The following is a 57,671-nucleotide window of genomic DNA, read 5'->3' on the forward strand; positions in this document are numbered from 1 at the left end:
GCACGAAGACTCCGGCCGCACGGCGGACCCGGGAACCCGAGACCCCGGCGGCGCGGACGACTCCGCCACCAGGGCAGGCGTAACAGACCCGGACTCCGGTGGCGCTGAGGGTTCGGGGGCGTCGGGGGACTTCGGGGACGCGGAAGGCACGGCCATATGCGGACCGTAGGACTCCGATGGTTGGCGAACCGTTCCGGCGTCGGCAGCTTCCTACGATCGGGGGACCTCCCCCGAGGTCTCAGGCCTCCGGCACCCCCGCGCCCTCCATGATCCCGCTCACCTCGGTGCCCCGCGGGGTCAGCAGGAACACATTGCGGTCGACGCGGTGCATGCCGCTCGACAGCCCGAAGACGACGCCCGTGCTGAAGTCGAGGACGCGCTTGGCGACCTCGGTCTCCGCGCCGGTCAGGTCGAGCAGGACCGGGATGCCGGCCATGAGGGTCTCGGCGACTTCCCGGGCGTCGCCGAAGACGTTGACCCGCAGGACGACGAAGCGGCGGCGCGGCTCCGTCTCCGCCTCCGGGAGCGAGCGGTGGTCCACCGCCGACGGCCATGCGTCCCGGCCGCGCAGGGGTACCACCTGGGCGAGCCCTTCCCACTGTTCATCGGTGACGTCGTAGCGGTTCACCGGCTCCCCCCGAACTGACTGGTACTCAATGCCTGCACCAGCCAATTCTTACGCCAAGTCACCCGTTCGGCCCAACACCGACACGGACCGCGCGGGGGAAGCTCAGGCGTCCTTGCGGGTGAACCGGAGCGTGGCGGTGACCGTGGCCACGCCGCGCATCATGCCGAGCTGGTTCCAGGTCATGCCGAACTGCCCGCGGTCCACGGTGAATTCGGCCTCCAGGGTGACGGACGTCGCGTCCGTGCCGACCAGCCGGGCGGTGACGGTCTGCGGCCTGCTGACGCCGCGGACGGTGAGCTGACCGTCGACCTGCACGGTGTCACCGCCGCGCAGTTCGGCACCGCGCACCGCGAAGGTGAGTTCGGGGTGGTTGGCGGCGTCGAGGAAGTCGGTGGAGCGCAGGTGCTCGTCGCGCTTGGCGTTCTTGGTGTCCAGGGAGGACGCGTCCAGGGTGACGGTGCCGACGGCGGATCCGTCGGGCCGTACCTCGCCCTGGCCGGCGACGCCCGAGAAGGCGCCCTTCACGGTGACCAGACCCCACATCGTCCGGTGCTTGAGGGCCACGGTGGTGGCGGCGGGGTCGAGCTGCCACAGGCCGGTCTCCACGGCGACGGTCATGGTCGTTCTCCTGTCGATGAGCGTTCGAGGGGGCAATCCGGTGTATTTCAAATTTGGATGACCTCACGCTAGCCGACGATCCAAATTTGAACAATCCTCTGGTCCAAAATTGGACGACAGGTAGACTCGATGTCATGGCCGACCCGCAGGAGACCCCCACCGACCAGCTCGGATGCCCCGCCGCATCCGGCGACAGCCTGCTCCCGGCCGAGCTGCGCTCCTGGATGCGGATGCTGGCCGCGACGGCGGCCGTGGAGCAGCGGCTGCGTTCCGTGGTCAAGGAGACGCTCGATGTCTCCCACGACGAGTTCCTGATCCTGTGCCTGCTGGCCGAGCAGCCCCGCGAGGGCCTGCGGATGAGCCGGATCGCGGAGCTGCTGGGCCGCCCCAAGACCCGGCTGACGTATCAGATCGCCTGCCTCCAGCACGCCGGGCTCGTCTCCCGTCAGCCGGTCTGCGGCGACAAGCGCGGGGTCGAGGTCACCCTCACCACCAAGGCCCGCGACCTGCTGACGCAGGCTTCGGGGCCGCTCGCCGGGACGGTCACCGAGGCCCTCGCCCAGATCTTCGGACCCGCCGAGCGCGAGGCGATGTGCGGGTTGCTGCCCGGTCTCACCGAGGACTGAGCCCCGGGTTGCCCGGAGCCGCCGCGGGGTACCCGGCTTGCCGTTCCCAGGGGCGGTGACGAGGAGGGCTTCATGGTGACGGCGGATCTGCCGGGTCCCGTCGTACGGCGGCCGGGGATGCCGTCGGTCGACCCGGGGGCGCTGGAGGCGGCGCTGCGGGCGCGGGTCGACGGGGAGGTGCGGTTCGACGCGGGGAGCAGGGCGGCGTACGCGACCGACGCCTCCAACTTCCGGCAGACTCCGATCGGGGTGGTCCTGCCGCGGGACCCGGAGGCGGCCGTCACGGCGGTCGCCGTCGCGCGGGAGCACGGTGCGCCCGTGCTGTCCCGGGGCGGGGGGACGAGTCTGGCGGGGCAGTGCACGAACACCGCTGTCGTCCTGGACTGGTCGAAGTACTGCCACCGGGTGGAGTCCGTCGACACCGAGCGGCGGACCTGTGTCGTGCAGCCCGGCATCGTGCTGGACGAGCTCAACCAGCAGCTCGCCCCGACCGGGCTGCGCTTCGGGCCCGAGCCCGCGACCCACGCCAACTGCACCATCGGCGGCATGATCGGCAACAACTCCTGCGGCGCCACCGCGCAGGCGCACGGCAAGGTGGTCGACAACATCGCCCGTCTGGAGGTGCTGCTCTACGACGGCACCCGGTTCTGGTGCGGGCCCACCGATGACGAGGAGTACGCCGAGATCGAGCGGCACGGGGATCTGCGGGCCGCCGTGTACCGCCGGCTGCGGGCCCTGCGCGACACCTACGCCGACGAGATCCGCCGCCGCTACCCCGGCATCCCGCGCCGGGTATCCGGCTACAACCTCGACTCGCTGCTGCCCGAGCACGGTTTCGACGTCGCCGGGCTGCTGGTGGGCAGTGAGTCGACGCTGGTGACGGTGGTGCGGGCGGAGCTGAAGCTGGTGCCGGTGGTGAGGGAACGCGCGCTGGTGGTGCTGGGGTTCGACGACATCGCCCTGGCCGCGGACGCGGTGCCGGACATCCTGCCGTACGCGCCGATCGCCCTGGAGGGGGTCGACTCACGGCTGGTGCACGACGAGCGGCTCAAGCACCTCAACCCCGAGGCCATCGACCAACTGCCCGCGGGACGCGCCTACTTGATGGTGCAGTTCGGCGCCGACACCCTCGACGAGGCGGACGAGCGGGCGCACCGGATGCTGGACGCGCTCGACGAGTCCGAGCACGATCCGCAGGTCGCCCATCTCGACGACCCCGCGCACGAGGAGCAGTTGTGGCAGGTCCGGGAGGCCGGGCTCGGTGCCACCGCGCATGTGCCGGACCGGCCGGACACCTTCGAGGGGTGGGAGGACTCGGCGGTGCCGCCGGATCGCCTCGGCGACTATCTGCGCCGGCTGCGGGAGCTGTTCGATGAGTTCGGGTATCTGAGCGACACCGGGCCCGCGCTGTACGGCCACTTCGGGCAAGGGTGCGTGCACACGCGGATCCCCTTCGATCTGTACAGCGCCGAAGGGGTCGCCGCGTACCGGCGGTTCATGGAGCGGGCGGCCGATCTGGTGGTGGAGTTCGGCGGGTCGTTCTCCGGGGAGCACGGGGACGGGCAGAGCCGGGGGGAGCTGTTGCCGCGGATGTTCGGCCCGGAACTCGTCGAGGCTTTCGGGCAGTTGAAGGCGGTGTTCGATCCGTCGGACCGGATGAACCCGGGGAAGGTGGTGGCGCCGTACCGGCTGGACGAGAAGCTGCGCCTCGGCGGGGACTGGAAGCCGCGGGATCCTCGCGGGCTGCATTTCCGGTTCCCGGACGACGGCGGGTCCTTCGCCGAGGCCGCGAACCGGTGTGTGGGCGTGGGCAAGTGCCGGCAGCTGACCACCGAGGGCGGGTCCGTGATGTGTCCCTCGTACCAGGTGACGCGGGAGGAGGAGCACTCCACGCGCGGGCGGGCGCGGCTGCTGTTCGAGATGCTCGACGGGCACGGGGACAGCCCGATCCGGGACGGCTGGCGGTCCGGTGCCGTGCGGGAGGCGCTCGATCTGTGCCTGGCCTGCAAGGGGTGCAAGTCCGACTGTCCGGCGGATGTGGACATGGCCACGTACAAGGCGGAGTTCCTGGCGCACCACTACGCGCGGCGGCCATGGCGCAGGCCGCGCTCCGACTGGTCGATGGGGTGGCTGCCGGTGGTGGCGCAGACGGTGGGCCGGGCGCGGCTGGCGCGGCTGGCCAACGCCGTCACCCACACCCCGCCGCTGTCCCGCGCGGCGCGCGCCGTGGCCGGGGTGGAGGACCGGGAGATGCCGCTGTTCGCCGGGCGGTCGCTGCAGCGGTGGTTCGCCGGGCATCGGCCGTACGGCGGCGGGGAGCGCGGGGTGGTGCTGCTGTGGCCGGACACGTTCACGAACTTCTTCCATCCCCGGGTGGGTCGGGCGGCGGTCGAGGTGCTGGAGCGGGCGGGCTGGCGGGTGGAGCTGCCGTCGGGGCCGCTGTGCTGCGGCCTGACCTGGATCTCGACGGGGCAGCTCGGGATGGCGGAGCGGGTCCTGGCCAGGACCGTACGGCGGCTGTCCGGGCATCTGCGGGAGGGCGGTCTGGTGGTGGGCCTCGAACCCAGCTGTACGGCGGTGTTCCGCTCGGACGCGGGCGAGCTGCTCCCCGGCGACCGGGACGTACGGCGGCTGGGGCGGCAGACGGTGACGCTGGCGGAGCTGCTGACGGAGCACTCGCCCGGGTACACACCGCCCAGGGTCCGGGCCGAGCGGGCGCTGGCGCAGGTGCACTGCCATCAGCACGCGGTACTGGGCTGGGACGCCGACCGCGAGCTGCTGCGGCAGGCCGGCGTCGAGGTGGAGCGGCTGGAGTCCGGGTGCTGCGGTCTCGCGGGCAACTTCGGCTTCGAACGCGGGCACTTGGACGTCAGCCGGGCATGCGCGGAACGCGTCCTGCTGCCACGGCTCCGGGAGGAGCCCCCGGAGACGGCGGTACTGGCGGACGGGTTCAGCTGCCGGACGCAGATCCATGAGCTGGACTCGGGTGGGCATGAGGCGATGCACCTCGCGGAACTGCTGGCGCGTGCCGGGACGGCCCCGTAGGCCGGGGAACCGTCCCGGGGTCTCGCCCCCGCAGCCCCTACCCGCCCCATCCCTGGAGGCTGCCGCCCCAGACCCCCGCTTCGGCCCTGAAGCGGCCTCGCCCTCAAACGCCGGACGGGCTGGAAGACAGCCTCGGTCACGCGTGACAGGTAGGCAGGCTGCCGCCGTTGTACGTGATCATCTCGCCGAACGCCTCCGCCACGTCCACCGTGCGGCAAGAGGCGATGGCCTCGCGTTCGTCGAGTTCGGCGTAGGCGCGGTGGAGGTTGCCCACGATGCGTTCGAACTCCGTCAGATGGCCGAAGGCACCCTTGCCCGCTGCCTCCGCCGCCACCAGCGGGGTCAGGCGCTGGGCCCGTCCCTCCGCCGCGACCCGCTGGATCCAGCGCAGGTACTCCTCCGTCTCGTCCAGCACCTCCGGACCGCGGACCGGGCCGTGGCCGCAGACCACCGTGCGGGGCCGCAGCGCGCGCAGGCGGGCGAGGGCGGCCAGGGAGCCCGAGACCGAGCCCATCAGGACGAACGGGGAGCTGCCCGCCATCGCGATGTCCCCGGCGAACAGGACCCGGTCCTCGGGGAGCCAGGCCACCACGTCGTCGTTCGTATGGGCCGGGCCCGGGTGCAGCAGACGGATCTCGCGGTCGCCCTGGTAGAGGCTCAGCTCGTCCGTGAAGGTGAGGTCCGGCAGACGGACCGTCAGCTCCCCCCACGCCACGTCCGGCCAGACGCCCGTGAGGGCCAGGCCGTTGCGGGCCATCTCCGCCCGGGTGCGGGCGTGCGCCACCACGGTCGCGCCCTCGAACGCGCCGTTGCCGTGAGTGTGGTCGCCGTGGTGGTGGGTGTTGACCAGGACCCGGACCGGACCCCGGCCAAGCCCCTGCACGGCCTCCCGCAGCGCCGCCGCCCGCGCCGCGGTGGCCGCCGTGTCGACGAGGACCAGGCCCTCGGGACCGACGACCACACCCGCGTTGCTCAGACACCAGCCCCCGTCGGGCTGGAGGTGGGCATAGACCCCGTCGGCCACCTCGGTGAGCTCGGTCCGCACCTTCGTGGAAGGTCCGCTCATGACACGTCCGCCCAGTCCGGGTACCCGGGCGCCGCCCAACTCGTCCCTCCTCCGGCCTGCGTCCAGGCCACCGCCGGCGGCTGGACCGGCAGCCCTTCCACCTCCGCCGACTCCGCCCGGCGCCCTGACATCGCCAGCAACACCGTGAGCAGGGCCGACAGTTCCTCAGGTGTCGGTTCGCCTCGTAGCACTCGGATCACCCCGTCCTCGCTCACTGCGGCTGGTTCCCGTGCTTGCGGGACGGCCGGTCGGCGTGCTTGCGGCGCAGGGTGCGCAGGGCGTCGATCAGCCGGGCCCGGGTCTCCGCCGGGTCGATGACGTCGTCCACCAGGCCGCGCTCGGCCGCGTAGTAGGGGTGCATCAGCTCCGAGCGGTACTCCTTCACCAACTGCTCGCGCGTCGCCTGCGGGTCGTCCGACGCGGCTATCTCGCGCCGGAAGACGACGTTCGCCGCGCCCTCCGCGCCCATCACCGCGATCTCGTTGACCGGCCAGGCGAAGGAGACGTCACAGCCGATGGAGCGGGAGTCCATGACGATGTACGCGCCGCCGTACGCCTTGCGCATGATCAGCTGGACCCGCGGGACGGTGGCGTCGCAGTACGCGTACAGCAGCTTCGCGCCGTGCCGGATGATGCCGCCGTGCTCCTGGTCGACGCCGGGCAGGAACCCGGGCACGTCCACCAGCGTGACCAGCGGGATGTTGAAGGAGTCGCAGAACCGCACGAACCGCGCCGCCTTCTCGGAGGCCTGGATGTCGAGCGCGCCGGCCTGCACCATCGGCTGGTTGGCGATGATGCCGGTGACGTCGCCGCCCATCCGCACCAGGGTGCAGACCACGTTGCGCGCCCAGTTCTCGTGGACCTCGAAGAGGAAGCCGTCGTCGACGATCTCCTCGATGACGTCCCGGACGTCGTAGGAGGAGCGCGGGTCGGCGGGCACCATGTCCAGCAGCGCCTCGGTGCGCCGGTCGGCCGGGTCGGACTCGGCGACGGACGGGGCGAGTTCGCGGTTGTTGGCGGGCAGCAGGGAGAGCAGGAAGCGGACGTTCTCCAGGCACTCCTCCTCGTCGTCGAAGACCGCGTGGGCCACGCCGGAGGCGGTGGAGTGCGGGTCGGCGCCGCCGAGCCCGTCCATGGTGATCTCCTCGCCGGTCACCGCCTGGACGACGTCGGGTCCGGTGATGAACATCTGCGAGGTGCCGCGCACCATGAACACGAAGTCGGTGAGCGCCGGCGAGTAGGCCGCGCCGCCCGCGCACGGGCCCATGATGACGCTGATCTGCGGGATGACCCCGGAGTTGCGCACATTGCGGGAGAAGATGCCGCCGTACCCGGCGAGCGCGGTGACGCCCTCCTGGATCCGGGCGCCGGCTCCGTCGCACAGCCCGATCACCGGGGCCCCGGCCGCCGTGGCCAGATCCATCAGCTTGTGGATCTTCTGGGCGTGCGCCTCACCGAGGGCGCCGCCGAAGATACGGAAGTCATGGGCGTACACGAAGGCGGTACGGCCGTTGACCCTGCCCCAGCCGGTGATCACGCCGTCGGTGTGCGGGCGGCGGGCCTCCAGGCCGAAGCCGGTCGCGCGGTGCCGGCGCAGGCCCTCGGTCTCGGTGAAGGTGCCCTTGTCGAAGAGCAGGTCGATCCGTTCGCGTGCGGTCAGCTTCCCCTTGGCGTGCTGTGCCTGGGTGGCCTTCTCCGAGGGACCGCGGTGCACCGACTCGCGCAGTTCGTGGAGTTCGGCCGTCCGTTCCCGGAGTGGAGGTGGAAAGCGGTCCATTGACGCTCCTCACAGGTCGTCAAGAGGCTTGTTCAGCCCGTTCTCGGAACGCGTGGGCGACAGAGTGCGTCGCGGAGCTGGAGGGCTGGTGGAGTGGGGCTTAAGAACCCGCGTCCCGCGCACCGGTCGCCGCTGCGCGTACCTGGAGGGCGGAGCGTGACAGGGGGTGCTCACTCGGCCGTCGAGCCGCACTCGACCATCGCGGCAGACCATGCGGGCGTCCGCGTGGGCAGCGAGGGGAAGGGGTGCCATGACGTACTCGTCCGGCGAAGTGCACGGCAGGATCAGCCAGTTCTACGCCCGTCAGATGCGGCTGCTCGACGAGGGCGCCGTCGAGGAGTGGGCGGACACCTTCACCGAGGACGCCGTCTTCGAGGAGCCGTCGCTGCCCGAGCCGCTGAAGGGACGCCCGGTCCTGGTCGAGGCGGCCCGGCGCCGGGTCGGCGCGCTGGCCGCGCAGGGGCGGGTCCGGCGGCACTGGCTCGGCATGCTGGAGGTCTCCGAGGGCGCCGAGCCCGGCGTACTCCACACCCGTTACTACGCGTTGGCGCTGTCGACCGCCGCCGGTGAGGGCGTGCCGTCGTTCCACTCCAGCACGGTCGCCGAGGACCTTCTGGAGCCGTACGGGGAGGCGTTCCTGGTTCGGCACCGGTCGGTGCGCCATGACTGAGGCGCGGGCCGGGGCGCCGGTCGCCCTGGTGACGGGGTCCACCTCGGGGATCGGGGCGGCGGTGGCCCGGCGGCTCGCGGCCGAGGGCATGCGGGTGGTCGTGAATTCCGCGCGCAGCCCTCAGGCCGGCAAGGAGCTCGCGGCCGAGCTGCCCGACGCGATGTACGTCGCCGCCGACATCGCGGTGCGCGAGGAGGCCGAGGCGCTGGTCGCGGCGGCCGTCGAGCGGTACGGCCGGCTGGATGTGCTCGTCAACTCCGCCGGGGTCACCCGGATCGTGCCGCACCAGGACTTCGAGGGCGCGAGCGCCGAGGTGTGGCGGGAGATCCTCGACGTCAACGTCATCGGCACCTGGCAGATGTGCGTGGCCGCGATGCCGCATCTGCGGGCGAGCGGCGACGGGTGCGTGGTCAATGTGTCGTCGGTGGCGGGCGTACGGCCGGCCGGGAGCTCCATCCCGTACGCCGTGAGCAAGGCCGCCCTGAACCATATGACCCGGCTGCTGGCGGCGGTGACCGGTCCCGAGGTCCGGGTGAACGCGGTGGCGCCCGGTCTGACGGACACCGCCTGGACGGCGTCCTTCGAGGAGCCCCGCCGCTGGATGCGCGAGCAGTCGCCGCTGCGGCGGGTGGGGACGCCGGAGGAGGTGGCGGAGGCGGTGCTGGGGATGATCCGGTCCCGGTGGACGACCGGAGAGGTGCTGCTGACGGACGGCGGAACGCACCTGCGCTGACCGCACCCCCTCTCGGGGGGCGCGGTCAGCGCCGCGTAGCTAGGGGTGTTTTGAAAGTCCCGCAGAGCACCCCCGGCGCCCGGCACGCACCCTCGCCGCACCGGCCAAAGACCCAAGTACGTCCAGTACGAGGGCCTTCGTCCGGCACGCCGAGGGCACGCACCGAACACCGCGGGCACCGCACAGGACTTTCAAAACACCCCCTAGGACCGGCGTGTCTCCGTGAACTCCTTCGCCCTGCGCAGGGTCGCCCTGCTGTTCGCCCCCAGCGCGTCCCGCACCGCCTCCCGGACCTTCGGGTCCGCGAGGATCACGCTGTGCCGGGACGTCGCCCGTGTGGTGCCGTCGGGCAGCGGGGCCAGCCGCCACTCCCCCGTGTGGGCCACCAGGACGGTGGGAGTACGGATCTGCTTGTACGCGATGCTGCCGGCCTCGGGCCTGCACACCCGTACCGACTCGCTCTGGTGCAGCGTTCCGTCGGGGCTGCGGGTGTCCATCACCATCCGCTGAATGCCCGGGGTCCGCTCCGTGAGGTCCAGCGAGGCCACGTGCGGCAGGCGTTCGGGCCAGCGGTCGGCGGCGTACAGGAAGTCGTACACCGCCTGCGGCGGCGCCTCGATGCGCAGGCTGTCCTCGAAGGTGTAGGGCGTCCTGGGGTTCTCGGCGGCGATCCGCATCCCGGCCAGTTCGGCCGGGCTGTTCTGGTGGAGGGCGTGCAGCACGAAGTGCTCGTCGCTGAACGCCTCGAACTCGTGGTGGAGTTCGAGGAGGGTCTCACCGCCGCCGATGTCCTTGGCCAGCCAGCGTCCGCTCATCGACGTCAGCGGCGCGGCCGGTTCCTCCTGGCGGAAGTCGACGGTCAGCGCGTGCGGGTCGAGAACCCGTTCGGAGGTCCAGCTGCGGATCTCCGAGCCCGCGAACGCCCAGATGCGGATGCGCTCCCGGCCCTCCGTGCGCGGCCCGCCCTCGACGTACTCGGTGTGGATGTTCGGCTCGAACATCAGCGGCCAGACGGTCACATCGGCAATGAGCGCGTGCACGGCCTCCGGAGCCGCCGCGATCCGGGTGGTGTGGACGGTGTTCGGCATGTGCCGGTCCCCTCGGTGTCGGTCAGTAACTTCCCAGGCCGCCGCAGACGTTGATCGCCTGGGCCGTGATGGCCGCGGCGTGGTCGTGGACCAGGTGGCCGACCATTGCGGCGACCTCCTCCGGGGCGGTGTACCGGCCCAGCGGGATCTTGGCGTTGAAGCGTTCGAGCACCTCGTCGGTGGTGGTGCCCCAGGCGTCGGCGTAGCCCTGGCGGACCCGTTCGGCCATCGGGGTCTCCACATAGCCGGGGCACACCGCGTTGACGGTGACGCCGGTCGCGGCGAGTTCCAGGCCGAGGGCCTTGGTGAAGCCGACCACCGCGTGCTTGGAGGCGGAGTAGGGGGCGCCGAGGACGACGCCCTGTTTCCCGGCGGTGGAGGCGATGTTGACGATCCGCCCCCAGCCGCGGCCGACGGCGCCGCCCTGGCGGAGCATCTCCCGGGTGATGCGGAAGACGCTGTTGAGGTTGGTCTCGATGATGTCGAGCCAGAGCTCGTCGGTGAGCTCGGCGGTGACTCCGCCACCGCTGCGCCCCGCGTTGTTGACGAGGACGTCGAGGCGGCCGTGGCAGGCGACGGCGGCCTCGACGAGTTCGCCCGCCGCCTTCGGATCGCGTACGTCGACGGCGAGGCCGTCCGCCTTCACACCCTTGGCGCGCAGCGCGGCCACCGTCTCGGCGACCGCGTCGGCACCGCGGGCGCAGACGAACAGGTCGAAGTCCTCGTCGGCGAGCCGTTCGGCGACGGCCCGTCCGATGCCGCTGGTCGCGCCGGTCACCAGCGCGGTACGGCCGGGGCCCTTGCGGCCTTTGGGCTCGCCGCTCTCCAAGGCACCGGCCCAGGCGCCGGGTACGGCCTTCTGGATCGTCATCTCACCACCACCGCCGCCGAGTTGAATCCACCATGTCCACGCGCCAGCACCAGCGCGGCGCGCAGGTCGACCGGGCGCGGGGCGCCGGTGACCAGGTCGAGATGCCAGCCGTCCTTGGGCCGGTCCACATGCGCCGCGGGCGGCAGCACCCCGTCCCGCAGCGCCAGCAGGGCCGCCACCAGGTCGAGCGTGGAGCCGCCGGCGCCGATCCGTCCGGTCATCGTCTTCGGTACGGCGACCGGGACGCCGTACGGCCCGAAGAGGTCGCCGATCACCTCGGCCTCGGCCGCGTCCAGCGCGGGCACCCCGGAGGCGTCGGCGAAGACGGCGTCGATGTCGTCGGGGGTCAGTGAGGCGTCGGCGAGGGCGAGCCGGGCCGCGAGGGCGAGGTTGCCGGGCCCGGTCGGCGGGTCGAAGGCGGCGGCGTACCCGGCGACCTCGCCGAGGACCTCCGCGCCCCGCTCCTCGGCGGCCGAACGTTCCTCCAGTACGACATAGGCGGCGCCCTCGCCGGGGACGTAGCCGGAGGCCTCGGGATGGAAGGGCAGGTAGGCGCGGGCCGGGTGGCTGTGCGGGCTGACCTGCCCGGTGGCGAGGTGGCCCGCCCAGCCCAGCGGGCAGAGCCCCGCGTCGGAGCCGCCGGCGAGCAGCACCCGGGTGCCGTCGCCGAGCCGGCGCCGGGCCTGGCCCACCGCGTCGAGTCCCCCGCACTGTTCGGTGACGAGGGTGCCGCTGGCGCCGCGCAGTCCGTGCCGGATGGAGACCTGGCCGGTGCACGCGGCGTAGAACCAGGCGAAGGACTGGTAGGCGCTGACACTGTCGCTGCCGGTGCGCCACAGGGCGCCCATCTCGTGCTGCCCGAACTCGTAGCCGCCGGCCGAGCTGGCGGTGAACACCCCGGTGCCGTACTCCTCCAGCTGGGCGGGGTCGACGGCGGCGTCGTCCAGGGCCTCGGCGGCGGCCGCCAGCGCGAGCCGGGTGAAGCGGGCGGTCTGCGGCAACAGCCTGCTGGGCACGTGCTGTTCGGCCACGAAGGAGGTGACCTCACCGGCGACCGGGGTACGGTTGACGGGGGCGTCGCGGGCGGGGCGCAGCGCGCTGACGCCGCGCAGGGTGGCCTGCCACCAGGCGCGGGTGCCGACGCCGTTGGGGGCGACGACACCGAGTCCGGTGACGGCCGCGCGCACCCGGGGGGCCGGGGCGGCGGAGGGGTCGGGGGTCATTCGGGCTTCCTCAGGACGAGGGCGCTCTGCAGGCCCCCGAAGCCACTGCCCACGCTGAGTACCGTGTTGAGGGGCTGAGCCCGCGCGGTCAAGGGTACGTAGTCGAGATCGCATTCCGGGTCCGGGGTGTGAAGGTTCGCGGTCGGCGGGATGGCGCCGTGCTCCAGGGCCAGGGCGCAGGCGGCCGCCTCCAGGGAACCGATGGCGCCCAGCGAGTGGCCGATCACCGACTTGATGGAGCTGACCGGCACGTCGTAGGCGTGTGAACCGAGGCTCAGCTTGAGCGCGTTGGTCTCGTGGACGTCGTTCTGCCGGGTCCCGGAGCCGTGCGCGTTGACGTAGTCGACGGCGTCGGCGGGCAGTCGGGCCTCGTCCAGGGCGGCGCCGACGGCGGCGGCGAGCTCGGTGCCGTCGGGACGCAGTCCGGTCATGTGGTAGGCGTTGCCGCGGGTGGCGAACCCGGCGATCTCGGCGTAGACATGCGCGCCGCGGCGGCGGGCGTGCTCCTTCTCCTCCAGGACGAGGATGGCGCCGCCCTCACCGAGCACGAACCCGTCGCGGGTGAGGTCGAAGGGGCGGCAGGCCTCGGAGGGGTCGTCGCCCTGGTAGGGGGTGGTGGCCTTGATGGCGTCGAAGGAGGCCGCGGTGATGGCGCACACGGGCGCCTCGGCCGCCCCGGCGAGCATCACGTCGGCGGCCCCCTCCGCGATGATCCCGGCGGCGTGGCCGAGGGCGTCCAGGCCCGAGGTGCAGCCGGTGGAGACCAGCGCGACCGGACCCTGGGCGGCGACGGTCCAGGCGACCTCGCGGGCGAGCGCACTCGGCACCATGTAGTCGTAGAGCTGCGGTACGGCGTAGGTGGTGTCGGTGCGCCAGTCGCGGCCCTCGTCGCTGAGCAGCGGGTAGGCCTGGTCCAGGCTGGTGGCGGCGCCGACCGCGCTGCCGATGCTGACACCGGTGCGCAGCGGGTCGAGGCCGCCGAGCGCGAGGCCGCTGTCGGCGACCGCTTCCCAGGCGCTGACCACGGCGAACTGCGCGGAACGGTCCATACGGTGGATCTCCCGGACGCCGAGGCCGGCGGCCGCGGGGTCGAAGTCGACCTCGGCGGCGACCCGGGAGCGGTAGGTGGAGGCGTCGAAGAAGCTGATGTGCCGGGTCGCGGCCCGGCCGCCGGTGAGCAGCGCCCAGTAGTCCTTGGTGCCGATCCCACCGGGGGCGACCACACCCAGCCCTGTGATCACTGCGCGTCGGGTCATGCGGGGATGGTCGGGGCGTTCGCTCAAGCGGTGGTGGAGGGGTGGAGAGGCCCGGCGGTGACCCCGAGATGGCCGAGCGGCGTCGGTTGACACAACCTCCCCTGGTGCACCGCTTCTTGACCACCTCTCTAGGCCATCTACCCAAACTGCAACCGCCGTGGGCACCCCCGAGAGAGAGGTAGAGGCTCGGTGACTGCAGCTCCTCACCCCAGCATCCATCCAACGGCGGCCTCGGACGCCGCCTCGCGGACCGGGCAGCGGACCGAGCAACTGTCCCGTGTGGTCATCCGGTTCGCGGGCGACTCCGGAGACGGCATGCAGCTGACGGGTGACCGGTTCACGTCGGAGACCGCGTCGTTCGGCAACGACTTGTCGACCCTGCCGAACTTCCCCGCCGAGATCCGCGCCCCCGCCGGCACCCTGGGCGGTGTCTCCTCCTTCCAGCTGCACTTCGCGGACCACGACATCCTCACGCCCGGCGACGCCGTGGACGTGCTGGTGGCGATGAACCCGGCAGCGCTGAGGACGAACCTGGCCGACCTGCGCTCCGGCGGTGAACTCCTCGTCAACAGCGACGAGTTCGACGCCCGCGCGCTGGCCAAGGCCGGGTACGAGACCTCCCCCCTGGACGACGACTCGCTCCAGGGGTACCGCCTGCACCCGGTCCCGCTGACCAGCCTCACCGTCGAGGCCCTCAAGGAGTTCGGGCTGACCCGCAAGGAGGCCCAGCGCGCCAAGAACATGTTCGCGCTCGGCCTGCTGTCGTGGATGTACCACCGGCCCACCGAGGGCACGGAGAGGTTCCTGAAGTCGAAGTTCGCCAAGAAGCCGCAGATCGCGGCCGCCAACATCGCCGCGTTCAAGGCGGGCTGGAACTTCGGCGAGACGACGGAGGACTTCGCGGTCTCCTACGAGATCGCCCCGGCCGCGAACACCTTCCCGTCCGGCACCTACCGCAACATCTCCGGCAACCTCGCCCTGTCCTACGGTCTGCTCACCGCCGCCCAGCAGGCGGATCTGCCGCTGTTCCTCGGCTCGTACCCCATCACCCCGGCCTCCGACATCCTGCACGAGCTGAGCCGGCACAAGAACTTCGGGGTGCGGACCTTCCAGGCGGAGGACGAGATCGCGGCGGCGGGCGCGGCGCTCGGCGCGGCGTTCGGCGGCTCGCTCGCGGTGACCTCCAACTCGGGTCCCGGGATGGCGCTCAAGAGCGAGACGATCGGTCTGGCCGTCGCTCTCGAACTGCCCATGGTCATCGTCGACATCCAGCGCGGCGGCCCGTCGACCGGCCTGCCGACCAAGACCGAGCAGGCCGACCTGCTGCAGACGATGTACGGCCGAAACGGCGAGGCCCCGGTGCCGATCGTGGCGCCGCAGACGCCCGCCGACTGTTTCGACGCGGCGCTGGAGGCCGTCCGGATCGCGGTGACCTACCGCACCCCGGTGTATCTGCTCTCCGACGGCTACCTGGCCAACGGGGCCGAGCCGTGGCGGATCCCCGAGCTGCACGAACTGCCGGACCTGCGGGTGCACTTCGCCGACGGTCCCAACCACACGCTGGAGGACGGCACCGAGGTCTTCTGGCCGTACAAGCGCGACCCGCTGACCCTGGCCCGCCCCTGGGCGATCCCGGGCACACCGGGTCTTGAGCACCGCGTCGGCGGCATCGAGAAGCAGGACGGCACGGGCAACATCTCCTACGACCCGGCCAACCACGACTTCATGGTCCGCACCCGGCAGCGGAAGATCGACGGCATCTGGGTGCCGGACATCGAGGTCGACGACCCGCACGGCGCCAGGACGCTGGTCCTGGGCTGGGGTTCGACCTACGGCCCGGTCACCGCGGCCGTGCGCCGGCTGCGCACCGCCGGGGAGCGGATCGCGCAGGCGCATCTGCGCCATCTCAGCCCGTTCCCGCGCAACCTCGGCGAGGTCCTCGGCCGCTACGAGCGGGTCGTGGTGCCGGAGATGAACCTCGGCCAGCTCGCGGCCCTGCTGCGTGCCCGCTACCTCGTCGACGTACGCAGCCACACCCAGGTGAGCGGCATGCCGTTCAAGGCGGAGCAACTCGCCTCGGTCCTGAAGGAGGAGATCCATGCCGGCTGACCTGCTCGCCCGTGACTTCAAGTCCGACCAGGAGGTGCGCTGGTGCCCGGGCTGCGGTGACTACGCGATCCTCGCGGCCGTGCAGGGCTTCATGCCCGAGCTCGGGGTGGCACGGGAGAACATCGTCTTCATCTCCGGGATCGGCTGCTCCTCCCGCTTTCCGTACTACATGAACACGTACGGAATGCACTCCATCCACGGCCGGGCCCCGGCGATCGCCACCGGCCTCGCCGTGACCCGGCGCGATCTGAGCGTGTGGGTGGTCACCGGTGACGGAGACGCGCTGTCCATCGGCGGCAACCACCTCATCCACGCCCTGCGCCGCAATGTGAACCTCAAGATCCTGCTCTTCAACAACCGGATCTACGGCCTGACGAAGGGCCAGTACAGCCCCACCTCGGAGCTCGGCAAGATCACCAAGTCGACGCCGATGGGCTCCCTGGACGCACCCTTCAACCCGGTGTCGCTGGCGATCGGCGCGGAGGCCTCCTTCGTCGCCCGGACCGTCGACTCCGACCGCAAGCACCTCACCGACGTCCTGCGCGCCGCGCATCGGCACCCGGGCACCGCGCTGGTGGAGATCTACCAGAACTGCAACATCTTCAACGACGGCGCCTTCGAGGTCCTCAAGGACAGGCAGCAGGCGCAGGAGTCGGTGATCCGTCTGGAACACGGCCGGCCCATCCGCTTCGGAGCGGACGGCGCCAAGGGCGTCGTCCGCGATCCGGCCACCGGCGATCTGGAGGTGGTCGAGGTGACCGCGCGCAACGAGGACCGGATCCTCGTCCACGACGCCCACTCGGCCTCCCCCACGACCGCCTTCGCCCTGTCCCGGCTCGCGGACCCGCAGACCCTGCACCACACGCCGATCGGAGTCTTCCGGGACGTCGAACGGCCGGTCTACGACACGACGATGGCCGACCAGCTGGACGCCGCCATCGAGCAGAACGGCAAGGGCGACCTCGCGGCCGTCCTCGCCGGCAGCGACACATGGAGCCGCTGATCCGTGCCCGCCCCGCCAGTACGTAAGGAGACCCAGTGAGCTCACTCGCTGCCGCCGACTCAGAGTGGCTGACCACAACAGTGATCGGCGGCGTCGCGCTGACGCTGTTGGTGGGCGTCGCCTTCGCCATCGGTGCCCGCCGCATACGCCAGCCCGCGGTCGTCGGTGAGATCGCCGCGGGCATCTGCCTGGGCCCGAGTCTGCTCGGTCTGCTGCCAGGAGATCTACCGGCGAAGTTCTTCCCGGCCGAGGCACGGGCCCATCTGGGCACCGCGGCCCAGATCGGCCTCATTCTCTTCATGTTCGTCATCGGCTGGGAGTTCGACGGCACGAGCTTCAGCGGACGCCGCAAGTCCACCGGCATCATCTGGCTGAGTTCGATCGCCTGCCCGCTCGCCCTGGGCATGAGCCTGGCCGCGCTGATCTACGGCACCTACGGGACGGTGAACGGCAAAGAGACAGGGATGTTCGAGTTCACCCTCTACCTCGGTGTGGCCATGTCGATCACGGCCTTCCCGGTACTGGCCCGCATCGTCGCCGACCAGGGGCTGCAGTTCAGCCGGGCCGGCGCGCTCTCGCTGGCACTGGCGGCGGCCGACGACGTACTGGCCTGGTGCATGCTCGCCCTGGTCGTGGCGCTGGTGACCGCCTCCGGCACGGGCGCGTTCGTGACGATGCTGCTGTGGTCGCTGGTGTACGTCGCCGGGATGCTGTGGATCGTCAAGCCGCTGCTCGCCAAGGTGTCCGCCAGGCTGCCGCAGTCGGCGAGCCCCTACATCATGGTCTTCGCCGCGTGCGGTGCCTTCGGCTCCGCCTGGCTCACCTCGGAGATCGGCATCCACGCCATCTTCGGCGCGTTCTTCTTCGGTCTGGTCATGCCGCGCGACCGCATGCTGATGCAGTCGGCCTTCGGTCCGATGGAGAGCGCCAGCAAGCTGCTGCTGCCCCTGTTCTTCGTCGTGACGGGTCTGTCCGTCGACCTCACCACGATGACCGGCCAGGGTCTGCTCGTGATGCTGGCCGTCATCACGGTGGCCTGCCTCGGCAAGCTCGGCGGCGTGGCGATCCCGGCCAAGCTGACCGGGATGAACTGGCGGGACGCCACCACGCTCGGGCTGCTGATGAACACCCGCGGTCTGACTGAGCTGGTCATCCTGAACGTCGGTCTGCAGCTGGGTCTGCTCAGCGTCGAGCTGTTCAGCGCCATGGTCATCATGGCGCTGGTCACGACCGCGATGGCCGCGCCGCTGTTGTCCGCCCTGCTGGCCCGGCCCAACGAGCGCGCCCATGAGGAGCTGCTGAAGTCCCGGCCCGCGGTCCATCAGGACTCCGTGCTCACCTCCCCAAAGTGACTGAAAGGCAGGCACGCACCATGGACTTCGCCTGGACCGAGGAACAGCGTCAGGCATACGACCGCACCCTGGCCGCCGTGCGTGAGGCGTTCCCCGCGAGTGACGGTACGGCCGAGTACTACGACCGGGGCGACTGGAAGCAGCTCGGTGAGCTCGGCCTGCTGGGCCTGTCGGTGCCGGCCGAGTACGGCGGCGGCGGGCTCGGCGCCCTGGACACGGCACGGCAGGTGGAGGCCCTCGGCCGCGGCTGTGACCGCACCGGCCTGGTGTTCGGTGCCTCGGCGCATCTGTTCGCCTGTGCCATGCCGATCGTCGACTTCGGCGGCCCGGCCCTCAAGTCCCGGATCCTGCCCGGGATGTGCTCGGGCGAGCTGATCGCGGGCAACGCGATGACGGAGGACGAGGCGGGCTCGGACGTCTCCCGGCTGAGCACGGTCGCCGAGCGCACCGACGGCGGCTGGATCCTCAACGGCGAGAAGAGCTTCGTCACCAACGGGCCGGCCGCGGACGTCTTCACGACGTACGCGACGACCGACCCCAAGGCGGGCTATCTGGGCGTCACCGGGTTCGTGGTGGAGCGTTCCGCGCCCGGTCTGACGGTCGGTGAGCCCTTCGAGAAGATGGGCATGGCCCATGTCCCGGCCGGGCGGCTGACGTTCGACAACTGCTTCGTGCCGGACGACCAGCTCCTCGGCGAGGAGGGCCAGGGCGGCTTCATCTTCCAGCACTCGATGGGCTGGGAGCGGTGCTGTCTGTTCGCCGGGTTCCTCGGGCTCGCCGACCATCTGCTGGACCGGGCCGTCGAACACGCCCGCACCCGCAAGCAGTCGGGGCGCCGGATCTCCCGCTTCCAGGCCGTGTCGCACCGGATCGCGGACATGAAGCTGCGCACCGAGAGCGCCCGGCTGCTGCTGTACCGGGCGGCCTGGGAGATGGACCGGGGCGGCCCCGCCACCCTGTGGATCGCCCTGTCCAAGCTGGCCGTCTCCGAGGGCGTGGTGGCCACGGCGCTGGACGCCATCCGGCTCTTCGGCGGTCGCGGCTACCAGCGCGCCGAGGGCATCGAGGCCGCCCTCAGGGACGCGGTGCCCTCCGTCATCTTCTCCGGCACATCGGACATCCAGCGCGACATCATCTCCAGGGAGCTGGGACTATGAGCACCAACGTCAGCCTGCACCGCCTGCTGTACGACTCCGCCCGGCGCTATCCGTACTCGGTGGCGGTGCACGGGGCGGACGGCCCCGTCGACTACCGCAAGCTCGACCGCCTCGCGGACCGGTATGCCGCGGCCCTGCTGGAGAGCGGGGTGGGCCCCGGCGACCGGGTGATCATATGGAGTCACAAGAGCGTCGACGCCATCGCGGTCATGCAGGCCGCGCTGCGTATCGGCGCCCTGTATGTGCCGGTCACCGGCTCCAACCCGCCCGCCCGGGTGGCCCGGATCGCCGCCGGCTGCGAGCCGGCGCTGGTCGTGGCCGACGCCGGCGGGGTGGAGCGGGCGCGGGCCGCCGAGTGGGACGCGGCGCCGTTGGCCGGGTTGGAGGAGCTGCTCGGGCGGGCCGAAGAGGGTGCGCGTCCGAAGCACTTCGTGAACGATCCGGACGACCCGGCGTACATCCTCTACACCTCCGGTTCCACCGGTGAGCCCAAGGGCGTGGTGATCAGCCACCGCAACGCGCTGGCCTTCGTGGACTGGGCGGTCGAGGAGCTCCAGCTCACCGTCTCCGACCGGCTGTCGAACCACGCGCCGTTCAACTTCGACCTGTCCGTGTTCGACCTGTACGGCGCCTTCGCCTCCGGTGCCTCGGTGCATCTGGTCCCCGAGGAACTCGCCTACGCCCCACTGCAGTTGGCGGAGTTCATGCGGCAGCGGCTGATCACCGTCTGGTACTCGGTGCCGTCGGCGATCAGCCTGATGATGCGGGAGGGCGGTCTGCTGGACGGGCCTGTCCCGTCGGCGCTGCGGGTCTGTCTGTTCGCCGGCGAGCCGTTCGCCATCCACCACGTCCAGGAGCTGCGCAAGAGCTGGCCCGGGGTACGGCTGCTGAACTGGTACGGCCCGACCGAGACCAATGTCTGCACCTCCTACGAGGTCACCGAGGCCGACCTGAAGCGCGACACCCCGCTGCCGATCGGCACGGCCTGCTCCGGTGACACCGTCACCCTCGACGGCCCCGAGGGCGGTGAGGGCGAGGTGGTCGTCACCGGCCCGACGGTGATGCTGGGCTACTGGGGGCGCGGCCCCCACGAGGGCCCGTACCGCACCGGTGACATCGCTCGCCTCGGGGCGGACGGGAACCTGGAGTACGTCGGACGCCGCGACCACATGGTGAAGGTGCGCGGCAACCGGATCGAGCTGGGCGAGATCGAGGCGGCCATCGGCACCCTCGAATCCGTCGCCGAGGTGACGGTTCTGGTGATCGGCACCGGCCTCACGTCCCAACTGCACGCGGTCGTCGTCCCCTCGCCGGGACAGCGGCCCTCCCTGCTCGCCATCAAACGCCGTTGTGCGGAAAGGTTGCCCACCTATATGAACATCGACCGTTTGCACATCGCAGAGGATCTGCCCAGGACGCCGAACGGCAAGCTCCACCGGGCCGCGCTCGTCACGGCCGTCGAGGCGGGTGAGCTGTGATGCAGACCGCCATGCCCACGCTCGCCCAGTCCGTCGACATCCAGCTGTTCCGCACCGTCATGGCGTCCCTGGCCAGCGGGGTGTCCATCGTGACCACACTCGACAAGGAGGACGAGCCGCGCGGGCTCACCTGCTCCGCGGTGTGCAGCGTCTCCGTCGACCCGCCGCTGCTGCTGGCGAGCGTCAGCAACCGCAGCGGCACGCTTCAGGCGGTGCTGGACCGGGCCCAGTTCTCGGTCAACATCCTCGGCTCGCAGGGCCAGATGGCCTCGCAGCTGTTCGCGTCCGGCGCGACGGACAAGTTCGAGCGCGTCCGGTGGACGCCGGGCCCGGAGACGGGCACCCCGCTGCTGGCGGTCACCGTGGGCCACGCGGAGTGCGAGCTCCACGACGCCGTGGAGGCCGGCGACCACACCCTGCTGATAGGCCGGGTGGTGGGCGGCGGCACCGCGGAGGACCGCTTCCCGCTCACCTACTGGCGAGGCTCCTACGCCCGGCTCCTCCCCAACGCGGCGTAGTTCTCCCGGCCCGGCCTCCCCTTCAGCCCGCCACCGAACCCGGTGGCGGGCTTCGGGGTTCACGAGACCGGCCGGGGCCGCACACACCACCACGCCGCCCCCTTCGTGAGGGGGCGGCGTGGTGGTGGGGAGTCGGTGCGGTCAGCGGGATGCTGCCGACGTCACCGAGGTCACGTTGTCGCGGGTCAGCAGGCGGCGGAAGTCCGCGGGGGCCGAGGTCTTGACCCACCACAGCATCTTCAGGCGCTTGGGGATGGTGAAGTGGTAGACCTTGGCCTCGGGGTCGCCGAAGGCGTACAGCGGGGGAATGAACTTCTCCCGGCGCAGTTCCGCGAAGATGCCCTCGGCGGCCGGCGCGGCCGGCAGTTCGCCGGCGCCCACGCGCTCGATCGTCCGGAGCGAGCGGTCGATGATGCCCCGCAGCCCCTCGGGTACGTGGAACCAGATGCCGCCCAGCTCGAAGCGCTCCACCGGCGTCCAGTCCCGGCCGTGGCTCGCCTCGACGTCGAGACGGGCCCGCTTGAGCGAGAGGTCGGCGAGGATCTGCCACAGCAGCCAGACCCGGGAGAAGGCGTTCCAGAGCCGGAAGTCCTGGCTCGCGACGCGGGCGCCGGACAGCCACCGGTCGTTGAAGGCGGCGAGCTCGTCCTGGAAGGCGGCGATGCGGGCGAAGGGCGCGGGCGAGAAGTCGTCGCGCCGCACCGCCGGGACCAGGGCCGTGGCGAGGGCGTGGACCATCTCCGCGGCCATGGTGACGTCACGGGAGAGGAACATGTCGTTGCGCGCCGCGGTCCGCTCCAGCGCGAACCAGCGCTCGCCGTGGGTGCGGGCGGCCGTGCGCTGCCACAGCGGGGCGCTCGTCCAGGGCCGGACCGCCTGCGCGGAGGCGAACTGCCGGGCCAGGTCGGGGAATTGCTCGACCACGACCCGGAAGGCCTTCTCGGGGTCCTCCGGAAGGTCCTCCCAGCGGCCGGGGTCGAGGCTGAGCGTCACGCCGGTGGCGGGGTTGCCGCCGTCGCGGTGGTTGTCGAAGCGGACGAGCTGGATCCAGCCGCCGTCGAAGATGTGGTGCACCGTGCCCTGGGACCAGGCGGTGGTGCGCGGGTACTCCGAGGCGTCGCGTACCTCCTCGAAGCGGGCGACGCCCGTCATGTGGGTGGCGATGACCCGGGAGCGCAGCGCGAGCCGCGGCTCGGTGTCGTCGCCGCCGTTGCGGGCCACCAGGGGGGAGCCGGGGCCGCTGACGTCCACGATGTAGCGGGCGCGCCACACATGGCCGTCGCTGGTCTCGACCCGGGCCCCGTCGGGGTCGGTCCACGCGTCGGTCGCGTGCACGCCGTGCGGCAGGACGGCCGCGCCGTAGCGGTGGGCCAGGCGCACGGTGTACATGTCGACACTGCGGCGCTCCAGATGCCACTCCGCGTGCTCGCCGGGAACATTGAACTGCACGGCTTCGTCGGGGCGTTGCTCCTGCCCCCGGCGGTGGTAGAGGAAGCCGAGGCTCTTCTTGATGCCGCTGTCCCGGCGGATGTCCTCGGGCAGGTCCGGGAAGAGGCCGAAGGCCGCGATCTCCGGGATGCCGAAGCGCTTGGCCAGCAGCAGGAAGACCTCGGCCGTGTACGGGACCGTGGTCTCCCCGGAGGCCTCGGTGCGGTCGTGTGCGGCCGGTACGAGCAGGACCCGCACGCCCTGCTTGGACAGCACGGCGCCGAGCAGGCCGCCTGCGAGCGTGCCGCCGAGGATGGCCACGTCGTACTTCTCCGCGGGGTCGGGGGCCCGGGCGCTGCCCGGGTCGGGCAGTGCGGACGCCTGGGATTTCGTCACGCTCTCCTCCTGATGTCTGGCATGTCGTTCGTGTACGGCGCGAGTTCGCCGTCACAGCCCTGTGGCCGACGGGACATGACGTCCCGCCGGCCGCGAGCGGGCCCCCTTCGCCCGCTCAGAAGATTCGCTTGCCCTTCACGAAGTGCTTGACCGCCTCGACCGCGGTGCCCACCATGTACGGCCGCATGTCCTCGGGCGCCTTGGTGCGGGACCACAGCAGCATGTTGCGCAGCCGCTTCGGACTCGGGTCGATGAACCTGGCGTCAGGGTCGGCGATCTGCAGGGACGGCGGGATCCAGTCGGCCTGGCGCAGCTTGGTGAACAGCTTGTCCGCGGCGTCCTGGGAGTCCATCTCCCCGGCGTCCACGGCCTCGCAGTAGTCGGCCATCTCGTCGAAGATCTGCCGGTACTCGGGCTTGTCCGGCCACCACAGTCCGGGGCTCGGCACGTCCTCCATCGCCTTCCAGATCTCCGGGTCGTTCCGCCGCCGGGCCTTGAGGTCCTCGTGGATGACGCGGAAGGCGCCGGGCAGCGAGCCGTAGCTCCAGATCCGGAAGACCGCGTTCCAGAGGTCGTAGTCCGAGAAGCTGATGAACGCCGAGTTCACCAGGCGGTCGTTGAAGTGGAGCAGGTTCTGCTCCAGCTGCTCGACGTACTCGAACTGCGCCGGCTCGAAGTCGTCCCGCTTCAGCGCCCGGATCAGACGCCAGGCGAGCACGTTGAGGATCTCCGCCGTGTTGGACAGACCTCGCGAGAACAGCGGGTCGACGAAGCCGGCCGCGTGCGGCAGCAGGATCCAGCGCTCGCCGACGACCTGCTTGGACGAGTACTGCAGCCGGCCGGTGCTCACCCAGGGGCGGACGCTGCGCGCGTTGGCCAGCTGCCGCTTGACCAGCGGGAACCGGTCGACGTGGTGCCAGAACTCCTCCTCGGCCGTCATGTCGCTGGGCTTGGGGTAGCGACGCGGGTCGAGCTGGAGGCCGACACTGCACAGCGGGTTGGTGCTCTTGGGGTGGTTGTCGAACGGGATGATCCAGAACCAGCCCCGGTCGAACATGTGGTGCATGGTGCCCTCGTGCCAGGGCCGCGGCGGCACGTCGTTCGGGCCCATGCGCGTGTGGTCGTCGACGCGGTCGACGTTGATCATGTGGGTGAAGATCGAGCGGGCGTGGTGCTTGAGCTTGCACGGCTCGTCCCGCAGGCCGAGCTGTTCGGCGAGCGGCGAGCGGAATCCACTGCCGTCGACGACGAAGCGGGCCCGGTGAGTCGTACCGTCCTCACCGATGACCGTGACGCCGTCGTCGTCGAAGTCCACCTTGTCGACGCGGTAGTTCTGCAGGGCCTCGCAGCCGTACTTCAGGGCCACGTGGAACAGGTACTGGTCGATGTCCTGGCGGAAGTAGTGGCTGGCCAGGTGGAGGACCTTCGGCAGCCGGAACTGGTTGATCTCCCGCGGGTCGGGCTCCTGGCCGTCGCGGTGGATCATGAAGCCGAAGTGCCGCTTCAGACCGGAGGAGGTGCTGATGTACTTGTTGCACTCCTCCAGGCTGCCGAGGTGGCCGATCTCCGGCACGCCGTAGCGGTGGGCGAGCATCCTCAGGTGAACCAGCGTGTAGCCGACGGTCGACTCACCGATGGCGAACCGCGGATGGGAGCCGGCGTCCATGAGCAGGACCTTGTTCCCGGCCTTGGCCAGGATCGCGCCGAGGACGGAGCCGGCCAGGCCGGTGCCGAGGATGACGACGTCGTAGGTGTCGTTCGACTGCCGCTTCATCTCACTCCTCGTCTCGGTGGCCATCAGCTCGCGCTCGCGTTCCGCTGCTTGATGACCCGGCCGATCACCGGCCAGTACGCGGCCATGTGCTTGAGCTCCTCGGTGACCTTGAACTCCTCCTTGTCGAACCGCTTGCGCAGGAAGAGCGTGAGACCGTCGTAGACCAGCTCGCCGATCTCGTCCGGGGCGTCCTTCTTCGCCCACTGCAGCGTCTGCAGGACCTTGAGCGTGGTGGCGTCCGTCCAGTGGTTGTCCGGCTCGGACAGACCGAAGGCGGGGGGAACGAAGTCGGCCGCGCGCAGCTGCGCGAGGATCTCCTCCGAGGCGTCCCGCGGATCGACCTCCCCCTTCTGGACCGCCTGCACCAGGCTGCTGACGTTCTTCAGCAGCTGGCGGACCGGGGCGTAGTCGGGGATGGCGCCGTCGGGTGCCTGGCGCTCCAGCCGTTCGAGGCCGGCCGGGTCCCGGCGGTCCAGGTAGGTGGCGTAGGCCCGGTTGATCTCGAAGGTGGCGAGGATCTGGCCGAGCGACCACACACGGAACCACGCGTTCCAAAGGAACCAGCTGCCGAACGAGGTGTACGCGTTGGCCACCAGGTCGTCGTTGAAGTCGAGCAGACCCTGCTCCAGCTCCTGGACGTACTCGAACCGCTCGACGGAGAAGTCGTCGTCCTTGATGGCGTCCAGCAGCCGCCAGCCCAGCGCGTGGATGATCTCCATGGTGTTGGACAGGCCACGGGAGAACAGGGCGTCCACGAAGCCGGCCGCGTGCGAGGTCAGGCACCAGCGGTAGCCGACGGTCTGCTTGGAGGAGTACTGGAGACGGCCGGTGCGCACCCAGTCCCTGGTCGCGACCGCGTTCTCGAACTGCGGGGCGATGTCCGGGTACTTGGCGATGAAGGCGCGGAACTCCTCCTCGGGGGAGAGGCCTTCGGGCACCGGGTGGATCCGTGGGTCCAGGTTGATGCCGACGCTGCACAGCGGGCTGGTGGACAGCGGGTGGTTGTCGAAGGGGATGACCCACATCCAGCCGCCCTCGAACATGTGGTGGAGGGTGCCCTCGCTCCACGGGCTGGGGTTGTGGTGCGTGCCCTTGGGCAGCGTGTCCTCGTAGGGCTTGACGCCGATCATGTGCGTGAAGAGCGAACGCGACTGGTGGCGCAGCCGGCTGGGCTCCTCGCGCACGCCGAACTTCTGGGCCAGCGGGGAGCGGTGACCGCTCGCGTCCACCACGAACTTGACCCGCACCGGGTCGCCCTTGTCGGGGATGACCGTGACGCCCTCGTCGTCGATGTCGACGTCGACGATCTTCGTCTGCTGGCGTATGTCGGCGCCGTACTTGATGGCGACGTTCACCATCCAGGCGTCGGTGTCCTGGCGGAAGAAGTGGTTCTCGGTGTGCGTGATCTTCGGGATGGGGAACATGCTGGTTTCCAGCGGGTTCTGCCGCGCACCCTCGCGGTGGTAGAGGAAGCCGAAGTTGCGCTTCACCCCGCAGTTGGTGGAGATCTTCGACTGGACGGCCTCGAAGGTCGTCAGCCATTTGATCTCCGGCACGTTGTACCGCTCGCTGACCAGCCGCATCATCATCGACGTGTACGGAATGGTCGACTCGCCGATGGCGAAACGGGGGTGCGTGCCGGCGTCGAGGACCAGCACTTTCGCGCCGTTGCGGGCGAGGCACGCGGCCAGCGTCGTACCAGCGAGGCCGGACCCGAGAATGGCCACGTCGTACTGCGGTGCCGCCATGGGTTTCGGCGTGGTGGCAGGGGGCATCAGATCTCTCCTCAGTGGTCCCGGCATCCGTTTCGGCACACCGTAAGAACGCCCGCTTGAGGCAGACTCGGCCACCGCTCAGGGCCACCGCGCTTGACCCCGGCCGCGTCCACGGCGTACCGCCGCCTTCGTGGGGCAGCGGCACGCCGGGCGGACCGGGTGCTGGGTCAGGCCTGGATCCAGCGGAGATAGGTGTTGGACAGTTCGGCCTGGGCGCGGGTACGGGAACCCGCCCAGGCGCAGTAGCCGTCGGGGCGGATCAGGATGACCTCGGGCCTGCGCCACTGTCCGGAGTCCGCGACGACCCGGCCGGTGAGCCGGACGAGGTTGCCGTCCGTCTCCGGTACCGACGGCAGCAGCGGGGCGCCGGAGCCGGAGTCGATCAGGACGAAGCCGCCCTGGCGCAGCGCCTCGTGGAGCCGCTGCGGGGTGCCGCCGCGCCCGGCGATCTTGAGGTCGGGGACCCGGGTGCCGACGAGGGGCGAGGCCCCGGCGGCCGCGGCCATGGACGGGTAGCTCGTGTAGATGCCCGACAGATGCCCGACCGCGGTCTGGTGGGTGACGGGAACCCGGCTGGCCACGGTCATCACGGCCTTGCGCGCGATCCGCGCGGGCAGCCGGTCGGACGTCATCATGCGGGTGGCGATGTCCGTCACCTTGATCACGCCCTGGGAGACCCGGCGCCGCTCCTCCGCGAAGGTGTCGATGAGGTCGTCGGCGGCCCGCCCCTTGACCACGGCGCTCAGCTTCCAGCCGAGGTTCATGGCGTCCTGGATGCCGAGGTTGAGCCCCTGTCCGCCGAGCGGGGAGTGGACGTGCGCGGCGTCACCGGCGATGACCATACGGCCCTTGCGGTAGAACGACGCCTGGCGCTCCTGGATGTGGAAGCGCGAGGTCCACAGCGGCTCGCTGGGCCGCATGTCCCGTCCGAACAGCTTGCGCAGGGTCTGGTCGACCTCGGCGAGCGTGACCGGGTTGTCCGACCAGGGCTTGTCCCGGTCGATGACGCCCATGCGGTACCAGCCGTTGCCGAAGTCGGTCGCCACCACGAGTCCGGCCCGGCCGACGCGGATCAGCAGCTGGTCGTCGAGCGGGGTGCCCAGCTTCACATCGGCGACGATGATCGTGTACGGGTAGGTCGCGCCGGTGAACTCGGCGCCCATGGCCTCCCGCACCCGGCTGCGCGAGCCGTCGCAGCCGACCAGCCAGGAGGCGGTCTCCTCCCACTCCCGGCCGTCCTGCTCCAGGGTGCAGGAGACGACACGGCCCTCCTGCCGGCAGTCGGCGAGGGTGACCCCGCGGTCCACGACCACCCCGAGTCCGGTGGCGCGCTTCTCCAGGATCTCCTCGGTCTCGCCCTGCGGGATGATGGTCAGCTGCCCGTAGTCGGTGGCGAGCCGGCCCATGTCGAAGAGCGAGTCGCCGAGCGACACCCGCACCCGCGGCACCGGGTTGGCGCGGGCCAGCACCTCTTCGGCGAGCCCGCGCATGTTCAGGACCTCCATGGTCCGTCCGTGCAGTCCGAGCGCCCGGGACTCCCTGGTGCGGTGTTCGCGACGCTCGACCACCCGGCAGCGCACGCCGGCCATGGCGAGTTCCCCGGCCAGCATCAGACCGGTGGGGCCGGCGCCGGCGATGATCACGTCGTACGCGGCGGTCTTCTTGTCCACAACGATGGCCTCTCTTATCGGGTTGCCGCGGATGTGGCCGACGCGGCGGCGTCGGGGCCGGCGGCCGTCTGGGCGGGAGGTAACGGCGCCATCAGAAGATGCGCCTGCCCTTCAACTTCGCCTTGACCGCCTCACGAGCATTGCCTTGCATCATCCGCTTGACCACTGGGTCGGCCTCGGTGGCCAGCCAACGGGCGGTCTTCGCCATCACCTTGGCGTTGGGGATCATGAAGCGCAGGTCCCGCTCGGCGAAGCCGAAGTGCTTGGGCACGAAGTTCGCGCTCTCCAGCTGCGCGTAGACCGTGTCCGCCGCCTCGCGCGCGGTGACCTTGCCGGCCTCGTACTTGAGGCACTCCTCGATCAGGCTGTCGTACAGGCCCTTGAAGCCCTCGTGGTCCGGCCAGTACAGGCCGGGGTAGGGCGCCTTCTCCAGGTCCTTGAAGTGCTGGTCGCGGCCGTCCTTGAAGTACTTGAACAGGCCCTCGGACAGCCGGTAGGTGCCCGCGTTGGCGCCCCAGGACCAGATCCGGTAGACGGCGGTCCACAGGTCGTAGTCGCTGAAGGAGATGAAGGAGGCGTTGACGAGTGAGTCGTTGTAGTCGAACAGCCCCTGCTGCATCCGGTCGACGTAGTCGAAGCGCTCGCGGGAGAAGTCGCCGTCCTTGACGGCGTCCAGCAGCCGCCAGGCGAGGCTGTTGATGGCCTCGGCGGTGTTGGACAGACCGCGGGAGTAGAGCGGGTCGATGAAGCCGGCCGCGTGGGAGAGCAGGAACCAGCGGTCGCCGGCGCACTGCCGGGAGGAGTACTGCAGGCGGTCCGTGGAGGTCCAGGAGCGGACCGGGCGCGCGCCCTCGAACTGGCGGGCGATGTCCGGGAAGCGCGCCGCGTGGTGGTAGAACTCCTCCTCCGGCGTCATGTCCGCGGACTTGGGGTAGGTGCGCTCGTCGAGGGTGAGACCGACGCTGCACAGCGGGTTGCGGGAGACAGGGTGGTTGTCGAAGCCGATGACCCAGAACCAGCCGCGCTCGAAGAGGTGGTGCACCGTGCCCTGGTACCAGGGCGAGGGCGGGGTGTCCTCGGGGGCGCGGTCGAACAGCTCGTCGGTGGGCCGTACCCGCGTCATGTGGTTCCAGATCGACCGCGAGTGGTGGCTGAACCGGCACGGGTCCTCGCGCAGGTTGAACTTCTCGGCCAGCGGGGAGCGGTGACCGCTGGCGTCGACGACGTACCGGGCGCGGTACTGCTCGCCCTCGGCGGTGCTCAGGGTGACGCCCGCGTCGTCGAAGTCGACGTCGGCGACCCGGAAGTTCTGCCGGCCCGCGGCGCCGTACTTCAGGGCGACGTGGTACATGTACGCGTCGGTGTCCTGCCGGTAGAGGTGGCTCGCCTCGTGCAGCAGTCCGGGGGTGCCGAACTGGTTGACCTCGCGCGGGTCCTGGGGCTGGCCCTCGTGGTGCAGCAGGAAGCCGAAGTGCTTCTTCACGCCGAACCGGGGGCCGAGCACCTTGGTGGCGTTGGTGAAGGTGGCGAGCGTCTTGATCTCGGGCACGTCGTAGCGCTCGGCTATGGTCCGCAGACAGACCAGCGTGTACGGGATGGTGGACTCGCCGATCGCGAAGCGCGGGTGGGACGAGGCGTCCAGGAGCAGGACCTTGACGCCGTTGCGGGCGAGGACGGCGGCGAGCATGGAGCCGGCGATGCCGGACCCGAGGATCGCCACGTCGTGCACCGGGGACGAGCCACCGGCCGTGGTCTCCATGTCGGACATGAGGAACTCCAGAGGGTGTGGGAGCTGATGGGGGGTCGGGCTCGGTTCGGGTGCGGTCACTTGGGCTCGGGCACCCTGAGCGCCCGCCCGATCAACGGCCAGCCCGCGGCGATGTGGGTGAGCTCCTCCGAGATCTTGAACTCCTCCTTGTCGAACCGCTTCTTGATGAAGAGCGTGAGGCCCTCCCAGGTCAGGTCCCCGATCTCCTTGGGGGCCTGGGTCCGCGACCAGCGCAGGGTCTGCAGGATCTTGGCGGTCGACGCGTCGGTCCAGTGGTTGTCGGGGTCGGCGAGACCGAAGGCGGGCGGCACGAAGTCGGCGTCCCGCAGCAGCTGGATGAGGATGTCGGCTGCCTCGCGGTGGTCACGGTGCCCGTTCTGGACCTCCTGGACCGTCTCGCTCATGGCCTTGAGCAGCTTCCGGGCCGGGGCGTAGTCGGGGATGGCGCCGTCCGGGGCCTGACGCTCCAGGCGTTCGAGGACCTTGGGGTCGTGGTTCTCCAGGAAGCGCGCGTAGGAGCGGTTGATCTCGAAGGTGGCGAGGATCTGGCCGAGCGACCACACCCGGAAGTAGGCGTTCCACAGGAACCAGCTGCCGAACGAGGTGTACGCGTTGGCCACCAGGTCGTCGTTGAAGTCGAGCAGACCCTGCTCCAGCTCCTGGACGTACTCGAACCGCTCGACGGAGAAGTCGTCGTCCTTGATGGCGTCCAGCAGCCGCCAGCCCAGCGCGTGGATGATCTCCATGCTGTTGGACAGACCGCGCGAGAAGAGCGCGTCGACGAAACCGGCCGCGTGCGAGGTCAGGCACCAGCGGTAGCCGATGGTCTGCTTGGAGGAGTACTGCAGCCGCCCCGTGCTCACCCAGTCCCGGGTCGCGACCGCGCCCTCGAACTGCGGGGCGATGTCCGGGTACTTGGCGATGAAGGCGCGGAACTCCTCCTCGGGGGAGCAGTCCGGCTTGGGGTGGATGCGCGGGTCGAGGTTCAGTCCGACGCTGCACAGCGGGTTGGTGGCCCGCGGGTGGTTGTCGAAGGGGATGACCCACATCCAGCCACCCTTGAACATGTGGTGGAGGGTTCCCTCGCTCCACGGGCTGGGGTTGTGGTGGGTGCCCTTGGGGACGGTGTCCTCGTAGGGCTTGACGCCGACCATGTGGGTGAACAGCGAGCGCGAGTGGTGGCGCAGCCTGCTGGGCTCCTCGCGCAGACCGAACTTCTGGGCCAGCGGGGAGCGGTGACCGCTCGCGTCCACCACGAACTTGACCCGCACCGGGTCGCCCTTGTCGGGGATGACCGTGACACCCTCGTCGTCGATGTCGACGTCCACGATCTTCGTCTGCTGACGGACCTCGGCGCCGTAGTTGACGGCGACGCCGAGCATCCAGGCGTCGGTGTCCTGGCGGAAGAAGTGGTTCTCGGTGTGCGTGATCTTCGGGATCGGGAACTCGTTGGTCTCCAGCGGGTTCTGCCGCGCACCCTCACGGTGGTAGAGGAAGCCGAAGTTGCGCTTCACCCCGCAGTTGGTGGAGATCTTCGACTGGACGGCCTCGAAGGTCGTCAGCCACTTGATCTCCGGCACGCCGTACCGCTCGCTGACCAGTCGCATCAGCATGGAGGTGTACGGGATCGTCGATTCGCCGATGGCGAAACGGGGGTGCGTGCCGGCGTCGAGCACGATCACCTTCGCCCCGTTGCGTGCCAGGCACGCGGCCAACGTGGTTCCGGCCAGGCCTGATCCCAGGATGGCCACGTCGTACTGAGGTGACGTGGGGTGCATCGAGCGGAGGGCGGCAGTCGGCATGAGCCTCTCCTTAGCCGTTTTTAGCCCCATGGGCTTTCGTTTCGGCCAAGCTAGAAGCAGCGCCTCGAAGGTCACTCATATTCCGGTCGGGCTGATCTATAACCGCGGGTAACCAGACGTTGGGTCACACAAATACCCGCAGTCGCCCATGCGTCGCGCCTGAGAACAACAGATGAACACGGCAGGATGCACACAACACGACGACCGGCCTCCCCGCCGGGGGAGTCCGGTCGTCGTGTGCGTTCGGGAACTCAGCCCAGGTGCGCCATCGGAGACCCGTGCGAGGCCTCCCCCGGCGCCGGCTTCGGCGCGTTCATCAGCGCGGCCAGGATCACCGCACCGCACGCCATGATGGCCCCGGCCCAGGTGAAGGCGGTGGTGAAGCCCTCCACCATCGCCGCCTGCACCACGGCGGGGTCCTTCGCCTGCGCGCCCTGCTCGGCGAGTGACTCACCGGCCGCGTCCGCGGCCAGCGTGCTGAGCAGCGCCACACCGATGGAACCGCCGATCTGCTGGGCGGTGTTGACGGTGCCCGAGGCGACGCCGGCGTCCTCGTCGGCGACCCGGTAGGTCGCGTAGTTGACGGACGGCGCAATCAGCAGACCCATACCCGCACCCAGGACGAACAGGGCGGGCATGACCATGGCCCAGTAGGACGAGTCGGCTTCCAGCGCGGCCAGCCAGAACAGCGCGGAGGCCGCGATGATCATGCCGGGCACCACCATGGCGCGCGGCGGGACCTTGGGGAGGATCTTGGGCGACAGACCGCCGGCGAACATACCGACACCGACCGGCATCGGCAGGAAGGCCAGACCGGTCTCCACCGGCGAGTACCCCTTGACCAGCTGGAGGTAGAAGGTCAGGAAGAACAGCGCGCCGAGCATGGCGATCATGCCGACGGCCATGGCGAGGTAGGCGCTGCCGCGGGTGCGGTCGGCGATCACCCGCAGCGGCAGCAGCGGATGCGAGGAGCGGGCCTCGACGGCGAGGAACACCGACAGGAGCACCGCCCCGGTCACGAACAGGCCGATCACCAGACCGGAGCCCCAGCCCTCGGACTCGGCCTCGCTGCACGCGTACACGATGGCGACCAGGCCGCTGGTGACCAGCAGGACGCCGGGGATGTCGAAGCGGGCGCGCACCGCGGCGCGCACCTCAGGGCCGAGGTAGAGCACGCCGAACGCGGCGATCAGGGCGATCGGCGCGTTCACGTACATGCACCAGCGCCAGTCCATGTACTCGGTGAGGAAACCACCGAGCAGCAGACCGATGACGGCACCGCTGGCGACGATGGAGCCGAAGATGCTGAACGCCTTCGCCCGTTCCTTCTGGTCGGTGAAGTTCACCGAGATCAGCGACAGCGCGGTGGGGGCGAGCAGGGCGCCGAAGACACCCTGGAGGGCACGCGCGGTGAGCAGCAGCTCGATGTTGCCGGCCGCACCGCCCAGACTGGAGGCGATCGCGAAGCCGGCCAGGGCGATCAGGAAGGCCCGCTTGCGGCCGGAGTAGTCGGCGATACGGCCGCCGAGCAGCAGGAGGCTGCCGAAAGCCAGGGTGTACGAGGTGACCACCCACTGCCGGTTCTCATTGGAGAAACCGAGGTCGGCCTGGAGCTCCGGCAGCGCGACGTTCACGATCGTGATGTCGAGAACCACCATCAGCTGGGCCAGGCAGATGAAGACGAGGGCCGTCCAGCGCTTGGGGTTCGCTGACGGGGCCGCTCCGACGGCGGTACCGCCGGGGACCCGGTCTTCGGATGTGGTCATGGGGGGAGATGCCTTTCTCCGTCGTGTTCCGCGGCCCCCAGCGGGGGCCGCGGTCCTTGGCTCGGCCGGGCGGGTCGGCCGCCGCAAGGGGCGGGGGCGTCACCGCGACATGAATTCACCCGTTGATGGATTCATCCTGCCATGAATTATTCTCCCCGCGCGACGGTGCAGGCAAGTACCCCGTTCGGACCATCCACCCGAAGTAGAGCGAAAGCAGTGACTCGTCAAGGGGAGGACAAGCGATTCCCGAGCCGGCCAGCGCGTGCACGGCGTTCGTGGCGTCGTAGTCGATGGCCTCCTCGCCGCCGACGACGAACTCCTCGACCACCCCCATGACGGGGTGCAGCTCGTTGTCGTTGACGCCGAACGACTCCTGGAGCGTCCCCCACCACTGCTCCACCGGCACCGTGCGGAACTCCCAGCCGTGCCGCTCCATCGCGGACAGCAGCTCCTTGAAGGCCGCCTTGCGCCGGTTGACCAGGTGGTACGTCAGTCCCCACTCGTGCGGCCGGCGGGAGATCCGCACCAGCGCCGAGGTGACGTAGTCGACCGGGGTCATCTCGATCTCCAGATCGAGATCCGGAGCCATCCCGAGCTGCACACAGCCCTTGATCACCCGGGTGGTGAAGTGCGTGGTCAGACAGGCGCCGGTGCGCGAGTCGCCGAGCACCCGGCCGGGCCGGTGCATATCGACCGGGATGCCGCGCTCCTGCGCCTGGCGGACCAGCAGCTCGGCCGCCCACTTGGTCTGGACGTACCCGGTCACCAGCTTCCCGGCGCCGAGGATGTCGTCCCCCTCACCGATCACGGTGCGGCCGTCGGCGGGGATGCCCCAGATGCCGTACGTCGACACGTACGAGACCGGGATCTGCGCCGGACCCGCGCAGGCGAGCCGGAGGATCTCCTCGGTGCCGGTCAGGTTCGCCGGGCGCAACTGCTCATAGGTGTAGGAGAAGTTGACCCAGGCGCCGTTGTGGTAGATCGCGTCCACGGTGCCCGCGAGCCGGGTGAAGTCGGCGTCCGTCAGGCCCAGTCGGGGCTTGCCCAGATCGCCGGGGACGACCGTGATCCGGTCCTCGGCGCCCTCCCGCCACGGCAGGTACTGCTCCAGGTTCTGCCGGATCCGGGCCAGGCCCGACTCCGGTGCGTCACAGCGGACCAGGCAGTGGACGGTGGCGCCGGTGGTGGCCAGCAGCTCGTCGAGGAGATAGGCCCCGAGGAAGCCGGTGGCGCCGGTGAGCAGGACATCTGTCGGGTTCGTGTAGCCGTCGCCGACCGGGCCCGCCGGCACGATCGCCGGGTCGAGGGAGACATCGGCCGCGATGAGCGCCGGCTCCGTCCAGTCCGCGGCCGGCTCGGGGGCGGCCTCGCCCTCGCCGCCGAGCTCGGTGTCGAGCAGCCGCATCCAGTCCTCCAGCGTGGTCCGCTCGAAGAACTGGCCAGGGCGCACGCTGATGCCCAGATCGCCCTTGCAGCGCTTGACGACCTCCATCACCATCAGCGAGTCCAGGCCGTGCGACATCACGTCCGCCTCCGGCAGCACCGACTCCGGCGGCACCGCGAGCACCTCGCCGAGCACCTGCTGGAGATAGCCGGTCAGCACGGTCGTACGGCCTGCCGGGTCGGCGCCCTCAAGGGCCTGGAGCACCGCTGTCGAGGTCCCCGAGCCGGTGCCCTCGTCGATCTCGACGGTGCGCAGCACCGGTCGGTCGGCGCGGGCCTCCATGACCGGCTTGTACACCGACCAGTCGGCGGCGCACACCACGGCCTGCGGCGCGTCCCCGGCGAGCAGGGCGTCCAGCAGCTTCAGGCACTGCGGTGCGGACAGGGTGCGCAGACCGGTGGAGGTCAGGAACTCCAGGACATCGGCGCCGAACAGGTTCGACGCCAGCTCCCACGGGCCCCAGCTCACGGTGAGCGCGGTGAGCCCCTGGGCGTGCCGGTACTCGGCGAGCGCGTCGAGGAAGGAGTTGGCGGCCGCGTAGCTGGTCAGGTGCTGCGACCCCCAGGTGGCGGCGATCGAGGAGAAGCCCAGGAAGAAGTCGAGCTCAAGTCCCTCGGTCAGCTGGTGCAGCAGCCAGCCGCCGACCACCTTGGGCCGCCACACCGCGTCGTACTCATGCGGATCCGACACCGGGATGTCCCGCAGGAACTGCGGTACGGAGGTGCCTGCCGCGTGCACCACACCGCGCAGCGGCCGAAGGCCCGTCGCCAGGCCCTGGATCACCGGCAGCATGTCCTCGACGTCGTTGACGTCGGCCGCGACCACGTCGACCTGCACCCCGGTCTCCTCCAGCGCGGCGACGAAGTCGACACGCTCGCGGACGGAACCGGTCAGGCCCGGGTCGTTCCACTGGTGGCGGGGCGGCAGCGGGGTACGGCCGAGCAGGACGAGCTTGCCCGCGCCGTTGTCGGCGAGATTGCGGGCCAGGGTCTGTCCGATGCCGCCGAACGCACCGGTGATCAGATAGGTGCCCTGCCGGTCGATCCGCGGTCGGCGCCGCAGCTCCTCGGCGGTGAGCGTGAACTTCACCAGCCGTGCCACCCGGCGGCTCTGGCCGCGCAGCGCCTGCTGGTCCTCGGCGGCGGTGTCGGCGAGCGCCGCGGCCAGCGCCGCGCCCTCGTCGTTCTCCCCCGCCTCCGGGTCGAGGTCGACGGCTCCGGCCCAGTGCTCGGGGTGCTCCAGCGCGACCACCCGGCCAAGGCCCCACAGCGTTCCGGCGAAGGGCGAGGTGACGCCCTGCTCCGGCAGCGCGGGCACGGCGCCCCGGGTGACCAGGCTGAGCCCGGTCTTCGTGCAGGCCGAGCGGGCGGTCATGCCCTGGACCAGGGCGACGGCGGCCAGTTCGGCGCGGTCCCGGAAGACGGTGAGCGAGTCCGCGTCGGCGGCGTCCGGGCGCGGCGCGTCCAGGCCGGTCAGCAGTACGACCCGGTGCGGGGCGACCTCGTCGGGCAGTTCGCGCAGCCAGTCGTCCAGGTCGGGGGCGCCGGACTCCTCGATGCGGCAGTGCGCGCCACGGGCCCGCAGCGCCGAGGCCAGCCGGCGGGCGGTGCCGGTGCGGTCGGGCACCAGCAGCCAGCCCTGCCCGGACAGGTCCGGTTCGGCGGGGGCCGGTTCGGTCTCCTGCCATTCGAGCCGGGTGAGCAGCTCCTCCGGGTGCCGCCAGGGCGCCGGGGCGGGGGCGGCGGACACCGGCTGGCTGACGACCATCAGCTCGCGGATGCCGCCCAGGTAGGCGCCGTCCTCGGCGAACAGGTCGACGCTGCCGCAGACCGTGCCGGGCTCCTTGCCGGCCTGGGCGATGGCCCGGACGTACCGGGCGCCGTCCAGCGATTCGAGCGTGGCCTCCACGACCCGCCCGGCGAAGCCGGCCTCGCTCAGCCCTGCGTCCCAGGACACGGCCGCGACGGCCGCGTCGAAGACCTGCACGGCGTGGTCGGCGGTCTCCCCGCTGTCCAGACCGAGGGCCACCAGCACGCCCTCGTCACCGCGGTGCGCCGAGACGACGGCACCGATCAGCGCGTCCGACAACGACGCCGTCTCGTAGTGGACTTCGTCGCTGTACTCCTGCCCGGCCAGCGTCGGGGCGCTGCTGCCGGAGTGCCGCGAGCGGGTGCTCGCCCGGCGCCGCAGGAGGGCGCGGGCATGCCGGGTCCAGGGCGCTCCGGCGGCCGCCTCGGCCGGGGTCTGGCTGTGCAGCTCGACGATCGCGCAGCCGTCGTCGTCGCCGCTGACGGTGATCTGGAGGACCCGCCCGGCCCGGTCCATCGGCGGCGGCTGGAACACGTCGAGCCGCTCGACGCAGGACCACACCCCGCCGAGCGCGTCCGCGGCCGCCGCCCGCGCCGCCCGGCCCAGCGAGCCGACGGGCAGGAACCGGAAGCCGTCCGAACCGGTGCGCGCGAAGCGGTCCCAGTCCGGCTCGTCCAGTTGCAGCTCATAGGTCGGTACGGCGCTGTGCAGCCGTATCCCCGCCTGCGGCACGGGAGTTCCCGCGGAGGCCCGGGGCGACTCACGGCGCGGCTCGTACCAGTAGCGCTCGCCGTGCCAGGGGGTGACCGGCAGGGCCACCCGGCGCGGCGTGCGTCCCGAACCCGAGTGCACCGCCGTCCAGTCCACGGTCTCACCGCGCAGATGCAGCAGACCCAGCGCCCGCTGGACGGCGGTGCGGTCCTCGGGTGCGCCGGCCCTCGGCTTGTACAGGGACGGCACGTACAGGCAGTCGCCGTCAAGACCGGTGCGTTCCCCGATGCCGCTGAGCACCGGGGCGGGGCCGATCTCCAGGAAGGTGCGAGCCCCTTCCGCGTGCAGCGCGGTGAGGCCGTCGTGGAAGCGGACCGTGCCGGCCGCGTGCCGCACCCAGTACTCCGGGCCGCTGTCCTCGGCGGCCCAGGGGCGCCCGGTGTGGTCGGAGACCAGCGGCAGGGTCGGCATGCGGTAGGTCAGCGACTCGGCGACCGCGCGGAAGTCCGCCAGCATCGGCGCCAGCAGCGGGGAGTGGAAGGCGTGGCTGACGGTCAGCCGGGTGGTGCGCATACCGCGCTGCTCCAGCGCCGTGCGCACCGCGTCCACATCGGCGGCGGCGCCCGAGATCACCACGCTGGAGGGGCCGTTGACCCCGGCCAGCGACACCGTGTCGCGGTACTCGGCGATGGCCGCGCGGGCCGTGGCCTCGTCGCAGTCCAGGGCGGCCATCGCGCCGCCCGCCGGCAGCGCGGCCATCAGGGCGGCGCGGGCCGCGACCAGCCGGACGGCGTCCGGCAGCTCGAAGACGCCCGCGACACACGCGGCGACGATGCCGCCGACGCTGTGGCCGAGCAGCCCGCTGGGCTTGAGACCCCAGGACTGCCACATCCGGGCGAGCGCGTACTCGACCGCGAACAGCGCGGGCTGGGTGTAGCGGGTGTCGTCGACCGGGGAGTCCTGGCCGGGCTCCGGCCACACCACGGACGCCAGCGGGCGGTCCAGGTGCGCGTCGAACAGGGCGGCGGCCTCGTCGAAGGGCGCGCGGAAGGCGGGTTCACCGGCCAGGCCGCGGGCCATTCCGGCGTACTGCGAACCCTGGCCGGTGAACAGCCAGGCCGTCTTGCGGTGCTTGTGGACGGGCAGTACGGCGGTGACGACGCCGGAGGCCCGCTCACCGCGCGCGAACGCCTCCAGCGCGTCGGCGAGTTCGCCTCCGGTGGAGCCGGTGACGGCGAGCCCGTTGCGCTGCCGGGACCGGCCGACCTGGCTGGTCCAGCTGATGTCGGCGAGCGGCACCTCGGGGTTGTCGCGGAGGTGACCGGCGTAGCGGCCGGCGAGTTCGGCGAGCCCCTCGGCGGAGTGCGCGGACAGGGTCAGCACCGTGGGTCCGGCGGACGCGGGCGGCTCGGCCTTCACGGGGGCGGCGCTGATGACGGCGTGCGCGTTGGTGCCGCTCGCGCCGAAGCTGCTGATGCCGCCGATCCGCGGCCGGTCGCCGGTGGCGCCCCAGGGGCCGCCGTCCTTGGTGACCTCGACGTTCAGCTTGCCCCAGTCGACGTTCGGATTGGGGTCGTTGAAGTGCAGATGCGGCGGCAGGTGGCCGTGCTGGAGGGCGAGGACCAGCTTGAGCACACCGGCGATGCCGGCCGCCGACTCCAGGTGGCCGATGTTGGTCTTGATCGAGCCGACCTTCAGCGGGCTGTCCGACGGACGGTTGCGGCCGATCACGGCCTGCAGGGCGCGGAGTTCGATCGGGTCGCCGAGCGCGGTGCCGGTGCCGTGCGCCTCGATGTAGTCGACGTCGCCGGGGGCGATGCCCGCCTGCTCCAGGGCGCCCCGGATGACGCCCTGCTGGGCGGCAGGGTTGGGCACCGTGAGCCCGCTGCTGCGCCCGTCGTGGTTGACGGCCGAGCCGCGCACCAGCGCCAGCACCGGGTCGCCGTCGCGCAGCGCGTCGGAGTAGCGCTTGAGGACGACCACACCGGCGCCCTCGCCGCGCACATAGCCGTTCGCACTCGCGTCGAAGGTCTTGCAGCGCCCGTCCGGGGAGAGCCCGCCGAACTTGCTCATCATGACGAAGCCGTACGGCGAGAGCATCAGGTTGACCCCGCCGGCGAGCGCCATGTCGCACTCGCCGGTGCGCAGGTCCTGGCAGGCCTCGTGCAGCGCGACCAGGGAGGAGGAGCAGGTCGTGTCGACGACCTTGCTCGGTCCCATCAGGCCGAGGGTGTAGGAGATCCGGCCGGCCACGAAGCTGGGCTCGCCGACCAGCTGGTAGGCGTCGACGTCCCGGATGTCGCCCTCGCTCTGGCGCAGCCGGGCGTAGTCGGTGGTGGAGACGCCGACGTAGACGCCGGTGGCGCTGCCGGTCAGCCGGTCCGGCGCGTAGCCGGCCCGCTCCAGCGCCTCCCAGGCCACCTCCAGCGTGATCCGCTGCTGCGGGTCCATGCCGACGGCTTCGCGCGGCGAGATGCCGAACACGCCGGGCTCGAACAGGTCCACGCGCTCGTCGAGGAAGCCGCCCTGCGTGACGTACGCCTTGCCGGGCCGGTCGGGGTCGTCGTCGAAGACCGCCTGTGCGTCACCGCGCTCCGCCGGGAACTCCCGGATGGTGTCGGTGCCGTCCACCAGCATCCGCCACAGCGCGTCGGGGCTGTCGGCCCCGCCCGGCAGCCGGCAGCCGAGTCCGATGACGGCGATCGGCTCGTCCAGCGGCCGGCTGCGGTTCTTCGCCAGCTCGCCCTGGAGCTTCTCGATGGTGCGGACGGCTTCGACGAGGCGGGCCCGGTAGTCCGGGGTCGTCATGGTCAGTCTCCCTCGGTCAACAGGGCTTCGGACGACGCCAGCGCGTCGTCGAGACGGCTCAGCAGGGAGTCGTCGTCGAGGTCTGCGAGATCTTCGGCCGGTTCCTCCGGGGCTGCGGTCGCCGCGGCGGGTTCGGTCTGGTCCTGCGGTTCGGTGAGCACCTCGTCGAGGACGAAGCGGGCGAAGGACGTGACGTTGGGGCACTCGAACATGACGGTGCCGGGCAGTTCGAGGCCCAGCTCGCGCTCGGCGCGCTGCTTGAGATCCTGCGAGAGCACCGAGTCCATACCGAGGTCGAAGAAGCCCTGGTCCGGGGCGACGTCGGCCTCCTCGCCCAGCACCTGCGCGACGAGCTTGAGCAGCAGGTCGACGAGCCGCTCCTGCCGCCGGTCGGGCGACAGCGCGAGCAGTTCGGTGGCGAGGTCACCGGCGGGTTCCGGTACGGTCTCGGCCGCGGACTGCGGCTCGGACTGCGGCCGGGGTTCCGCCGAGTACGCAGTGTCCACCCAATAGGCCTTGCGCTGCCAGGGGTAGGCGGGCAGCGGCACCGGCCGGTGCGGTCCCGGCACCAGCCGGTCCCAGTCGACGCTCACCCCGTGGGCGTGCAACGCGGCCGCCAGTTCCAGCAGTTCGACCGGGCCGAGGTAGGCCTTCTCGACGCCGCTGGGCTGGCGCCGGCGCGGCGCGGTGAGCTGGGCCGGGACGTTCTCGCCGGGTTCGGCGGCCGCGTCCAGGGCGGCGCCCAGCATCCGGATCGCCCGGCTGCCGGTGCCGATGTCCAGCAGGACGTCGGTGCCGGCCACGATGACCTCGTTGGCCAGCGAGGACCAGCCGTCCGCGGCGGAGTGGCGGGCCACCCGCGCCCCGTCGGGCTGGGCGGGGACGGGCACCCCGGCCGCGAGCAGCCGTACCGCGTTCAGCAGCGTGAGGTCGCCCGCGACCACGGCGGCGGCGTACTCCCCGATGTCCCAGCCGACGACCGCGTCGGGCTGCACACCGAGCGTCGTCCACAGGGCGGTGGTGGCGAGCTGGCCCGCGAACACCTCACCGGCCTGCTCCACGCTGCCCGGGTGGGGCGGGCCCTCCGGCTCGCCGAGTTCGGCGCGCAGCGCCTCGCGTGCCTCGGCGAGGGTCGCGCGATAGGTCTCGGCGGCCTCCGGGTCGCCGGCCAGCGCCTCCTCGCAGGCCGACATGTCGGCGGGGGTGCGGCCGTAGACGAACAGCACCGACGCCTCGTCACGGGCCTGCACCGGGCGGGCCCGGTCCAGGGCGGCGAGGAGTTCGTCGCGGGTCCGTCCGACGGCGGTGATCCGGTGCGCGAGGTGGGCGCGGCGGGCGCCCGACGTCCAGCACAGGTCGGCGAGTTCGCTGTCGGCGGCGGCGGCGACGCGCTCGCGCATCAGGGCCACCGCGGCGGTCAGGGCGTCCGGTGTCGCGGCGGACACGGTCAGCACACAGGGCCGTACGGGCCGGGGCGCGGCCGGAGTCCGCGGCTGCTCGGGGGCCTCCTGGACCAGGACGTGGGCGTTGGTGCCGGTGAAGCCGAACGCGCTGATGCCCGCGATCCTGGGCTGTTCGCCGCGCGGCCACGGTACGGGGTCCGCGGCCACGTTCAACGGCAGCTTCGCCCAGTCCAGTTGGCGGGTCGGCTCGGACAGGTGGAGCTGGGCGGGGATGCGCTCCCGGCCCAGCGCCAGCACCGTCTTGATCAGTCCGGTGACTCCGGCGGCGGCCTCCAGATGGCCGACGTTGGTCTTCACCGAGCCCACGACGAGCGGCTGATCGGCGGGGCGCCCGGTTCCCAACGCCCCGGCCAGCGCCCGCAGTTCGACGGCGTCGCCGAGCCGGGTGCCGGTGCCGTGCGCCTCGACGTAGGAGACCTCGTGCGGTTCGATCCCGGCCTGGTCGAGCGCGGTGAGGATGACCTCTTCCTGGGCGGTGCCGCTGGGCACGGTGAATCCGCCGCTGGCCCCGTCCTGGTTGACCGCGCTGCCGCGGATGATCGCGTACACCCGGTCACCGTCGCGCAGCGCGGTCGAGAGTTTCTTGAGGATGACCACACCCGCGCCCTCGCCCCGGCCGTAGCCGTCGGCGGAGTCGTCGAAGGTCTTGCACCGTCCGTCGGGGGCGAGCGCCCCGGCCGCCCCCATGGAGAGGAAGACCGTCGGGGTGGCCATCACGTTCACCCCGCCGGCCAGCGCCAGCCGGCTCTCCCCCGCGCGCAGGCTCTGGCAGGCCAGGTGCACGGCGGTGAGGGAGGAGGAGCAGGCGGTGTCCACGGCGATGCTCGGGCCGCGCAGTCCCAGGAAGTACGAGATCCGGCCCGCCGTCGCGCTGAAGGAGTTGCCGGTGCCGTAGTACAGGTCCACGTCGGACTCGCGGCGGGTCACCAGCTGCTGGTAGTCGGTGGTGTTCAGACCCACGAACACGCCGGTACGGGTGCCGCCGATCCGGTCGGCCGGAACCCCGGCGTCCTCCAGCGCCTCCCACGCCACCTCCAGGAACAGCCGCTGCTGCGGGTCCATGGTGCGGGCCTCGCGGGGCGAGATCCGGAAGAAGGAGTTGTCGAACCCGTCGACCGCCCCGAGGAAGGACCCCCGGGTCGGCACACCGTCGAAGGCGACGGTGTCCCACCGCTCGGCGGGCACCTCACCACTGGCGTCGACCCGCTGGTCGAGCAGCCGCCAGAAGTCCTCGGGCCCGGCGACACCACCGGGGAGGCGGCATCCGATTCCGACGATGGCGATGGGCTCGACGGTGCCGTCGTCGAAGGCGTCGGCAGGTTCCGGAGCGGGGACCGGCTCCTTCGAAACGCCCTGTTCACCAGCGCCGCCAGGGGGCGCGGAGCTGTATCCGTCTGCGGCTCCGGCGCGGGGCGCGCCCGGCCCGGACGGCGCCGTACCCGCCCCGCCACCGGTCTCGGCACTCACCTCGGCGTGCCCCGGCTCAGGCACCAACGTCATGATGTAGTCGGTGAACCCCTCGATCGTGCCGTGCGCCAGCGCATCCGCCCCGTCAACCGCGACATGGAGCTTCTCCGCCACCCGCCGCGCGAACTCCGCGACGGAGATCGAGTCGATCCCCAGCTCGAAGAACCCCCGGGTACGCGGCAGCCGCTTGCGCGGGCTGTGGCCGAGGACCTTGAGGAGCATGGCGTGCACGGTGGACGCCACGTACTCCCGGTCGTGGGCGACCGGCGCGGCCTCCTCGACAGGCTCCTCCACGGGAGCCGGAGCCGCGGCGGCGGCCGTGACCGGAGCGACCATGGTCGCCGGCCTCGGCGTCGGCGCCGCAGGCGTCAGCTCCGCGACCACCCGCCCGCTCGCGTCCACCAGCCGCACCTCGGCCCGCAGTCCGTCCAGGTCGGCCGCCGGGCCCGAGCCCTGCTCGCCGCGCTCCACGCCGTCCAGCCAGAACCGCTCGTCGGCCCAGCGGTGCGGCGGCAGCGTCACCGGGCGCACCGGTGAACCGTGCGCGGTGGCCCAGTCGATGTCGATGCCGGCCTCGTGCAGCGTGGCCCGGGAGCGGGCCAGCACGGTCGGGCCGTCCTGGCCCCGGACCAGCGAGGAGACGACCGGTCCGCGCCGCTCGCGGTGGGCGAGGGCGGACTGGAGCGGTCGGGACAGCACGGGGTGCGCGCCGATCTCGACGAACGCCGTCTCGCCCTCGGCCAGCAGCGCGTCCACGACGGGCCACAGCCGCACCGGCTCGCGCAGGTTGGCGCTCCAGTAGGCGGCGTCCAGCGGGACGTCCTGGCCCGGCAGCGCGGTGGACAGGAACCGCACCGCGGGCGTACTGGGCGTCAAGCCGTCCAGCAGTTCGGCGAGTTCGTCGGCGTAGGGCTGCATCAGCGGCGAGTGGAAGGCGTAGTCGACCGGGAGCGCCACCACGTTCACGCCGTCGTCGGCGAGTTCCCGGACCGCGGCCTCGACGGCCTCCTTGGGTCCGGCGATGACGACGGAGGCGGGCCCGTTCTCGGTGGCGACGACCACCTCGGGGTGGCGGGCGGCGAGCCGCTCGCGGACCTGGTCCGCGCCGAGCTCGACGTTGGCCATCCGGCCGGTGCCGGCGGCACGGTGCATCAGCCGGCCGCGGTGGGCCACCAGCCGTACGGCGTCCTCCAGTTCGAGCGCGCCGGCCATGTGGGCGGCGGCGACCTCGCCCATGCTGTGGCCGATCACCGCGTCGGGGCGGACTCCCCAGGACTGCCAGAGGCGGCCCAGCGCGACCTGGATCGCGAAGATGGCGGGCTGGGCGACGTCGGTGGCCTTCACCCGGGCCGGGTCGGGGTCGCGCAGCACGTCGTACAGGGACCAGCCGGCTTCGGAGAGGAGCAGGTCGTCGCAGTCGTCGAGGGTCTCGCGGACCACGGGCTCGGTCTCGGCGAGGTCGAGGCCCATGCGCGGCCACTGCGAGCCCTGCCCGGAGAAGACGTGGACGAGCTTCGGCGGGTTCTCGGCCGCCCGGCTGCCCTCGGCGTCGGCGAGCGCCGCGGTGAGTTCGGCGGCGTCCTTGCCGACGACGGCGATCCGGTGCTTGAGGTGGGTGCGGCGCACGGCGGAGGCGGCCGCGACCGGTCCGACCGGGTCGGCGAGCGCTCCGGCGTAGTCGGCGGCCAGCCTGCGCAGTCCCTCCGCGGTGGTCGCGGAGACGAGGAGGGTGTGCGGTCCGGCGGGGGTGTCGGTGGTGGCCGTGGTCTGCGGCGCGCTGCCGAGGACCACGTGCGCGTTGGTGCCGGAGAGGCCGAAAGCGCTCACTCCCGCGGTCAGCGGAAGGTCCTCGCCGGGCAGCCGTACGTGCTCCACCGGGACGAGGGTCCCGGAGGACTCCCAGTCGATCATCGGGGCCGGGTAGACATGGTGGATCTGCCCCGGGACCGTGCGGTGCCGCAGCACCAGCAGGGTCTTCAGGAGCCCGGCGATACCGGCGGCGGAGTCCATGTGTCCGAAGTGCGCCTTGTGGGAGCCGACCAGGAGCGGCTCCTCCGGGGGCCGGACGCGGCCGAGCACCTCGGTGAGCGCGGAGATCTCCAGCGGGTCCCCGAGCGGGGTGCCGGTGCCGTGCGCCTCCACGAACACCGGCTCCTCGGGCGGGACGGACGCCGACGCCAGCGCCGCGCGCAGCAGGTCCTGCTGGGCGAGGGCGTTGGGTGCGGTCAGTCCGGCGCTGCGGCCGTCCTGGTTGACGGCCGAGCCGCGGATCAGCCCGTGGATGCGGTCGTGGTCGCGCACGGCGTCGGCGTAGCGCTTGAGCACGACGACACCGCAGCCCTCGCCGCGGACGATGCCGTCGGCGCGGGCGTCGAAGGGGCGGCACCGTCCGGTGGGGGACAGCGCTTGCACCTTGCCCATGAAAACGGAGAGTTCGGGCGCGACGATCACGTTCACGCCGCCCGCCAGCGCCGTGTCGGCCTCGCCGCTGCGCAGTGCCTGGCAGGCCAGGTGGACCGCGACCAGCGAGGACGAGCAGGCGGTGTTGACGGTCATCGCGGGACCGTGCAGCCCGAAGGTGTAGGCGATGCGTCCGGCGGCGAAGCTGAACTCCTTGCCGGAGGCGAAGTACGGGTCGATGGCGCGGATCCCGGAGGTCCGCGCGTGCAGCAGCAGATAGTCGGAGCCGAGGATGCCCATGTGGACGCTGGTCCGGCTGCCCTCCCAGCCGCCGCGCGGCAGGCCCGCGTCCTCCATGGCCTCGGAGCACACCTCAAGCAGCAGCCGCTGCTGGGGGTCCATGCCCCGGGCCTCGCGCGGGGAGACGCCGAAGTAGTCGGCGTCGAACCGGTCGATCTCGTCGAGGAATCCGCCCTCACGGCAGTAGGTGGTGCCCGGGTTGTGCCGGTCGGCGTGGTGGAAGTCGTCGCTCCAACGGTCGGCGGGCACCGGCGTGATGACGTCCACGCCGTCCATCAGCACCCGCCACAGCCCGTCGAGGTCGCGTACGCCGCCGGGGAAGCGGCAACCGGCCCCGACGACGGCGATGTCGTCGGGGCGCGGCTCGTACCGTCGGTTCTCAGCCATGGACCGGAGTACCTCCCGTTGTGACCTGGCCACGTCGGCCGGCCAGGTATCCGGCGAGCGACCGGATCGTCGGATGCCGGACGAGTGCACGCGGGTCAACCTCGTCGCCGAGCCAGTCCGCCAGGGCCGTGGTGATCACCAGGCTGTCGGCGGAGTCGATGTCGAACTCGTCGAAGCACAGGTGGACCGACACCATCGCCGGGGGCAGCAAGGTCCTTTGGGCTATCTGCTCCACCAGCCAGTTCTCCACCGCTTCGGAAGTGATCTCCCTCGCAGGTCCGCTCACCGTGGCACCTCTCTCCCTCAAGTGCGGCCGAAAGCGACGGTAGGGAGACCGACTCAAGACGCCCTTGAGAGAGCGCGAGGATGGCCGATGTTCGCCCCCGCGGGAACGCGCTCGGCGGACGAACGGACGGACGGCTTCGGGGAGTCGAGTGCGTCCGACCCGTCGAACGACGGGCTCTGGCCTGCCCGTCGGCGACCGCGGCGGGACGCTGCCTTCCGGCCAGGAGCGGGCGGACGTACCCCCTCCCCTCTCGAACACCTGTTGACGGCGGCTTGAGCGCGTCCTGTTGCGATCGCCGTCGAACAAGGTCCGCCGACCTCCCTTAGGGCCTGTCTGACCATTCCCGCCTGCCGCGCTCCGGGCGAACGACGGGAATGGTCAGACAGGCCCTAGGGGGTGTTTTGAAAGTCCCGCACAGCACCCACGGCGCCCGGCACGCACCCTCGCCGCACCGGCCAAAGACCCAAGTACGTCCAGTACGAGGGCCTTCGTCCGGCACGCCGAGGGCACGCACCGAACACCGCGGGCACCGCACAGGACTTTCAAAACACCCCCTAGAGCACGGAAGGAAACCCTCCCTTGACCACCGACCCACAGCTGACGCTGTTCTGCCTGGCCCACGCGGGTGGCAGCGCGCATCCGTACATCCGGCTCTCGGCCGATCTGCCGGACCACGTCACGGTCGTACCGCTGGAACTGCCCGGGCACGGCACCCGGGTCCGCGAACCCCTGCTGCACGGCCTGTCCGCGCTGACCGAGGAGGCGGTACGGCAGATCGGCGAGCGCCGGCACGAGCCGTACGCCCTGTACGGGCACAGCTTCGGCGCCCTGCTCGGTTACGAGGCCGCGCGGGCGCTGACCGCCCAGGGCACCCCGCCGGAGCTGCTGCTGGTGTCCGGGCGCAACGGGCCCACCGAGCCGCTCTCGCACCGCCCCTTCCACCATCTGCCCGACGACGGCTTCGTACAGGGTCTGCAGCGGATCGGCGGTCTGCCCGAGGCGCTGCTCGCCGAGCCGGAGCTGCTGAAGTTCTACCTTCCGGCGATCCGGACCGACCTGAAGGTCGTCGAGACCTACACGCACGCCCCGGGCCCCCGGCTGACGGTTCCGGTGACCGCCTTCGCCGGGCGCAAGGACGTCCTGACCGACGCCTCGTCCATGGCCGCCTGGTCCCGGATCACCACCGGGGTCTTCGACCTCACCCTGGTCTCCGGCGGCCACTTCTTCCTCCAGGAACCGGAGTTCAGGGCCGCGCTGGGCGCCCGGCTGACCCGGTTCGCGGCCACCGCGCGCCGCTTCCCGGCGGCCCGTGCCGCGGTCACCCGAGCGGTTGCCGAGTGAACCTCAACCGCGAGCACCCAGCATCGGCGGCTGTACGGCTCTCCCCCCACGCCCAAGCCCGAGACCAACAGGAGGCCCCAGTGGCGGCGCTGTCCCATGAAGAGATCCGTCAGAGGATCAGCGAGTACATCGAGCAGCAGTTCCTCGGCGAGAGCGAGGTTTCGGAGCTGACGGACGACACCCCGCTGCTGGAGTGGAGCGTCCTCACCTCCATGAACACCTCGCTGCTGCTCTCGTTCATCCGTACCGAGTTGGGGGTCGTCGTGCCCCCGACCCACATCACCGGCCGGAACTTCGCGAACCTGGCGGCCATCACGGACATGGTCCATTCCCTGGCCCCGCAGCCCGCTGCCTGAACCGACCGAAGGAAGAGAGAGCATCGTGGACGCACAATTCGACGTCGCAGTCATCGGCGGCGGCCCCGCGGGATCGACCGTGGCCTCGTACCTGGCCAAGGCCGGGCTGTCCGTGGCCGTGTTCGAGGCGGAGAACTTTCCTCGTGAGCACGTCGGCGAGTCCCTGGTCCCGGCCACCACCCCGGTGCTCCTGGAGATAGGGGCCATGGACAAGGTCGAGGCCGCCGGCTTCCCCAAGAAGTTCGGTGCCGCCTGGACCTCCGCCGAGGACCGCGACATCAACCACAACGGCTTCCGTGGCCTGAACCACGACTTCCGCGCCGCGGAGGTCCTGTTCAGCGAGCGGGACCAGGACGGCGTGGACCGCGACCACACCTTCCACGTCGACCGCAGCAAGTTCGACCACATCCTCCTCAAGCACGCCGAGGAGCTGGGCGCCAAGGTGTTCCAGGGCGTCCGGGTCGGCAAGGTCGACTTCGACGGCGAACTGCCGGTCGTGGAGGTGAAGGTCGGCGCCTCGTCGACGCACATCCCGGTGAAGATGGTCGTCGACGCAAGTGGCCGGCAGACCCGGCTGGGCAACCAGCTCAAGACCAAGGTCCCGGACCCGGTCTTCAACCAGTACGCCGTGCACACCTGGTTCGAGGGCCTGGACCGCAAGGCCCTCGCCGTCAACAAGGACCAGGCCGACTACATCTTCATCCACTTCCTGCCGGTCATCGACACCTGGGTCTGGCAGATCCCGATCACCGACACCATCACCTCCATCGGTGTCGTCAGCCAGAAGAAGCGCTTCCAGGAGTACGGCGGCGACCGCGAGAAGTACTTCTGGGACACCGTGTCCTCCCGTCCCGAGCTGCTCGACGTGCTCAAGAACTGCGAGCAGGTCAAGCCCATGAAGACCGAGGGCGACTACAGCTACGGCATGAAGCAGATCGCCGGCGACAACTACGTCCTGATCGGCGACGCCGCCCGCTTCGTGGACCCGATCTTCTCCTCGGGTGTCTCCGTGGCGCTCAACAGCGCGCGGCTCGCGGCGAAGGACATCATCGCCGCCGCCGAGGCCGGCGACTTCAAGCACGAGCGCTTCGCCGCCTACGAGGGCAAGCTCCGCAAGGCGGTGGGCTACTGGCACCGCTTCATCGAGGCCTACTACCGCCTCAACATCCTGTTCACGGCCTTCGTCCAGGACGACCGCTACCGTCTGGACATCCTCAAGATGCTCCAGGGCGACGTCTACGACGACGAGGAGCCGAGGGCGCTGTCCGCGATGTGGGAGATCATCGAGGCCGTCGAGAGCGACCCGACGCACCTGTGGCACCCGTACCTGGGTCAGCTGAGGTCCCCCACCGCCGCGCCCAGCTTCTGATCGATCCCGGCCCTCCCCCAGCCGGGAGAGCGGTGGAGCTGGAGCGCAACAGCCGGCCGCGTGCCTTCTCCGGAACTTCCGGGAAGGTACGCGGCCGGCTCTTTTTCGCTCGGGCCGCGCAGCGGCGCGCAGGGAGCGCGCGCCGCTTCAGGCCGCACGTGCCTGTGCGATGACGGTGAGCAGGGCCCGGGGGGTCGGGGCGTCGGCGACGATCGTGTCGGGCAGCAGCAGCCCGTACTCACGCTTGATCCGGCCGGTGACCTGGAGCAGGGCCAGCGAGTCGTAGCCGAGCCGGTAGAAGGGCGTGTCCAGGACGTCGTCGGCCTCCAGGTCGATGCTCTCCGGTACGCCGGCGCTCTCGCGCAGGAGCCGGAGCAGATCGTCGAGGGTGAAGCCGGCGGAGTCGGACATGGCCATGGGTGCCTCCTTGAAGGTTGAACCGCATGAAGGGTGAAGTGGTGCGGTAGTGGAAGTGGTGCAGCAGTAAGGGGAGTTGGTGGTTCAGAGCCGGCCGAGCAGCACGCCGAGCAGGCTCTGGTCCAGCGTGGTGTCGGCGGCGGTGTCCGCCGCGGCGCCGAAGCCCTCGTCGCGCAGGGCGGCGCTCACCACGTAGTCGGACTCCAGGGCGTAGGTGCCGAAGCTCCACTCCGGGCCGGTGCCCGGGGAGCCGTCCGGCCGCTGGAGGCGGATACGCGCGTCGTCGAGCGTGAAGCCGAACTCGGTGAACCGGAAGCGCAGCCCCTGGCCGATGGCCTTGCTGTACGCCTCCTTCAGCGTCCACAGCCGGACCAGGGCCTTGTTGCGGGTCTGCTCGGGCAGCGAGTCCAGCAGCGCTCGCTCGTGCGGCGTACAGGCCTGGAACTCCACACCGGTGCCCACCATCGGGCGCTCTGCGCGCTCCACGTCGACACCGAGCAGGCCGCGCCGGGTCACCCCGACGACCATGACCTCCTCGGTGTGGCTGAGGCTGATGTCGATCTGGTCGCAGCCGCGCAAGTAGGGCCGGCCGCCCGGCTTGTACGCCAGGTCCACCGCCTCGGGGCGGCTGGCCAGCACCCGGGCCGCGGTGTGCTTCAGCAGCAGCCGGGAGGCGAGAAAGCCCTCCCGCACCCGGCGGTGGCTCAGCCGGTGGAAGCGGGCCCAGTCACGGGGGCCGAGCAACGGGCGCAGAACCCTTTCTTCAGTCTCCCCGGGAAGCCAGTCGGCGACTCTGCCGTAGGTCACGACGGTGCCGCGCGTGGCCAGGGGCCGGAGCACCTCGTCCCACTGGCCCTCGGGGCCGGACACGAGCACGGGGGCCCCGGCGGTGGGAGCGGCCATCAGACAGCCGCCTTCACCAGACGGTCGCGCAGGTAGGCGACCAGGGAACCCACGGATGTCATGCTGCCGACCATGTCGGGCAGGGAGAGTTCGCCGAGCTCCGGGACGGCCTGCTCGACGCGGTACTTCAGCTGCATGATGAGGACCGAGTCGAAGCCCAGGTCCTCGCGCAGGAGCGAGTCCGTGCCCACCTCGGCCACCGGGTCGTCGATGACCCGTCGCACCGCCTGGACCACCGCGGAGATCAGATCGCCGGACGAGTTGCCGGTGTGTGTGTCGTCGGCGTGCGCACCGTGGCTCATGGGCGGTTTCCTTCCGGTCAGGCTTCGAGAGACGTCTCGTGCAGGTCGTAGGAACGCCGCCGCTCGTAGCGGTCCATGACCGTGTCGAACAGCAGCCGCTCGACGGACTCCTGCGGAGCCTTCGGTACGTCGAGCCCCAGCAGGACGCCCAGCCTGTGCAGCGCGCCGGTGATCCACGCGGGGTCGGCCAGGAAGGTGCCGGGCCGGGCACTGTGGTGCTCACGCCAGACGCCGAGGCTGGCCGCGGCGGCGCAGACCAGGGCGTAGCGGTCGGTGAGGGCGAGGGTGTCCGGGGTGGACAGTCCGTCGCCGGGGGCGATCCTGGCGAACCGGTCGCGCAGTTCGCGCAGTTCGCCGAGGAAGGCGGTGATGAGCTCGCCCAGCTCGCCGTCGGCACCGGCGCAGGCCGCCAGCACGGGGACGACGGGATCGGAGACGCCGGCCGGGGACAGCGCGGCGAGGTCGGCGGGCGGCAGGTCCTCCCAGGGGCGCAGCAGCGCGGCCGGCGGTTCGTCGTCGACCAGCCAGGAGTTGCGGGCCAGGTGCGGGAGCTGGGCGACCAGCATGGCCTGGCGGGCGGCGGTGCCGGCGTGGCCCTGGCCGAGCAGCGGCAGATCGCGCACCATCCGGCCGAAGGCGCCGTAGCGGCCCTTGACGTCGAAGTACGCCTCGCCCAGCACGGTGGACAGATCGTGCGCGGAGTCCTGCAGGAGCTTGGGCACGGTGTAGGCGGCGGCCGCGGCGCAGGCGCTCACGCGGTCGGGCAGCAGATGGATGCCGCGCGCGGCGGCCAGCGCGATGCTGTCGCTGATCAGCAGGTCCAGCAGGGCACCGGTCAGCACATCGCGTCCGTACGGCGACCTGAGCGGGCCGTAGGGGTCCTCGGCCCGGTGCTCCACGGCGAACCGTACGGCCGTGCGCAGGGTGGTGTCGCCGGCGGCGATCATCACGGACGGCAGCAGGGCGCGGGTGACGACGGAGCACCGGACGACCAGTCCCATACCCTGCCCTGCCGCACCCACCACGGCCTCGTCCGGCACGGGGCAGCCGGTGAACTCCAGGCCGCCGAACTCGCAGCCGTCCAGACCGACGGTGCGGTACCGGTGGAGGGTGCGCAGCGAGCCCTCGGGCAGGATCTCGCGGTCGATGAGCAGCACCTCGTGCGAGCCGTCCTCGGTCCCCGCGACGACGGTGATCCCACGCGCGCGTGCGTAGTTGCATACGGCGGTCTTGGCGCCGTCGAGCCGCAGCCGGCGGTCGGTCCGGCGCAGCGCGAACTCGTCGCGCACGAAGTCATTGGCGTGCGCGACGGCGGGCCGGGCGACGGCGATCCGCCCACCGCCGAGGAGCAGCGCGGCGGTCCACTCCCGTTGGGCGGAGTCACCGGCGGTCCACACCGGGGTCGCGGCGAAGTAGCAGTTGAGGCCGTACCCGAACCCGAGCGAGAGATCGCGTCGGCAGGCAGGCCGCACCACACGCCCGAGCCCGTCGATCCGCTCAAGCCGCCCACCGAGCTCGGCGGGCACGAAGTCGGCCCCGAACTCGCAGTCGTCCAGGGCGCGTTCGGCCCGTACGAGCTGCTCCGAACCGATCACGCCGTTCCCGTTCCCGAACGGAGCGAGGGCACGCTCCAGTTCGTCCGCACGGCTCCGGATCCGCCCCTCGGCCGTGGTCGCACGCACAGCTCGCTCCACCGGGTGTCACTCCTCGCGGTCCGTAGGTCCGATCCACCCCCGCACGCCGGGCCACCCCACCCCACCGCACGAGAACGAACCAAGCCTCCGCCGCGCCGCTCAAGCCCTGGTGGACCGCACGGAGTCACCCCGGACCGGCATATGCCCAGTTCAGGTTCCGGGTTCCGGTCAGGGGCCGCCGAGCGGCGGCACCGGACAGCTTGCGCCGCTGCGGGCGGTCGTACCGCAGGGCGGCTCCGGCTGCCGAAGAGAGCGGCACCCCGCAAGCGCGGGCGAGCGACAACCCGCCCACTCGCACCGCGGCCGAACGCCGCACCCAAGGCCTACATCGACCCCCCGCCCGGCGGCCGCAACCACGCCACCGTCGCACTCGGCGCGTCATCCAGCCGTTCCGCGGGATCCCCGAGCACCAGACAGTCCAACGCCTGCCTGAGCCGGTCCCGCTCCTCGTGCGGCGACCCGAAACACCCGTCGAGCAGTGACACCGCCCGATGCCCATGCCGACGAGCCTGCACGGCAAGCCCGTGCCCGGGACCCACCTCGGCACACAACAGCGCGCCCACAGTGGTCAGTTGAGCAAGCGCGGCATCCAACAACACCGGCCGCGACGGCTGCAGCGCCCAGAACTCGGGGTCGACGGCGCGCTCGGGCTCCGGCCGCCCACCCGCACTCCCGGACAGCAGGGGCGTATGAGGAACGGCGAACACGGACGCCTCGAACGCCGGCAACGTCTCCCGGCACGCGTCCGCGACCAGCGGCCCGTGCAGCCCCGCGGGCACCTGCACCCGCATCCACGTCAACCCGGCGATCTCCAGCGCCCGCCGAGTGGCGGCGAGTCCGAACTCCGACCCGGACACCACAGTCTGCCCGGGCCCGTTGGACGCCGCGACCACCGCCCCGCCCCGCAGGAAGGGCGAAACCGCGGGCGGCGCCGCGGCAACCGCGAGCGCCCCACCCGCAGGCGCCCCGGCCAACGCATCGGCCTGCACGGCGACAAGCCGCACCGCGTCCGTCAGAGGCAGCACCCCGGTCTGGACAGCGGCCACAAGCTCGCCGACACTCTGACCGAGGACCGCGCCGAGGCGCAGCCCCCGGTCCCGAACCGTCTCGCTGAGCGCGTGGCAGACCGCGAACAGCAGCGGATGCACCTCGGCCACGGTGCGCAACCGCGCACCGGAGGACCACAGTCGGTACAACCGTTCCCCGGACGAACCCAGCAGACCCAACACCGTGTCCATCGCCGTGGTGAAGGCGGGCTCGTACCGATACAGGCCATAGGCCATGGCGGGGTACTGAGCTCCCGCTCCCGGCAGGAGCAGCGCGACCGGCGGCACCGGTGCGTCAGTACCGGCCCGGCGCTCGCACTCTGAAGAGCGAGAGCGGCTGGTCCAGCCGTAGTTCGGAGGAGGAGTCGAGCAACGCCCCCTGGAGCGACTGCAGTTCATAGCTCGGATCGAGCCCGAGCTCCCCGGCGAGTACGTCCCGCAGCCGCTGGTAGACCTCCAGCGCCGTGGTCCGCCGTCCCGCCCGGTACAGCGCGAGCATCAACTGCAGATGAATCCCCTCGTGCAGCGGGTGCCGAGCGGCGAGTCCGAACAGCTCACCGATGATCTCGTGGTGGCGCCCGAGGAGCAGGTCCGCCTCGATACGGCGGCACAGTATGCCCATCCGGGACTCCTCCAGGCGGGTCACCTCGACATCCAGCACCCGCCCGCACTCCACGTCGGCGAGAGCCGGCCCGCGCCACAGTGACAGCGCCTTGCGGAAGAGGTCCGCCGCCGCCTCGTAGTCCCCTTTCTCCAGGGCCCGATGACCCCCGCCGGAGAGCCGCTCGTACTCCCGGACATCGACAGAACCGCCCTGAGTTTCCAGCAGATACCCGCCGGGCTGGGTCACGAGCACACTTTTCGCGCCCAAAGGCATATCAGGCGATGGGCCTCCGATGGCGGAGGTGATAAGGTTGCGTAGTTGAAGTATGTACGTCTGCAGGGTCGTTGCGACGCTGGGCGGTGGGGTCTCGCCCCAGACCTCCTCCACCAGCATCCCGACAGAGACGGGACGGTCAGGGTTGAGGGCCAGTACTGCGAGAACCTTGCGTGGCTTGACCGCGGAAGGCACCACAGACTTGCCGGTCTGCATCACTCTGCACGCGCCGAGCACTTCGATGTCCATCGGCATCCTCTCTGTTGCCTGCACTCCGCTGCTGAAGTTCCGCAGCATGGGTTCCGCTCGGTGATGTGATGGTCACGCGATGGTCCGGTGAGTGCCTGGATGTGAGCTCAACTCGGACTCAAGTCGGCCTGGAACGCGGGCATTTGCGGATACAGCGGCCGGATGCCCCCGCTCCGCAGCAGCCCGCGCATGGCCGAGCGCTGGAGTTTGCCACTGGTGGTACGCCGCACCACGCCCTGCCGGACAAGCAGGATGACGGCATCGGGGATCCCGAACTCCCCATCGAGGTGGGTCTGTACGGCCTCGACGAGCGACGGCAGTTCACCGTCGAGCAGGCCGTTCTCGCGCACTTCCTGGATCACGATCAGCCGGTCGCGTTCCGCCCCCGTGGTGACGGCCGCGGTGACCCCGAACACGGGGTTCAGGCCCTGGACCGAGGTCTCGATGTCCTCCGGCGCGACATCGACCCCGTTGACAACGACGCCTTCCTTGAGCCGTCCGATCACGAACAGCTCGCCGTGGTCATCCACGGCACCCAGGTCGCCGCTGCGCAAAAACGATCCGTCATGAGCGGACGTCACCGCCCCGAAACACTCCTCGGTCTCGGCACGCCGCCGCCAGTAACCCGGCGCCACGCTCTCGCCCCGGATCCATATCTCGCCCACCCGCCCCGGCTCCAGAACCTGCCGGGTCTCCGGGTCGACGATACGTATCTCCACCCCGCACGGCCGTCCGACCCCGACCAGGGTCCGGCTGCGGGAGCCGTTCTTCGGTGCGGTCATCCGGCCGGCGGCGAGCGCGGCGGGGTCCGCCGCGCGCTCCACGGGCCGCTGCCCCGGGGTGCCGCCGGTCACCAGCAGGGTCGCCTCGGCGAGCCCGTAGGCCGGGTAGAACGCCTCGGGCCGGAAGCCGGCCGGGGCGAACCGCTCCGCGAAGGCGGCCATGGTGGCCTCCCGCACGGGTTCGGCGCCGTTGACGGCGACCTGCCAGGAGGCCAGATCGAGCCGGTCGACCTCAGCGTCCGTCGCCGCCCGGACACACATGTCGTACGCGTAGTCCGGGCCGCCGGACACGGTGACGCCGTACGTCTCGATCATCCGCAGCCAGCTGAGCGGCCGCGCGGCGAACGTGGTGGCGGGCATGAGCACGCCTCGGGCTCCGAGGTGGAGCGGATGCAGCAACTGCCCGACCAGGCCCATGTCGTGATACGGCGGCAGCCAGCCGCCGATCACCGAGTGCTCGTCGCTCCCCAGCGCCCGGGTGATGGCCTCCTGCCCGGCCAGCAGGTTCCGCTGGCTGATCAGGACGCCCTTCACCTGGGTCACGGAGCCGGACGTGTACTGGATGAGGGCGATGTCGTCCTCCGCCGACTCCGTCGGCCGCCAGTCCTCCGGGCTCGGCAGGGCCGCCCGGTCCGCCGCGAGGCACACCAGGTCGCTGCCCGCGAAGAGCCGGGACAGCTCGGCCGCCACGGCGGAGTCGGCGAGGGCCAGACCCACGTCGGCGTCCTTGGCGACAGCGGTCAGCCGGCGGACATTGCGCCCGCCGTCCAGCGGGGACGGACAGGGCACCGCGGTGGCTCCGGCGTAGAAGCACCCGAGCAGCGCGGCGATCTGCAGCGGACCCTCGCAGTGCGGCAGCAGGACACGCTGCCCGGCACCGCCCCGCGACTGGACCCAGGCCGCCAGCTGCCGTGCCTGGCGGTCGAGTTCGCCGTACGTCAATCTCCTGACCGGTGATCCTGATCCACCGTCACGGGGCGGGGCTGACTCGGCGCCGACGAAGCTGAAGGCCTCGCGGCTGGGATCCGCCACCTCCATGCGACGTCGTAATGCGCCAAGAAAACCACCCATTTCGAACCGCCCCCGTTCGACTCAATGGCGCGAAGCTAACGGCCGACGCTCAAGGAACGCATGACCTCTCCTTGACCCCCAGACGGGTGCCAGCTGCATGAGACCGCATCATAACGAGGGAAGATGCCGTCGCGGTACGGGTAATTCATGACGTGTTGAGGAATCGATCCGGTCGGATCCTGTCCGCGATTCCCCACCGCACCCACGCTGAACTTGGCAAGTATCGCTCGGAGTCCCGCCGTCCGGATCACAACGGATTCGCGAAACTCACGACTTGGCCGCGATCGAACCCCTCTTCGATCTCCACCGAGGGCCGGGGCGGGGCCGAGAACCGACCGAGCCACCCTTCAGCGCGGGGTCCGACGACCGAGTTGAGTGTCGGTGACTTGCTTACGGAGGGTCTGGGTGATTCTCATCTGGGCGACCGCGTAGGCGGCCATCTGACGCTCGAAGCCGATCAGCCGTCCCGCCAGCTGTTCCACCGCTTCGCCGCGGAAACCCTCCCCGCGGCGGGAGCGTTCTTCGGCGACCCTGTCGATAATCTCGCTGAGGAACGTGCCGGTGCCCATCGCAGGGTCGACGATCGTCACCT

40 protein-coding genes (1 of these 40 running past the window's edge) are annotated in these 57,671 nt (G+C 71.1%); 13 read left to right on the forward strand and 27 right to left on the reverse strand.

The genetic code is table 11. The features are described from left to right. Nucleotides 1-238: 238 nt before the first annotated feature. A complete protein-coding gene (locus RMT89_RS01255; RefSeq protein ID WP_315882008.1) occupies nucleotides 239-628 on the reverse strand; it encodes a cell division protein SepF in 390 nt (129 codons plus the stop codon). 102 nt (nucleotides 629-730) lie between these two features. Further along, the gene (locus tag RMT89_RS01260; RefSeq protein WP_315882009.1) at nucleotides 731-1,246 is read right to left on the reverse strand and encodes a YceI family protein; all 516 of its coding nucleotides are present in this window, start codon (nucleotides 1,244-1,246) and stop codon (nucleotides 731-733) included. Nucleotides 1,247-1,380: 134 nt separating this feature from the next. On the opposite strand from RMT89_RS01260, the gene RMT89_RS01265 reads away from it, so the two are divergent. Then, on the forward strand, nucleotides 1,381-1,872 hold the full coding sequence (locus RMT89_RS01265) for a MarR family transcriptional regulator (RefSeq protein ID WP_315882010.1): 492 nt from the start codon (nucleotides 1,381-1,383) through the stop codon (nucleotides 1,870-1,872). A gap of 72 nt (nucleotides 1,873-1,944) precedes the next feature. Then, entirely contained in the window at nucleotides 1,945-4,917 is a 2,973-nt protein-coding gene (locus tag RMT89_RS01270) for an FAD-binding and (Fe-S)-binding domain-containing protein (protein WP_315882011.1), read from the forward strand. 136 nt (nucleotides 4,918-5,053) lie between these two features. On the opposite strand, the gene RMT89_RS01275 is transcribed toward RMT89_RS01270, so the two are convergent. Genes RMT89_RS01275 through RMT89_RS01285 form a run of 3 tightly spaced genes read right to left on the reverse strand, consistent with a single transcriptional unit; the run spans nucleotide 5,054 to nucleotide 7,760 of the window. Then, on the reverse strand, nucleotides 5,054-5,983 hold the full coding sequence (locus RMT89_RS01275; protein WP_315882012.1) for an MBL fold metallo-hydrolase: 930 nt from the start codon (nucleotides 5,981-5,983) through the stop codon (nucleotides 5,054-5,056). Further along, nucleotides 5,980-6,198: an acyl-CoA carboxylase subunit epsilon gene (locus RMT89_RS01280; RefSeq protein WP_315882013.1), complete on the reverse strand. Its 219-nt coding sequence runs from the start codon at nucleotides 6,196-6,198 to the stop codon at nucleotides 5,980-5,982. The genes RMT89_RS01275 and RMT89_RS01280 overlap by 4 nt, the downstream gene beginning before the upstream one ends. Continuing rightward, complete coding sequence (locus RMT89_RS01285) at nucleotides 6,195-7,760, reverse strand: acyl-CoA carboxylase subunit beta (RefSeq protein WP_315882014.1); 1,566 nt, start codon at nucleotides 7,758-7,760, stop codon at nucleotides 6,195-6,197. The genes RMT89_RS01280 and RMT89_RS01285 overlap by 4 nt, the downstream gene beginning before the upstream one ends. Nucleotides 7,761-8,010: 250 nt before the next feature. On the opposite strand from RMT89_RS01285, the gene RMT89_RS01290 reads away from it, so the two are divergent. Both RMT89_RS01290 and RMT89_RS01295 read left to right on the forward strand, forming a co-directional pair. Continuing rightward, a complete protein-coding gene (locus tag RMT89_RS01290) occupies nucleotides 8,011-8,430 on the forward strand; it encodes a nuclear transport factor 2 family protein (protein WP_315882015.1) in 420 nt (139 codons plus the stop codon). Beyond that, nucleotides 8,423-9,163, forward strand: a complete 741-nt coding sequence (locus RMT89_RS01295) for an SDR family oxidoreductase (RefSeq protein ID WP_315882016.1) — start codon at nucleotides 8,423-8,425, stop codon at nucleotides 9,161-9,163. The genes RMT89_RS01290 and RMT89_RS01295 overlap by 8 nt, the downstream gene beginning before the upstream one ends. Nucleotides 9,164-9,366: 203 nt before the next feature. Here RMT89_RS01295 and RMT89_RS01300 read toward each other — a convergent pair whose 3' ends face one another. The 4 genes from RMT89_RS01300 to RMT89_RS01315 are packed head-to-tail and all read right to left on the reverse strand — an operon-like array spanning nucleotide 9,367 to nucleotide 13,601. Beyond that, the gene (locus RMT89_RS01300; RefSeq protein ID WP_315882017.1) at nucleotides 9,367-10,251 is read right to left on the reverse strand and encodes an aromatase/cyclase; all 885 of its coding nucleotides are present in this window, start codon (nucleotides 10,249-10,251) and stop codon (nucleotides 9,367-9,369) included. Nucleotides 10,252-10,273: 22 nt separating this feature from the next. Beyond that, on the reverse strand, nucleotides 10,274-11,122 hold the full coding sequence (locus RMT89_RS01305) for an SDR family NAD(P)-dependent oxidoreductase (protein ID WP_315882018.1): 849 nt from the start codon (nucleotides 11,120-11,122) through the stop codon (nucleotides 10,274-10,276). Next, the gene (locus RMT89_RS01310) at nucleotides 11,119-12,345 is read right to left on the reverse strand and encodes a beta-ketoacyl synthase N-terminal-like domain-containing protein (protein WP_315882019.1); all 1,227 of its coding nucleotides are present in this window, start codon (nucleotides 12,343-12,345) and stop codon (nucleotides 11,119-11,121) included. The genes RMT89_RS01305 and RMT89_RS01310 overlap by 4 nt, the downstream gene beginning before the upstream one ends. Further along, nucleotides 12,342-13,601 carry a beta-ketoacyl-[acyl-carrier-protein] synthase family protein gene (locus tag RMT89_RS01315; protein ID WP_315882020.1) on the reverse strand — a complete coding sequence of 420 codons (1,260 nt, stop codon included), beginning with the start codon at nucleotides 13,599-13,601 and terminating at the stop codon, nucleotides 12,342-12,344. The genes RMT89_RS01310 and RMT89_RS01315 overlap by 4 nt, the downstream gene beginning before the upstream one ends. Nucleotides 13,602-13,814: 213 nt before the next feature. On the opposite strand from RMT89_RS01315, the gene RMT89_RS01320 reads away from it, so the two are divergent. From RMT89_RS01320 to RMT89_RS01345, 6 genes are read left to right on the forward strand one after another with little or no spacing between them, the layout of a single operon-like run. Continuing rightward, on the forward strand, nucleotides 13,815-15,710 hold the full coding sequence (locus tag RMT89_RS01320) for a 2-oxoacid:acceptor oxidoreductase subunit alpha (protein ID WP_315882168.1): 1,896 nt from the start codon (nucleotides 13,815-13,817) through the stop codon (nucleotides 15,708-15,710). Then, nucleotides 15,700-16,713: a 2-oxoacid:ferredoxin oxidoreductase subunit beta gene (locus RMT89_RS01325; RefSeq protein WP_315882021.1), complete on the forward strand. Its 1,014-nt coding sequence runs from the start codon at nucleotides 15,700-15,702 to the stop codon at nucleotides 16,711-16,713. The genes RMT89_RS01320 and RMT89_RS01325 overlap by 11 nt, the downstream gene beginning before the upstream one ends. Nucleotides 16,714-16,748: 35 nt before the next feature. Then, a complete protein-coding gene (locus RMT89_RS01330; protein ID WP_315882022.1) occupies nucleotides 16,749-18,065 on the forward strand; it encodes a cation:proton antiporter in 1,317 nt (438 codons plus the stop codon). Between the two features lie 20 nt (nucleotides 18,066-18,085). After that, a complete protein-coding gene (locus RMT89_RS01335) occupies nucleotides 18,086-19,222 on the forward strand; it encodes an acyl-CoA dehydrogenase family protein (RefSeq protein ID WP_315882169.1) in 1,137 nt (378 codons plus the stop codon). Next, the gene (locus RMT89_RS01340; RefSeq protein WP_315882023.1) at nucleotides 19,219-20,700 is read left to right on the forward strand and encodes an amino acid adenylation domain-containing protein; all 1,482 of its coding nucleotides are present in this window, start codon (nucleotides 19,219-19,221) and stop codon (nucleotides 20,698-20,700) included. The genes RMT89_RS01335 and RMT89_RS01340 overlap by 4 nt, the downstream gene beginning before the upstream one ends. Then, nucleotides 20,700-21,218, forward strand: coding sequence for a flavin reductase family protein (locus RMT89_RS01345; protein ID WP_186288138.1), 519 nt, complete (start codon nucleotides 20,700-20,702; stop codon nucleotides 21,216-21,218). Before RMT89_RS01340 ends, RMT89_RS01345 begins: the two co-directional genes overlap by 1 nt. Nucleotides 21,219-21,359: 141 nt before the next feature. Here RMT89_RS01345 and RMT89_RS01350 read toward each other — a convergent pair whose 3' ends face one another. From RMT89_RS01350 to RMT89_RS01395, 10 genes are all read right to left on the reverse strand, one after another. Then, on the reverse strand, nucleotides 21,360-23,042 hold the full coding sequence (locus tag RMT89_RS01350; RefSeq protein WP_315882024.1) for a hypothetical protein: 1,683 nt from the start codon (nucleotides 23,040-23,042) through the stop codon (nucleotides 21,360-21,362). Nucleotides 23,043-23,157: 115 nt separating this feature from the next. After that, on the reverse strand, nucleotides 23,158-24,816 hold the full coding sequence (locus RMT89_RS01355; RefSeq protein ID WP_315882025.1) for a tryptophan 7-halogenase: 1,659 nt from the start codon (nucleotides 24,814-24,816) through the stop codon (nucleotides 23,158-23,160). A gap of 23 nt (nucleotides 24,817-24,839) precedes the next feature. Next, complete coding sequence (locus tag RMT89_RS01360) at nucleotides 24,840-26,591, reverse strand: tryptophan 7-halogenase (RefSeq protein ID WP_315882026.1); 1,752 nt, start codon at nucleotides 26,589-26,591, stop codon at nucleotides 24,840-24,842. Between the two features lie 167 nt (nucleotides 26,592-26,758). Further along, nucleotides 26,759-28,261 carry an FAD-dependent monooxygenase gene (locus RMT89_RS01365; protein ID WP_315882027.1) on the reverse strand — a complete coding sequence of 501 codons (1,503 nt, stop codon included), beginning with the start codon at nucleotides 28,259-28,261 and terminating at the stop codon, nucleotides 26,759-26,761. A 91-nt stretch (nucleotides 28,262-28,352) separates the two neighbouring features. Next, nucleotides 28,353-30,029, reverse strand: a complete 1,677-nt coding sequence (locus tag RMT89_RS01370; protein ID WP_315882028.1) for a tryptophan 7-halogenase — start codon at nucleotides 30,027-30,029, stop codon at nucleotides 28,353-28,355. 56 nt (nucleotides 30,030-30,085) lie between these two features. Continuing rightward, nucleotides 30,086-31,831: an NAD(P)/FAD-dependent oxidoreductase gene (locus tag RMT89_RS01375; protein WP_315882029.1), complete on the reverse strand. Its 1,746-nt coding sequence runs from the start codon at nucleotides 31,829-31,831 to the stop codon at nucleotides 30,086-30,088. Nucleotides 31,832-32,082: 251 nt separating this feature from the next. After that, nucleotides 32,083-33,597: an MFS transporter gene (locus RMT89_RS01380; protein ID WP_315882030.1), complete on the reverse strand. Its 1,515-nt coding sequence runs from the start codon at nucleotides 33,595-33,597 to the stop codon at nucleotides 32,083-32,085. 115 nt (nucleotides 33,598-33,712) lie between these two features. Further along, nucleotides 33,713-40,369, reverse strand: coding sequence for a polyketide synthase (locus RMT89_RS01385; RefSeq protein WP_315882031.1), 6,657 nt, complete (start codon nucleotides 40,367-40,369; stop codon nucleotides 33,713-33,715). Between the two features lie 2 nt (nucleotides 40,370-40,371). Further along, nucleotides 40,372-46,386 carry a polyketide synthase gene (locus RMT89_RS01390; protein WP_315882032.1) on the reverse strand — a complete coding sequence of 2,005 codons (6,015 nt, stop codon included), beginning with the start codon at nucleotides 46,384-46,386 and terminating at the stop codon, nucleotides 40,372-40,374. After that, on the reverse strand, nucleotides 46,379-46,672 hold the full coding sequence (locus RMT89_RS01395; protein WP_315882033.1) for an acyl carrier protein: 294 nt from the start codon (nucleotides 46,670-46,672) through the stop codon (nucleotides 46,379-46,381). Before RMT89_RS01395 ends, RMT89_RS01390 begins: the two co-directional genes overlap by 8 nt. A gap of 579 nt (nucleotides 46,673-47,251) precedes the next feature. On the opposite strand from RMT89_RS01395, the gene RMT89_RS01400 reads away from it, so the two are divergent. From RMT89_RS01400 to RMT89_RS01410, 3 genes are all read left to right on the forward strand, one after another. Further along, nucleotides 47,252-48,013 carry an alpha/beta fold hydrolase gene (locus tag RMT89_RS01400; protein WP_315882034.1) on the forward strand — a complete coding sequence of 254 codons (762 nt, stop codon included), beginning with the start codon at nucleotides 47,252-47,254 and terminating at the stop codon, nucleotides 48,011-48,013. Nucleotides 48,014-48,093: 80 nt separating this feature from the next. Further along, a complete protein-coding gene (locus RMT89_RS01405; RefSeq protein ID WP_186286218.1) occupies nucleotides 48,094-48,369 on the forward strand; it encodes an acyl carrier protein in 276 nt (91 codons plus the stop codon). Between the two features lie 25 nt (nucleotides 48,370-48,394). Then, nucleotides 48,395-49,738 (forward strand): NAD(P)/FAD-dependent oxidoreductase, encoded by a 1,344-nt coding sequence (locus RMT89_RS01410; RefSeq protein ID WP_315882035.1) that lies wholly within the window; start codon nucleotides 48,395-48,397, stop codon nucleotides 49,736-49,738. Nucleotides 49,739-49,885: 147 nt separating this feature from the next. Here the strand turns inward: RMT89_RS01410 and RMT89_RS01415 are convergent, their stop codons facing one another. The 8 genes from RMT89_RS01415 to RMT89_RS01455 form a co-directional block, all read right to left on the reverse strand. Further along, nucleotides 49,886-50,155, reverse strand: coding sequence for an acyl carrier protein (locus RMT89_RS01415; RefSeq protein WP_315882036.1), 270 nt, complete (start codon nucleotides 50,153-50,155; stop codon nucleotides 49,886-49,888). A gap of 84 nt (nucleotides 50,156-50,239) precedes the next feature. Next, nucleotides 50,240-51,058: a 4'-phosphopantetheinyl transferase superfamily protein gene (locus RMT89_RS01420; protein ID WP_315882037.1), complete on the reverse strand. Its 819-nt coding sequence runs from the start codon at nucleotides 51,056-51,058 to the stop codon at nucleotides 50,240-50,242. Then, a complete protein-coding gene (locus RMT89_RS01425; RefSeq protein WP_315882038.1) occupies nucleotides 51,058-51,360 on the reverse strand; it encodes a phosphopantetheine-binding protein in 303 nt (100 codons plus the stop codon). Before RMT89_RS01425 ends, RMT89_RS01420 begins: the two co-directional genes overlap by 1 nt. Nucleotides 51,361-51,377: 17 nt before the next feature. Further along, on the reverse strand, nucleotides 51,378-53,042 hold the full coding sequence (locus tag RMT89_RS01430) for an acyl-CoA dehydrogenase family protein (protein ID WP_315882039.1): 1,665 nt from the start codon (nucleotides 53,040-53,042) through the stop codon (nucleotides 51,378-51,380). Nucleotides 53,043-53,377: 335 nt separating this feature from the next. After that, on the reverse strand, nucleotides 53,378-54,499 hold the full coding sequence (locus RMT89_RS01435) for an acyltransferase domain-containing protein (RefSeq protein WP_315882040.1): 1,122 nt from the start codon (nucleotides 54,497-54,499) through the stop codon (nucleotides 53,378-53,380). Continuing rightward, nucleotides 54,396-55,226 carry a BTAD domain-containing putative transcriptional regulator gene (locus tag RMT89_RS01440; protein ID WP_399497419.1) on the reverse strand — a complete coding sequence of 277 codons (831 nt, stop codon included), beginning with the start codon at nucleotides 55,224-55,226 and terminating at the stop codon, nucleotides 54,396-54,398. Before RMT89_RS01440 ends, RMT89_RS01435 begins: the two co-directional genes overlap by 104 nt. 107 nt (nucleotides 55,227-55,333) lie before the next feature. Continuing rightward, entirely contained in the window at nucleotides 55,334-57,040 is a 1,707-nt protein-coding gene (locus RMT89_RS01450) for a fatty acyl-AMP ligase (protein WP_315882041.1), read from the reverse strand. Between the two features lie 386 nt (nucleotides 57,041-57,426). Then, nucleotides 57,427-57,671 carry the end of an N-6 DNA methylase gene (locus RMT89_RS01455; protein ID WP_315882042.1) on the reverse strand. The gene runs 1,021 nt beyond the window's last position, so 245 of the gene's 1,266 nt are visible here — the last part of the coding sequence; its start codon lies off the right edge, out of view; its stop codon occupies nucleotides 57,427-57,429.

This window comes from Streptomyces sp. P17 (assembly GCF_032436805.1).
Classification (GTDB): domain Bacteria; phylum Actinomycetota; class Actinomycetes; order Streptomycetales; family Streptomycetaceae; genus Streptomyces.

What these genes read in the sequence shown, in the direction of transcription:
- RMT89_RS01385 (WP_315882031.1), bottom strand. Translation starts at nt 40,369, where the DNA reads ATGACGACCCCGGACTACCGGGCCCGCCTCGTCGAAGCCGTCCGCACC.
- RMT89_RS01435 (WP_315882040.1), bottom strand. Translation starts at nt 54,499, where the DNA reads ATGAACTGCAGTCGCTCCAGGGGGCGTTGCTCGACTCCTCCTCCGAAC.
- RMT89_RS01390 (WP_315882032.1), bottom strand. Translation starts at nt 46,386, where the DNA reads ATGGCTGAGAACCGACGGTACGAGCCGCGCCCCGACGACATCGCCGTC.
- RMT89_RS01360 (WP_315882026.1), bottom strand. Translation starts at nt 26,591, where the DNA reads ATGCCCCCTGCCACCACGCCGAAACCCATGGCGGCACCGCAGTACGAC.
- RMT89_RS01290 (WP_315882015.1), top strand. Translation starts at nt 8,011, where the DNA reads ATGACGTACTCGTCCGGCGAAGTGCACGGCAGGATCAGCCAGTTCTAC.
- RMT89_RS01440 (WP_399497419.1), bottom strand. Translation starts at nt 55,226, where the DNA reads ATGGACATCGAAGTGCTCGGCGCGTGCAGAGTGATGCAGACCGGCAAG.
- RMT89_RS01370 (WP_315882028.1), bottom strand. Translation starts at nt 30,029, where the DNA reads ATGTCCGACATGGAGACCACGGCCGGTGGCTCGTCCCCGGTGCACGAC.
- RMT89_RS01345 (WP_186288138.1), top strand. Translation starts at nt 20,700, where the DNA reads ATGCAGACCGCCATGCCCACGCTCGCCCAGTCCGTCGACATCCAGCTG.
- RMT89_RS01380 (WP_315882030.1), bottom strand. Translation starts at nt 33,597, where the DNA reads ATGACCACATCCGAAGACCGGGTCCCCGGCGGTACCGCCGTCGGAGCG.
- RMT89_RS01305 (WP_315882018.1), bottom strand. Translation starts at nt 11,122, where the DNA reads ATGACGATCCAGAAGGCCGTACCCGGCGCCTGGGCCGGTGCCTTGGAG.
- RMT89_RS01275 (WP_315882012.1), bottom strand. Translation starts at nt 5,983, where the DNA reads ATGAGCGGACCTTCCACGAAGGTGCGGACCGAGCTCACCGAGGTGGCC.
- RMT89_RS01415 (WP_315882036.1), bottom strand. Translation starts at nt 50,155, where the DNA reads ATGGCCATGTCCGACTCCGCCGGCTTCACCCTCGACGATCTGCTCCGG.
- RMT89_RS01335 (WP_315882169.1), top strand. Translation starts at nt 18,086, where the DNA reads ATGGACTTCGCCTGGACCGAGGAACAGCGTCAGGCATACGACCGCACC.
- RMT89_RS01295 (WP_315882016.1), top strand. Translation starts at nt 8,423, where the DNA reads ATGACTGAGGCGCGGGCCGGGGCGCCGGTCGCCCTGGTGACGGGGTCC.
- RMT89_RS01260 (WP_315882009.1), bottom strand. Translation starts at nt 1,246, where the DNA reads ATGACCGTCGCCGTGGAGACCGGCCTGTGGCAGCTCGACCCCGCCGCC.
- RMT89_RS01315 (WP_315882020.1), bottom strand. Translation starts at nt 13,601, where the DNA reads ATGACCCGACGCGCAGTGATCACAGGGCTGGGTGTGGTCGCCCCCGGT.
- RMT89_RS01310 (WP_315882019.1), bottom strand. Translation starts at nt 12,345, where the DNA reads ATGACCCCCGACCCCTCCGCCGCCCCGGCCCCCCGGGTGCGCGCGGCC.
- RMT89_RS01375 (WP_315882029.1), bottom strand. Translation starts at nt 31,831, where the DNA reads ATGCCGACTGCCGCCCTCCGCTCGATGCACCCCACGTCACCTCAGTAC.
- RMT89_RS01340 (WP_315882023.1), top strand. Translation starts at nt 19,219, where the DNA reads ATGAGCACCAACGTCAGCCTGCACCGCCTGCTGTACGACTCCGCCCGG.
- RMT89_RS01325 (WP_315882021.1), top strand. Translation starts at nt 15,700, where the DNA reads ATGCCGGCTGACCTGCTCGCCCGTGACTTCAAGTCCGACCAGGAGGTG.
- RMT89_RS01270 (WP_315882011.1), top strand. Translation starts at nt 1,945, where the DNA reads ATGGTGACGGCGGATCTGCCGGGTCCCGTCGTACGGCGGCCGGGGATG.
- RMT89_RS01355 (WP_315882025.1), bottom strand. Translation starts at nt 24,816, where the DNA reads ATGAAGCGGCAGTCGAACGACACCTACGACGTCGTCATCCTCGGCACC.
- RMT89_RS01285 (WP_315882014.1), bottom strand. Translation starts at nt 7,760, where the DNA reads ATGGACCGCTTTCCACCTCCACTCCGGGAACGGACGGCCGAACTCCAC.
- RMT89_RS01300 (WP_315882017.1), bottom strand. Translation starts at nt 10,251, where the DNA reads ATGCCGAACACCGTCCACACCACCCGGATCGCGGCGGCTCCGGAGGCC.
- RMT89_RS01265 (WP_315882010.1), top strand. Translation starts at nt 1,381, where the DNA reads ATGGCCGACCCGCAGGAGACCCCCACCGACCAGCTCGGATGCCCCGCC.
- RMT89_RS01420 (WP_315882037.1), bottom strand. Translation starts at nt 51,058, where the DNA reads ATGGCCGCTCCCACCGCCGGGGCCCCCGTGCTCGTGTCCGGCCCCGAG.
- RMT89_RS01425 (WP_315882038.1), bottom strand. Translation starts at nt 51,360, where the DNA reads ATGAGCCACGGTGCGCACGCCGACGACACACACACCGGCAACTCGTCC.